The following is a 57671-nucleotide window of genomic DNA, read 5'->3' as shown; positions in this document are numbered from 1 at the left end:
GCCGGGTCCTGGCCAACTTCCGGATGTCCGCCGAGAGTTCGGCGGGAAGGTGGCGGACGTAGGAGCGGCCGCGGCCGTCCGGGACCGGCGGGCGGGGCCGGTCGGTGGGCAGGGTCAGCGCCGGCAGGTCACCGCCGAGCACCTTGCGCCAGTAGTCGAGGCTCTCCTGGTAGGCCCCGGCGGCCACCGCCGCCCGCTCCCGGGCGGCCTCGGCGGCCGGGGTGGTGGTCAGCGCGGGCAGCCGGGCGGGGCGCCGCTCCTGGGCGGCCCGGTACAGCTCCCCCAGCTCCCGGGTGATCACCACGGTGGACAGGGTGTCGATCACGATGTGGTGCATCGCCAGCACCAGGACGTGCCGGTCGGGCCCGGTCGCCAGCAGCCGGGCGCGGAACAGCGGGCCCTCGGCGAGGTCGAAGCGGTGGGCGCCCTCGGCGGCGACCGCGGCGGCCACGGCGGCCTGCGCGGCCTCCGCCGTACCACCGGCCACCGGCACCCGCTCCAGCACCCGGCCCCGCGGTGCCGGCAGCACCTGCTGGAACGGCTCGCCGTCCTCCTCCCGGAAGACGGTGCGCAGCCCGACGTGCCGTTCGAGCAGTGCGCGCAGTGCGGCGTCCAGCGCGTCCGGGTCGAGCGGGCCCTCCAGTTCGACGGCCTTGACCTCGTTGTACTGCGCGGCGTCGGGCATGAAGCGGTGCAGGAACCACATCCGCTGCTGCGCGTAGGAGAGCGGGGCGCCGCGGTCGGTGGCGCGGCGCAGCACGTCGAGCTGCGGCAGGCCGGCGGCCACCAGGTCGGGGGCGATGCCGAAGTCGACGAAGCAGGCGATCTCGTCCGCGCCGGCCGCCCGCAGCTCGGCGAGCACGGACCGGACGCTCTCCGGGGTGCCGATCAGGGCCCGCGAGGCGCAGTAGCGCTCGTAGGCGCGCTCCAGCACGAACTCGAGGTCCTCCTCCCGGGTGTTCTCGAAGTCCAGGGTCAGACCGAGGCTGTTGGCCATCTGCCCGAACAGCGAGAGGGAGGAGCGCAGGTAGTGGCAGAACGGGCGGTAGGCCTGCTCACGGGCGGTGTCCAGGTCGGTGCCCAGGTAGGTGTGCACCAGGACGACCACCCGGCCGGCCTCCGGGTCCAGGCCGTGCTCGGCCCGGGTGCGCCGGTAGACGGCGACGTTCTCGGCGAGTTGGGCGACGTCCTGGGTCATCAGGTTGGTGATCACGCCCAGGTCGTGCCGGGCGGCCTCGCGGAAGCTGTCCGGGTTGCCGACGATCGCGGTGAACATCGGCGGCTCCTCCTGCAGGGGGCGCGGGTGCAGGGTCACCTCGATCGGCTCGCCCTTGCCGTTGCGGCCGCGGTAGGGCTCACCGCGCCACAGCGCCCGCACCGTGTCGATCTGACGGTGCATCAACTCCTTGTGGCCGCCGTAGTTCTCGGGGAAGAACAGGAAGTCGTTGGGGTGCCAGCCGCTGGCGCAGCCCAGGCCGACCCGGCCGCCCGACAGGTTGTCCACCACCGACCACTCCTCGGCGACCCGGACGGGGTGGTGCAGCGGCAGCACCGCACAGCCGGCGTTCAGCCGGATCCGGCTGGTCTCCCGGGCCAGCGCCGCGGCCAGCACCGAGGGGTTGGGGAAGATCCCGCCGAAGGAGTGGAAGTGGCGCTCGGGGAGCCAGACCGCGTGGAAGTCGTTCCGGTCGGCGAAGCGGGCGCTCTCCAGGACGATGCGGTACTTCTCGTCCTCCGGGGAGTCCAGCGGGTAGTCGCCGAAGAAGTAGAGGCTGAAGTCCACCGGGCGCTGGGGGTCGCTGACCGGCTGGTACGACGTGCGGACCGGCCCGGTCCGCGCGGTGTCCACCGTGCCGTCCACGGCGGTGTCCGCCGTGCCGGGCTCGGGCAGCGCGGCGGCCGGGCGCGGGGCCGGGAGCCGCACCCCGGGCGGGGCCGGGAAGAAGCCGCCGCGGCGCAGACCGCGCAGCGACTCCCGGACGGCGTCGACCACGAACTCCAGGTCGCCGTCGGTGTGGGCGGTGGAGAGGAAGAAGTTGCGCCACTCCCAGACGTAGACCCCGCGGGTCAGCAGTTCCGGGAAGAACAGTTCCACGTCGGCCCGGGGCTCGAACCGGAACAGCGAGCCGAAGTGGGCCAGCCGCAGCGGGAACTCCTCCTCCTCGAAGAAGCCGTTGAGGGTCGCGGCCAGTTCGTCGGTGCGGGCGTTCAGCCGCTCCTGGAGGCCGGGGCCGGCCTCCTTGAGGTGGCGCAGCACGGCGCCCGCCGCGGTCATCGCCAGCGGGTGCTGGATGTAGGTGCCGCCGAAGAAGGTGGTGTCCTTGGGCGGGTAGCTGTCGTCCCCGTAGTCCCAGTGGCCGCCGTCGATCCCGTCCAGGAGGTCGGCCCGCCCGGCGATCGCGCCGATCGGGTAGCCGCCGCCGAGCACCTTGCCGTAGGTGGAGAGGTCGGGGGTGACGCCCCAGAAGCCCTCGGCGCCGCGCAGGTGGGGCCGGAAGCCGGTGAGCATCTGGTCGAAGAGCAGCACGATGCCGCGGCGGGCGGTCAGTTCGCGCAGCGAGCGCACGAAGTCGACGGGCTGGCGCCCCGGGTGGCGGCTCTGCACCGGCTCGACCAGCACGGCGGCGATCCGGTCGCCGAGCTCCTCGATGACCTGGAGGCTCTGCGGGTCGCCGTACTTCAGCACGATCAGGTCGGCGACCGCGCTGCCGGGGATGCCGCTGGACACCGGGACGGTCTCCCGGTCGGCGCCGCGGCCCAGGGTCCGGCCCAGGGTGTGGTCGAAGTGCCCGTGGTAGGAGCCCTCGAACATGACGATCTTGTCCCGGCCGGTGTACGCCCGGGCCAGTCGGATCGCCCCGGCGTTCGCCTCGGTGCCGGAGTTGGCGAACGCGACCCGCTCGGTGCCGGTCAGCTCGGCCAGCAGCTCGGCGGCCTCGCCGGTCTCCGGGCCGCGCGGGCCCAGCCGCAGCCCGCCGGACAGGTGCTCGCGGACGGCCTCGGAGACGAACTCCGGGTCGTGGCCGAAGAGCAGCACGCCGAAGCCCATGGTGATGTCGACGTAGGTGTTGCCGTCGAGGTCCTCCAGCCGCGAGCCCCGGGCCCGGCGGGCGGCCAGCGGGTAGAGCATCTCCTTGGTCGAGGAGCGGAAGCCGACCACGGCGCGGCTGTCCGCGAGGGTGCGCCGGTGGCGTCGGGTGACGACCTTGGAGGCGGCGGTCCGGGCGGTGAAGCGGGCGACCAGCTCGTCCACGTGGGCGCGCTGCTGCTCGCTCAGACCGCCGGAGGCCATGCCGGACTCCCGGGAGACGGTCACCCGGGGGCCGTGCACCTGCGGGGCGGCCGGCAGGGGTGCGGGGGCCGGGGTGCCGACGGCGGGTGCGGGGGCGGGCGCTGCGGCTTCGGCCGCCGGGACGGGGACGGAAGCGGCGACGGGCGGCAGGGCGACGGGGGACGCCGCCTGGACGGCTGCGGACGGCGGGACGGCTGCAGCCGGCGCCGGCCCGGTCCCGGCCAGCAGGCCCAGCTGGTCGCGCATCAGGTCGGAGAACTGGCCGAGCAGCGCGAGCTGGCGCTCGATCAGGCCGGTGCCGTCGGTCACGGGGGTCACAGGGGCCACGGCGGCCGGTTGCGGCAGTGCCACCGCGGCGGCCGGGAAGGGCACTGCGGGCGGCGTGGGAACGGCGGGGACAGCGGGCAGGGCCGGGACGGCGGGAGCGGGGGCGGAGGTGGGGACAGCAGGGGCCGCCACCGCGACCGGGGCGACCGGGGCCGGCGTCGGGGCCGCTGCGGGTTCGGCGGCGGCTGCGACGACCGCGGCCGCGACCGGCTCCGGTGCCACGGCGGGCAGCAGCGCGTCCCGGACGGCGGGCTCCAGCCGACCGGCGATCAGCCCGGCCAGCCGGGCCGGGGTGTCCGCCTCCTCGAACAGTTCGCGCATCGAGACCCGCACCCGGAAGGCGCGCTCCAGGTCCCGGATCATGTTGATCATCGCGAGCGAGTCGGCGCCCAGGTCGAAGAAGGGGTCCTCGGCGCCGACCTCCGCCTCGTCGTATCCCAGCTGCCGCGCGGTCTGCTCCAGCACCTGGCGCAGCACGGCCTCCTCGGCCTGCTGCTCGGGGCTCACGACGGGTGCGTCGGCGACGGCGGCGACGGCGGAGACGGCCGGGTCGGCAACTGCGGCGACGGATGCGGCGGCCGGTGCCGGCTCGGCGGCCGGGGCGGTCGGTCGGGGCGGCGGTGCCTGGTGCATGGCGGGGTCCTCGGTGGTCGGCCGGTCGGGGGCGGTGAACCAGTAGCGGCGGCGCTGGAAGACGGTGGTCGGCAGGGGCACCCGGCGGGCCGGACCGTCCGGCCAGGCGCGGGCGGCGGCGAAGCGCGTCCAGTCGATCGGGACGCCGTGCGACCAGAGCGCGGCGGCCGCGGCGTCGAACTGCTGCTCCTGGGGCGCGCCGCGCCGGGCCCCGGCCACGAAGTGGCGGTGCGGCAGCTCCCGGCGGCCCATGCCGGTGAGCGTCGGGTGCGGCCCGACCTCCAGGTGGAGTTCGTGGCCCAGGCCGTCCAGGGCGGCCAGCACCCGGTCGAAGCGCGCGGTCTCCCGGGTCTGGCGGACGAAGTAGTCCGGCCTGGGCACGGTGCCGGGGGCGAGCACCTCGCCGCCCAGGTTGCTCACCAGCGGGACGGTCAGCGGCCGCAGCCGCAGTCGGGCGAGCTGTTCGCGGAACGGGGCGAGCACCGGGTCGAGCAGCCGGGAGTGGAACGCCCGGTCGGTGCCGAGCCGTTCGGTGGTCACGCCCTCGGCGGTCAGGACGGCCTCGGCGTCCGCGATCCCGCCCGGCGGGCCGGCCAGCACGCACTGGCCGACGCCGTTGACCACGGCCAGTTCCACCCCGGGCAGCCGGTCGGCGAGTCCGGCGAGCCGCTGCGGACCGGCCATCACCGCCGTCATGGCGCCGGGCGCGGTCGCCCGGTGCATCAGCCGGCCGCGCAGCCCGGTGAGGAACATCCCGTCGGCGAGGTCGAGCGCGCCGGCCGCGTGGAAGGCCGCGTACTCGCCCGCGCTGTGCCCGGCGACGGCGGCCGGGCGCAGCCCGAGCTCCTGCCAGAGCCGCAGGTACGCCGCCTGGAGGGCGAACAGCGCGGGCTGCGCGGCCTCCGTCGTCCAGGTGTCCTCGACGCCCTCGGGCGCCGCGTCGAGCAGCAGCGGCAGCAGCGGTTCGTCCCAGGCCTCGCGGTGCAGCCGGTCGCACTCCTCCAGCACGGCCCGGAACACCGGGAAGGCGCGGTGGAGTTCGGCGGCCATGCCCCGGTACTGGGCGCCCTGACCGGTGAACAGCAGCACCGGCCGGACGTCGGCGCGCGGGGCCTCCCGGCGCACCGGGACGGCCCCGGTGGTGCGGCCCGCCAGGTGGGCCTCCAGGCCGCGCAGCAGGTCGGCGGGGCCGGTGCCGGTGACGGCGAGGCGGTGGCGCAGCGCCCGGCGCCCGCCGCCGAGGGTGAGCGGCAGGTCGCCGGGGGCGGGCGCGGGCCCGGCGGCGAGCCGGTCGCGGACCAGGGCGGCCAGGTCGGCGAGGCCCTGCTCGGTGCGGGCGGACAGCGGCAGCACGGTCGGGGCCTGCCGGGGGCCGTCGGGACCGGTGGGTCGGGCCTCCGCGGGCGCCTCCTCCAGCACCAGGTGGGCGTTGGTGCCGCCGACGCCCAGCGCGCTGACCCCGGCCCGGCGCGGGGTGGGGCCGGCCGGCCAGTCGCGCGGCTCCGCGGAGAGCCGGAACGGGCTCCCGGCCAGCTCCAGTGCGGGGTTGGGGCGCTCGAAGTTGACCAGCGGCGGGATCGTGCCGTTCCGCAGCACCAGCAGGGCCTTGATCAGCCCGGCCATTCCGGCGCAGGTGTCCAGGTGGCCGATGCTGGGCTTCACCGAGCCGAGCGAGCAGAAGTCGGCGGCCCCGGTCCGGGCGCGGAACGCCTGGGTCAGCGCCCGGAACTCGATCGGGTCGCCCAGCGGGGTGCCGGTGCCGTGCGCCTCGATGTAGCCGACGCTGTCGGCGGGCACCCCGGCCAGGTCGAGGGCCCGGCCGACCACCGCCGCCTGGCCGTCCACGCTGGGCGCGGTGTAGCCGACCTTCTGCCCGCCGTCGTTGTTGACGGCGGAGGCGAGGATCACGCCGTGGACGGTGTCGCCGTCGGCCAGGGCCCGGTCCAGCCGCTTGAGCAGCACGGCCGCGACCCCGTTGCCGCCGACGGTGCCACCGGCCGCCGCGTCGAAGGCCCGGCAGGCGCCGTCGGGGGCGAGGATCGACCCCTCCTCGTAGCGGTACCCGGCGGCCTGCGGGATGTGCAGGGCGGCGGCCCCGGCCAGGGCCAGGTCGCAGTCCCCGGCCAGCAGCGACTGGGCCGCCAGGTGCACCGCGACCAGCGAGGTGGAACAGGCGGTCTGCACGCCGATCGCCGGGCCGGTCAGGCCCAGCCGGAAGGCGACCCGGGTCGCGGCGAAGTCGGCCTGGTTGCCGATCGCCGTCTGCAGCGCGGGCACCGGCTCGGCCGGGTCGACGCTGGCGGCCAGGGTGTGCTGGTAGTAGGTGCGCAGGGCGTACAGGGTCATCCCGGTGCCGGCGAAGACGCCGACCCGGCGCTGCGGGTCGGGCGCGTCGTAACCGCCGTCCTCCAGGGCCTGCCGGCAGATCTCCAGCAGCAGGCGCTGCTGGGGGTCCATCAGCGCGGCCTCGGCGCCGCTGATGCCGAAGTCCTCGGCGTCGAACCGGTCGGTGTCGGGCAGCGCCCCGGTGACCGGGACGAAGTCGGGATGGCGGTACTCCTCCGGGCGCAGGCCGGCGGCCGCGAGTTCCTCCTCGGTGAACCGGGTGGTGCTGCGGACCCCTTCGACGATGTTGCGCCAGTACTGGTCGGGGGTGTCGGCGCCGGGGAAGCGCAGGGCCAGGCCGACGACGGCCACCCGGCGGTCGCCGCCGTCCGGGCCGGCCGGGGCGCCGGTCGGGGCCGGAGCCGGGGTGGCGGCGGTGGCGGCGGGCTCGGCGGGCGCTCCCGTCAGGTGGGCGATCAGGGCGTCCACGGTGGGGTGGCGGAACAGTTCGGTGGGTGCCGGGGGTGCCGGCAGGGCCGCGCTCAGCGCACCGTGCACCCGCATCAACTGGAGTGACCCGATGCCGAGTTCGACCAGCGGGCGGGCCGGGTCGAGCGGCTCGTCGAGGACCGCCTCGAAGGCGTCCAGGACGGTCCGGCGCAGGTCGGCGGCGGCGGGAGCAGCGACGGCAGGCGCGGGGACGGAACCGGCGACGGCCCCGGCGGCGGGCACGGACGCGGGCACGGGTACGCCGGTGGGCACCGGGCCGGCCTGCGGCTGCCGCGCCCGGTCCTCGGCCGGCCGCCCGGCCGGTGCCTCGGGGACCGGCCGGGGCGCGGTGGCCAGCAGGTGGCGCCGCGCCGCCGGGGCGCTCGGGTCGGGCCCGGCGTACCAGCGGCCGGGGGCACCGGCCAGCAGTAGGGTCGCCAGCCGACGGCCGTGCGCGGCGCTCAGCACGGCGATGCCCCGGGCGGCGGAGGCCTGTTCGTGGTCGGTGACGCGGTTCATGCCGACCCGGCTCCACAGGCCCCAGGAGATGCTCCAGGCCGGGGTGCCGGTCTCCCGGTGTAGCCGCTCGACCGCGGTCTCCAGGTAGCGGTTGGCGGCGGCGTACGCGGTGGAGCCGACGACCGCCTGGAAGCCGACCATCGAGGAGAAGCCGACGAACTGGGCGCCGGGCCGCTGCCGGACGAGCTCGACGAGGTGGTCCGTGCCGGTCGTCTTGGCGCGGACGGCCTCGCGCCAGCCGTCCGGGTCCGTGCCGGAGAGCAGGGCGATCCGGTAGGCGCCGGCCAGGTGGAGCACACCGTCCAACGGTGCCTGCCAGTCCCGTTCGGCCTCGGCGACCACCGCCGCCAGCTGCGCGCGGTCCGTCACGTCGGCCCGGCGGTAGTCGACCCGGCCGCCGTAGCCGGCCAGCCGGTGCAGCGCGGCGCGGCGTTCGGCGGCCTCGGCGGTCGGCGCGTCCAGGTCGGTGCGGCCGATCACCAGCAGCCGGGAGCCGTGGTCGCGCAGCAGGCCGGGCAGCAGCTCGGCGGCGATCCCGCCGAGCCCACCGGTGACCAGGTAGTGGGCGCCGGGCGAGAACAGCGAGCAGCCCGCCGCGTCGGCCGCGGACTCGGCATCGGGCGCGGGCGCGGCCGCGACATCGGGCGCGGGCGCGGCCGGGCCGAGCCGGGGCACCCACGGCCGGCCCGCGCGCCAGGCGCACTCGGGCTCCGGCCGGGGTTCGGCCAGCAGGGCGAGCAGTGCGGCGGCCTGCTCGGCGGGCGGCAGACCGACCGGCAGGTCGATGTGCCGGGCGGCGGGCACCAGTTGCTCGGCCCTGGCCCCGGCGGTCAGCGCCGCCGTCAACGCCGCGGCCGGGTCCGGGAGTTCGCCGGGCAGTACGGCGTGCAGTCCGGTGCTGACGGTGACCAGCTCACCGCTCGGCGGCCGGTCCGCGAGGGCCCGCAGCAGGGCGAGCAGCGCTTCGTCCGGCGGCGCGGCGTCGACGGACCCCGCCGCGTCCGGGGCGGCCGCCCCCCACAGGTGGAGCACCCGCCCGGGACGCTCCGCGCCGAGCGCCCGCAGCCACTGCCGGGGGTCGACGGTCGGCGCCGCGTCCACCACCACGGCCCCCGGCAGGGCTGCCTGCAGCGCCTCCACCAGGGTGCCGGGTCCGGCCGGTCCGAGCAGCAGGGTCGGTCCCGTCGGTGCGTCGGGGGAAGCCGGCGTGGCCGGGGAGGGCGGCACCGGACGGGGTTCCCAGACCGTTCGGCGCACGCAGTCCGGCAGGGTGCGGGAGTTGGCCTCGGCCAGGTCCAACGCCACGATGTGCTCGTCGAGTTCGCCGTCGAGCAGGCGCCCGCGCAGCGCGGTGCGCTGGATCTTGCCGCTGGTGGTGCGCGGGAACTCGGCCGCCGGTACCGGCAGCACCAGGGCCGGGGCGGGCTGCCGGCGCGCGGCCAGCACCCGGCGGACCTCGGCGGCCACCGGGGCGGCGGGGGCCTCGGGGTCGTCGGGCACGTAGGCGATCACCAGTTGCTCGGTGCCGGTGCGTTCGTCCGGGACGCCGAAGGCGGCGACGTGCCCGGACCGCACCTCGGGCACCGAGGCGACCACGTCCTCCAGTTCGTGGCAGAAGTGGTGCACCCCGTTGACGATGATGATCTCCTTGCGACGGCCGGTGAGCACCACCTCCCCGTCGACCAGGAAGGCGAGGTCCCCGGTGTCGAACCAGCCGTCCCCGACGAAGGACTCGCGGTCGGCGGCCGGGTTGTTCAGGTAACCAGGCGTCACCCGGCCGGAGTTGACCTGGAGCCGGCCGACCCGGAGCTCGGGCAGCGCCCGGCCGTCCTCGCCCGCCACCCGTATCCGGGTGCCGGGGGCGGGGCGGCCCATGCTCAGGAAGGCGGTGCCCCGCTCCGGGGAGTCCGGGGCCACCGGCTCCAGTCGGCCGCTCAGCGAGTCGGTGCGCACCAGGCGGCGGGCGCCGTCCTCGTGGTAGCGCTTGTAGGCGATGGCGGTGCAGGTCTCGGCCATGCCCCAGCCGAGCAGCAGGTGCTCCGCCCGCACCCCGAACGGCCCGGTGGCGGCCAGGAACTCGTCCAGCACCGCCGAGGTGCACTGCTCCCCCGCGTTGATCAGGGACTTGACCGCGGAGAGGTCCCAGTGCCGGCCCGGGCCGGCCGCCCGTACCGCCTCGGCGACCAGCCGGTAGCCGAAGTTGGGCGACCAGGAGTGCGCGCCCCGGTAACGCTCCAGGGTGTCCAGCCACACCAGCGGATCGGCGAGCACCAGCTCGGTGGGCACCTGCACCTGGTCGGCGGCCAGTGCCACGTCCCGCAGGTGGAACATCAGCAGCCCGGCGACGTGGTCCAGCGGCAGCCAGTTGACCGTGACGTCGTCGGAGGTGGTGCCCTGGGCGACCGCGCCGTCCACGTACTCCAGGATGCCGCGGTGGGTGATCTGCACCGCCTTGGAACGGCCGGTGCTGCCCGAGGAGAGCTGGAGGATCGCGACGTCGCCCGGCTCCGGGGCGTGCTCGGCACCGCCCGCGGCAGGCGGGGCGGCGGCGTCCGACGGCACGGCGGGGTCGGCGGGGTCGGCGGGGTCGGCGGGCCGGTCGACCGCGATCACCCGCAGGCCGGGCGCCGGGTAGAGCTCCCCGAGCCGGGCGAGGCCCGCCACGGCCGGACCGGAGGCGAGCACCGGCGGCTCCTCCAGGGTCTGCCAGGCGTGCCAGAGCTTCTCCAGGACGGGGTTGGGCTGGTCGTACGCGGGCGGGCGGGCCACCGTGACCGGCTGCATCCCGCCCAGCAGGCACCCCCACAGCGCGGGGAAGTAGTGCTCCGGGTCCGGGACTTGGAGGATCACCCGGTCGCCCGGGCGCAGCCCGGCGGCGGTCAGCAGGGCGAGGGTCTCCCTGGAGCGTTCCAGCAGCCGGCGGTAGGTCAGTCTGGTCGCCTCGCCGTCGGCCCGGACCAGGTGGAGTCCGCGCCCGGGGTGCCGCTCGGCGGCGCGCAGCAGGGCCTCGGGCAGGGTGCGCGGAGCGTCCGGCGCCGGTTCGGGCAGCGGAGTGCCGACCGTCTCGGTCCCGGTGTCCTCCTCGCCGCGAGCGCCGGGGTCGCCGGGTTCTCCGAGGCTACCGGGGTCTCCGGGGCTACCGGGGCTACCGGGGGCGGCGACAGGGGCCGGCCCGGAAGCCGTTCCGGGCGTGCCGAACGGCCGCCAGTGCGCGGTGAGTTCGCGCAGGTGGCGGAGGGCCGGCCCGGGCTCGGCCGGCGGGCGGGCCGCGGCGGCGGCGAGGGCGGCGCGGTCGGGCTCGCCCTCCGGAGTGCGGACGAGGCCGTCCAGGAGGTGCACCTCGGCGGCCGGGTCGGCGTCCAGCAGGGCCGCGGTGGCCCGGCGGCGCAGCGCGGCGGGGTCGGCGTCGACGGCGGGCACCAGGTAGGCCAGCAGGCCGTGGCGGCCGTCGGCGCGCTCGACCGGCAGCAGCGCGCAGTCGGCGACCTCCGGACGCAGCAGCAGCCGGGCCTCCAGGGCGCGCAGCCCGGCGCGGTCGGGACCGGTGGAGCTCATCAGCTACGGCACCTTTCGGATCGGTGCGGGGCGTGCGCGGGTACGGCGGCCCCGTGGTGCGGAGGGTGGGCGGATCGGGGTGGCCTGCGGCCTTGTGGGCGTCGGCGGATCCGGTGGCGCGGTACTTGCGGGTGCGGGGTCCAGCGCTTGCGGGTTCAGCGGGTGCGGGGTCAAGCGGGTGCGGGGTCCGGCGCTTGCAGGTCCAGCGGGTGCGGGTTCAGCGTTTGCGGGAGCGGGCGACCAGGACCAGGAAGCCGAGCGCGAGCACGATCGGCACGGCGTGCGAGACGCCGACCACGGTCAGCGGGCTGAGCAGCGCCAGCAGCGATCCGCTCAGCAGCATCCCGGTGCCCATGCCGACGTTCTCGGCGGAGGCGAGCAACCCGAAGGCCTGGCCGCGCCGTTCGTCGGCGAGGGCCTGGATCCTGGTGGTGTACGAGATCTCGGTGAAGCCGTCGCCGAACCCCGCGCCGATCGCGACCAGCAGGAACAGCGGGGTCGGCAGTCCGGTGAAGACCAGGATGAAGCAGCCGGACATCACGCAGGTGCCCAGGGCGAAGGCCCGCTCGCCCGGTTCGATGCCGCGGCGCAGCAGGAGCCGGGAGACCAGTTGCTGGGCGCTCAGGTTGCCCACCGCCCAGGTGGCCCAGAACATGCCCAGCAGGGCGGCGGGGTTGCCGGGGTCGTGCTGGTTGGCGAAGACGGGCAGGCTGATGTTGTGGGCGGCCGAGCCGAAGGCGTCCAGCAGCCGGATTCCGGCCATCGCGCCGACCACGGGGGCGGCCCGCAGCACGACCAGGGCTTGCCACCGACTGCCGGATCGTTTCGCCTCACTGCCGTCACCACTGCCGGTGACACCGGCCGATCCGGCCGACCCTGCCGAGTCGGCCGGATCGACGGGCTCGGGCCGGGTGCGCAGCGGCAGCCGGAGCACCACGACGGCGAACACCACGAAGCTGGAGGCGTCGATGAGCAGCGCCGCCCGGAACCCGGCCCAGGCGACCACCACGCCGGCGGAGGCGAAGCCGAGCACCATGGCGGCCGAACGGCAGCTGGCCATCAGGCTGTTGGCGCGGGCCCGGCGCTCGGCGCCGACCATCTCCGGGATGCTGGTGCGCAGCGCGACGGCGCACACCGCGGCCGCGCCGCCGAAGACCAGCGCGAGCGGGTACAGCACCGGGATGCGCGCGGAGACCGGGGCGAGGGCGACCACGACCAGTGCCACCGCCTGGGCCAGCGCACAGACCGTCATCAGCCTGCGCCGGTCGATCCGGGCCACCAGCCGCCCGGAGACCATCCCGCCGACGAAGCCGCCGGTCAGCCGGATGATCAGGTAGCCGGCCGTACCGAGGGCGTTGCCGGCCGCCTCGTAGGCGAACAGGCTGAGCGCCACCAGGTCGAGCTGGCTGCCGTAGGTGGAGAGGGCGTCGCCCAGCGCCAGCCGGTAGAACACCCGGGGCAGCTTCTCCGTGGTCTGGTGCGGTACTTGCTGTGCAGTGTCCGGCACCGGTCCCCCAGGAAGGCCGCGTCGGTCAGGTCAGTGTGACATTGCACCGCAATGTAGAAGCCGTCCGCCGGGAGATCAAGAGCTTGATCGTCCACTGTCCGAAAGATCGTGAGTTCGGCCGACTCGCGGCCGTCTTTCCGGCCAGGCTGGCGAGTTGGTGCCGGTACGTCCCATCGCAGGCCGCGCGCCGCCGTCGGCCGTTCGTCATCCGGAGCACGGCGCCGCGTCGACCCTTGTCCACATGTCCATGACACCCTGAAGCCCGGAAACACCCGCCCGCACCCCGCCCCGAGCCCGAGGAACGCCGTGAAGCGCACCGCCGCCCTGCCCGTCGCCCTGACCCTCACCCTGGCCGTCGGCCTGCTGTCCGGCGCGGGCACCGCGTCGGCGCACGGCCACCGGTCCGACGCACGCCACGGCCTCTACAGCACGAAGACCCCCTACGCGCCCCAGGGATGGCCGGGCGACTACCAGCAGCCCCCGGCCGGCTTCCGCCCGGTCTTCACCGAGAACGTCGCCCGGCACGGCTCCCGCGCCATGTCCGGCAGCGACGACGGCGACACCGTGCTCGCCCTCCTCGACCGGGCCGCGGCGCAGCACGCCCTCACCGGCACCGGAGCCGAACTCGCCCCGCAGGTGAGGTCGTTGCTCTCGGCCGCGGCCACCCTCGGCTACGGCGCGCTGTCCGCCCGCGGCGCCCGGGAACACCGGCAGACCGCGCTGCGCCTGGAGCAGCGGCTGCCGTCCCTGTTCCGGGCCATCGTCACCGACCGGGAGCCCGTCGTGGTGGAGACCTCGGGCGTGCCGCGCGCGGTGGCCAGCGCCGACGCCTTCACCGCGGGCCTGACCGCCGGCGTTCCCGCGCTGGCCGGCCTGATCAAGCCCCCGGTCACCGACAAGGACCGGCTGTACTTCCACAAGCAGCCGCAGAACGCCGACTACCGGGCGTACCTGGAGAGCGACCCGGAGCTGGCCGACGTCCTCGCCAAGACCGAGGCCGATCCGCGCACCGCCGAAGCGGCCGACCACACCCTCGCACGCCTGTTCCGGCCGGACTTCGTCGCGGCACTGCCCGCCGGCGACCGGGTCGACTTCGCCCGCTCGCTGTACGAGCTCTACAGCGCCGCGCCCGACCTGAGCGTGGAGGCGCCCGCCGTCGACCTCACCCGCTACCTCACCGTCCACGACGCCCGGTGGTTCGCCTACCTCGACGACGCCGAGGAGTTCTACCAGAAGGGCCCGGCCTTCCGCGGACGCACCATCACCTACCGGATGGCCGGCGTCCTCCTCGACGACCTGCTCGCCCGGGCCCGGGCCAGGGCCACGGGCGCCAGTCACGACGGCGCGGTGCTGCGCTTCACCCACGCCGAGGAGATCATGCCGCTCGCCGCCCTGATGGGCCTTCCCGGCAGCACCGAGGCGGCCGACCCGGCGGTGCCCTACAGCTACCCGGACAACCCCTGGCGCGGCGCCGACGTCGCGCCGATGGGCGCCAACATCCAGTGGGACCTCTACGAGAACGCGCCCTCCGACGGGGCACCGGCCGACCACCTGGTCCGGATGCTCTACAACGAGCGGGAGATCGCCTTCAAGCCCTCCTGCCGACCGGTCGCCGCGGGCAGCCACTTCTACCGCCTCGACGAGCTCACCCGCTGCCTCGGCCACGGCTGACCGGCCCCGGAACGCGGGGCGACCCCCTGGGGCCGGAGCCCGGGGGGTCGCCTCGTCAGCGGTCGGCCGGAGCCGGGGTCAGCCCGGGGAGCCGGCCCAGACGACCTTCTTGCGGTCCGCGCCGGTGCCGTAGTTGAACTCGACGGAGATCCGGTCGGCCGCGCTGTTCGGCACCGCGTACGCGGTGATGCTGACGGCCTCCCGGCCCGCCCCCAGCGAGCCGCCGAGCAGCTTCTGCCGCGAGCTCCCGTCGATCACCGAGGTGACGAGGGCGCCGTTCGCGTCCCAGACGAAGGGCAGCCCGGACCCGTAGAGCGAGACCTCCTTGGAGCCGGTGTTGGAGACGGTGATCCTCACCTGGATGATCTTGGCGTTCTTGGGCGCCTCGAACACCGTCTCGCTCGGGACGTACGGCTCCGGCGGGGCCATCGTGACCTTCACCCCGTCCGCGTACGTGTAGGACTGACCGAACTCCAGGTGCCGGGCCTTCTCGTCCGCGGCCCTGGCCTGCTGCTCCTCCTCGATCTTCTTCTTCGCCGCGTCGAGCCGTTCCTTCGCCTTGGCCGCCCGGTCCGCCGCGGCCCGGTCCTCCTCGTCGGCGCGGATCCGCGCGCGGTCCGCCTCCGCCTTGCTCTCCTCGTGCGCCTGGTAGACCCCGTACCCGATGACCACCCCGGAACCGACCGCGACGACGAGCCCGGAGATGCCGAGGACGACCCCGGCGAGCGCGACCCCCCGGTTGTTCGCCACACCCCTGCGGGCGTTGCCCAGGCCGATGATGCCGAAGACCAGGGCCAGCAGGGCGGGCAGCCAGGACAGCCAGAAGAAGACCAGCATCAGGCCGAGGACGACACCGACGATGCCCAGCACCAGGGCGGCGGTGCCCAGCCCGTTGCGGGGCTGCGGCGCCGGCACCGGGTACTGCGGCCAGTACGGTGGAACCGGCTGCTGGCCGGGCAGTTGGCCGGGCCCGGCGGCCGGGGCGGGCGCCGGGTAGGGCGCCGGGTAGGGCGGCGCGAACGGCGAGGGGGCGCCGAAGGCGACGGGGGCCTCGGGGGGTGCCTCGACGGCTGCCAGAGCGTCAGCGGGCTCCGGAGGCTCGACGGGCGCGGGAGCGTCAGCAGGCGTCGGGGCGTCAGCAGGCGCGGGAGGCTCGGCGGCGGCCTCCGGGGCCCCGGCCTTGGTGAGCAGGACCGTGGGCGCCGGCTCCGCAGCGGGCGCGGCAGCATCGGTCGGCGCAGGCGCGTCGGCCGACGCAGCCTGGGGTGCCGTGCCCGGGGCGGGCTCCGGAGCCTCGGCCCGGCCGGGGGCCTCGCTCTGCCCCGGGGCCGGCGGCGTCGCCGGGTCGGCCGCGGCGGGCCCCTCCCCGGGCTGCGGTCTGTCGGGCGGGACAGGAACGGTCATACCAGATCCTTCGGGAACGTCGAGACGATGAGCGGCTGTTCCACCCCGGGCCGAGGTCCTTCCGAAGTCCCCCCGCGCCGACGGCCCGACCGCCGGGACAGGACCGGTCCGGGCCGGACCCGCACGTCGGCATCCCGGAACGGGGCGCGGCAGGTCGGCGAGTGATCAACATACCGGTACCCGCCGACAGCCCCGACACCGCGGGTACCGGAACGGTCCGGGAACGACGGCCGTCCTTCGTCTGCGACGGAGCCGCCCGTCCCACCGCGCGGGGCCGGCCCGGCCCGCGGCGGTCACACCCACCCGCGCACCGACACCGCCCCGTGCAGCACCCGGCCCGCCACCCGCTGCTCCTCGACCCAGCGGGCGAAGGCCTCGACCCCCGCCCCCAGATCCGGCCCGTCCGCTGTTCCCGGCCCGGCCGACCGGTCCCAGGGCGGCACCACGACCACCACCGCCCCGCCCCGCAGCCCGGCCGTCGCCAGCCAGCGGGCGGACACCTCGACCCGCGAGCCCGGTTCCCACCCCTCGCGGCCGCCGACCAGCACCAGCCGCACCACCCGTCCGTCGGCGACCTCGATCATCCCGGTCGTCGGCGGGGCCTCCCCGGCGGCGACCGTGAACCCGCTGTCGACGGCGGCCTCCACCAGCTCGGCGTGGAGGCTCTCGCCGACCTCGACGATCAGCTCCGCGACCGGCGGCCCCTGCGCCGCCTCCCGCACGGCCATCGCCCAGACCACCGGGCCCTGCGCGCCCCCGCCGTCACTCCCGTCCGCCATGGCCGTTCACCCGCCCTCGACGGCCGGGGCGGCCTGAGCGGCCGGGAGGCACTCCTGCTCCCCCGGCCGTCCGCTGCCGGTGTCCGTGGTCATGGTCCCGTCCGTGGCGCCGTTCCGCTCCGTTGCTCCGCCCCCCTACGAGTCTCGCACCAGCGGTGGTCCCCCCGCCGGTCCGGGCCGACCGGGAGCGCCCGGCCACGCCTGGTCAGCCCGTGGCCGGCCCGGCCGCGACGCAGAACTCGTTGCCCTCCGGATCGGCCATCACCACGTGGTGCCCGTCGTACTCCGCCAGGACCCGCCCGCCCGCCGCCACCAGCCGCGCGGACTCCGCCCTGATCCGCGCCCAGCGCTCGGCCGCGCTGCCGTGGCCCGGCACCCGGAGGTCGAGGTGCAGCCGGTTCTTGGCGCGCTTGGGCTCGGGCACCCGGAGGATCGACAGCCGGGGCCCGACCCCCTCCGGGTCGCAGAGCCAGGCGGCGTCGTCCACCGAGTCGTCCTCCGGGAGGTCGAACTGCGCGAGCCACTCCTCGCGCGTCCGGAACGGGGCGGGCGGCGGCTCGTCGACGTACCCCAGGGCCGTCTTCCAGAAGTCGGCGAGGAGCGTCGCGTCCGCGCAGTCGAGAGTGAGATCGATTCGGGCTGCCATGGCGGGACGGTACCGCGCACCACCGACAGTCGCCCGGTCCGCGTTCCCACCCGCCTTGGTCATCGCTCCGCCGAACGCCTGACGGCCCCCCGGCCAGGTCGTTACGGGAGCTGGCCGAGTCGGCGACCCACCAGCGGACGGCACCGGGGTCGGCTTCGACCTGCCGCCGACTGCTGAGCGCTGACCGGCGCTACAGCCAGCCGCGCTCGTCGGCGGTGCGCAGCGCCTCGGTGCGGTTGCGGCTGCCGGTCTTGGCGATGGCGGCGGAGAAGTAGTTGCGCACCGTGCCCTCGGACAGGTAGAGCTTCCCGGCGATCTCCGCGACCCCGGCCCCGGAGCGGGAGGCGTTGAGGACGTCGCGCTCCCGCGCGGTGAGCGGGGAGGTGCCCGCCGCCAGGGTGGCGGCGGCGAGGTCCGGGTCCACCACGCGCTCCCCCGCGGCGACCCGGCGGATCGCGTCGGCCAGCACCTCGGCCGGGGCGTCCTTGACCACGAAGCCGAGCGCGCCGGCCTCCATGGCCCGGCGCAGGTAGCCGGCCCGGCCGAAGGTGGTGAGGATGACCACCCGGCAGTCGGGGGCCTGTTGGGCGAGCACGGCGGCGGCCGCCAGGCCGTCCAGTCCGGGCATCTCGATGTCCAGCAGGGCGACGTCCGGCCGGTGCTCGCGGGCCGCCTCGACCACCTGGTCGCCCCGACCGACGGCGGCGACCACCTCGAAGTCGTCCTCCAGGTCGAGCAGGGCGCGCAGCGCGGTGCGGACCAGTTCCTGGTCCTCCGCGAGCAGCAGGCGGATCGTCATGGTGTCCTTCCGGAGCGGGTTTCGGGCGGGCGGACGGTGACCAGCAGCCGCCATCCGCGCGGGTCGAGCGGGCCGGCCTCGACCGTACCGCCCGCCGCCGCGACCCGTTCCCGCAGCCCGGTCAGGCCCTTGCCACCGCCGATCAGTCCGCCGCCCGGGCCGCTGCCGGGGCCGTCGTCGCGGATCTCCACCGAGGTGGCGGTCAGCAGCACCGAGCAGCGGGCGGCCCGGGCGTGCCGGACGACGTTGGTGAGGCCCTCGCGCACCACCCAGCCGAAGAGTTCGCGGTGGTCCGGGCCGACCGCGTCGGCGGCCGACGGCAGGTCGGCCACCACCCCGGCGGCCCGCAGCAGTTCGCGGCCGCGGGCGAGTTCGCCGGCCACCGTGACCTCGCGGTAGCCGGTGACGGCGGCCCGCACATCGGCCAGGGCCTGGCGGGACAGCGACTCCACGGCCGTCATCTCGGCCACCGCCTGGTCCACGTCCTTGACCGCCATCCGTTGGGCCAGGCGGGACTTGACGGTGATCGCGGTCAGCGAGTGGCCGAGCAGGTCGTGCAGGTCGCGGGCGATCCGGTTGCGCTCGGCCTCGGAGGCGAGCCGGGCGACCTCGGCCCGGGCGGCGACCAGGGCCTCGTTGGTGGCGGCGATCTCGGCGAAGGCGCCGCAGGTGAGCGTGGTGAACAGCAGGGCCAGCGCCTGGAATCCGCCGGGCCCGGTGTGCCAGGCGGGCACCGACCAGGGCACCAGCAGGGCCGCGAGCGTCCCGGCGGCGGCCAGCTTGACCAGGTGCTCGCGCCAGAGGATCCCGGCCACCGAGGTGATCACGGTGGCGAGGAAGAAGGCGTCCGCGTGGGCGGACGGCAGCGCGGCCAGGAACAGGGCGGTCATCGCCGCCAGCAGTCCCTTGATCCAGCGTTCCCGGTTGCGGCCCCCGGTGCGCCCGCCGACGAGCGCGAGCAGCACGAAGCAGACGCAGAACGCGGCGACCACGGCGTACCCGGCGGCGGCCGCTGCCCCGCCGACGTTGCCGCTCATCGCCACCGCGGTCAGGGCCGGGAAGACCAGCATCCCGGCGCCCAGGACGATCCGGCGCACGCCGCCCGCCCAGTGCCGGGCGGGGGCCGGTGCGCTCTCGCGGTCGGGGTCGGTCACCCTCGCGTTCCTTCCTCGGGTCTCGAAGCCGGTCGGGTCTCAGGACCGGTCTGGTCTCAGGGCCGGTCGAACAGCGTACGCAGCTGCCGTCCGTTGATCACCAGGGTGACCCCCAGCAGGGCGAGGCCGCAGAAGCCCTGCTCGATCTTCATCCAGACCGGGAAGACCCCCGGCACCGCGATGATCACGGCGATCGCGACCAGCATCACGCCGGAGACGATCCGCAGCCGCCGGTAGGCGCCGCGGGAGCCGCGCGCCGCGCGGACGGTGAGCAGCAGGGTGAAGGCGGCGCCGGCCAGTACCAGGGTGCCCCGTACCCAGACCGCCGGGGTGATCAGGTCGGTGTGCGAGCGGAGGGCGTAGGCGGCGACCAGGGTGAGCGCGCTGAGCCCGAGGTAGACGGAGACGCACTGCCGGACGGTGCGGAAGGCCCGGCGGGTGTCGGGGTGGTGCAGGTCGGTGGAGGTCATGGGCCCATCGTGGCCGCCGTCCGGGGCCGGTCGGCAGTGTGCTGCCACACCCCCGCACCATGACAATTGTCAGCGGCCGGCCCCGGACCCCGGACCCGACCCCGAACCCGCTCGCGGCTCCGCTCCGCTCCGCCCAGCCGGGCCGGGCCCAACCGGGCCGGGCGGGCTCAGCCGAGGCGGACCCGAGTGCACCTGGTCAGGTAGGGCATGGCGATGGTCTCCCGGCCGGCCAGGGCCGGGTGGGTGGTGACCAGTTGCTCGACGTCGGCCAGCAGGCGGGTCCGCTCGGTCTCGGGCAGGGCGATGACGTAGCTGCGCGAGGCGACCAGGTCGACCAGGCCGGCCGGGGTGGTGGGGTCCTCCCAGCGGATCTCCAGCCGCTCGGGCGGGCCGAACGGGGCCGGCAGGACGGGGGCGGTGTCGAGCTGCTGACGGGTCGACCGGTGCATCAACGCGCCGAGTGCGGCGGCCCAGGGCTCGGTCTCGTCCCGGACGTTCCAGATCAGGGCGAGGGTGCCGCCGGGGGCGAGCACCCGGGCGATCTCCGGGACGGCCGTCGCCCGGTCGAACCAGTGCCAGGCCTGCGCCACCACCACCGCGTCCACGCTGTTGTCGGGCAGCGGGATGTGCTCGGCGCTGCCGGCCCGGACCGCGGCCCCGGGCACGGCGGCGGCGAGCCGCTCGCGCATTCCCCGGTCGGGCTCGACCGCGACCACGTCCAGCCCGGCCTCCACCAGCAGGCGGGTCAACTGGCCCGTCCCGGCGCCGAGATCGAGCACCCGCCGGGCCGCGCGCGGCACCGCCGAGCCGATCAGCGCCTGCGGGTAGCCGGGCCGGCCGTGCTGGTAGGAGTCGGCGGCGAGGCCGAAGGAGCGGGCCCGCAGCCGTCCGGCCCAGCGCCGGGTCGCGCCCTGGCGGGTCATCCCGCAGGCGCGGCCGATCTCCTCCCAGGTCGCCTGCCGTCCGTTGCGCAGGTCCGCCACCAGGTCGGTGCGCCGTTCCTCCAGGGCGTCGATCGTCTCCGAGAGCCGGTGCAGACCGTCCAGCCCACCTGCTCCGGCCACGTCCTGGGCCACCCGCCGACCGGGCTCGTTGTCGTCCATGGCCCCGCACTGTAGGCATCGGACACCTGAAGCGTCAACGGTCATTGCCCACGAGGGCAACGAGTGTTGCGCCACGCCGTGCGTCCCCCGCAGGGGTGATCGGCCGCCCCGCGCGCCGCGTGTAGCACGAACTCGCGCGTTCGCGCGGTGACTTGGCCCGGAAACCCTTCACATGGGCGAATCCTGACCGGGTTGCCGGTGCCCGGGCGGCCGGGCGAGAAGCCTGGTGCCCGGGCGGTGGCCGACCGGGCTGCGACAGCTGTGCGAGATGTCTGGAATATCCGGCACGTCGCCACAAGTCGGTTGACGGACAGTATTTTTGAGTTTCGGTCAGGATTGTCCTGAACTTGGCTATGCTGCAGCACCACGCCTCCGGAGCCGGCCGTCGCCCGCCCCCGTTCTGTTCCGATCGTTTGAGGATTGCCGAAATGCTTCGAGCTGGATCGTCATCCGCCAGACGGCGCCCCGCGCCCCTGCTCGGCTGGCTGCTGCCCACCGCCGTGATGGCGGCGGCCGTGGCGGTCGCCGCGGCGGTGGTGTCCGCCGGAGCCCGGGCCCAGGTGCTGTGGTGCGGGGCGACGGCCACCGTGCTGGTCGCCGTGGTGGCCGCCGAATCCGCCCGCCGCGGCCGGGCCCTCGCCGACCTGCGGGACGAACACACCCGCCAGGTCGACGTGTTGAACCGCAAGCTGGCCGGGCAGGAGGACGAGATCGAGCGGATGGCCGCCGGCGAGCTGCGCCGGCTGATCGGCGGCGCCCGGTACGGCTCCTCGATCGACGTGCTGCTCCAGCCCTTCCAGCGCCCGAACCCGCTGCTGTCCCGGAAGTTCCGCGGCTCGCTGGAGAAGGTCGTGCGCGGCATCGCCCAGGCCGTCGACGACGAGGTCAGCCGGCGCGACTCCGCCGAGCGCGCCTTCGTCAACCTCGCCCGCCGGGTCCAGGCGATCATCCACCGCCAGGCCAAGGACCTGCGGGAGATGGAGGACCGGCACGGCAACGACCCGGCGGTCTTCGACGACCTGCTGCGCCTCGACCACGGCAACGCCCTGGTCGGCCGCCTCGCCGACTCCATCGCGGTGCTCTCCGGCGCCCGCCCCGGCCGCCAGTGGACCCGCCCGATCGCGCTCTACAGCGTGCTGCGCGGCGGGATGTCCCGCATCCTCGAGTACCAGCGGGTCGACCTCCACCCGGTCACCCAGATCTCGGTCACCGGCCCGGCCGTCGAGCCCCTGATCCACGCCGTCGCCGAACTGCTGGACAACGCCACCCGCTACTCCCCGCCGCACACCCACGTCCACCTCAGCGCCTCCGAGGTGCAGAGCGGGATAGCGATCGAGGTCGAGGACGGCGGCCTCGGCCTCACCGACGAAGCCCGGGTCCGCGCCGAGCGCTCGATGCGCGAGGCCATGGTCTCCAAGGACTTCGACGACCTCACCGAGTCCCCCCGCCTGGGCTTCGCCATCCTCGGCCGGCTCTGCCAGGCGTACGGCTTCCAGGTGTCGCTGCGCCGTTCCGCGTACGGCGGCGTGCGCGCGGTCCTGGTGGTACCCCAGGAACTGCTCACCACCGCCCCGCCGACCGGGCGGGCGCACGGCATCGGCGCCTTCTCCGGTCCGCGCCCGCTCCCCGCCAACACCGCCCGGCACGCCGCCCCGGCCCGGCCGTGGGGCGCCCGGTCCACCCCGGTCGGCGCCGGATCGACCGGCCCCGGTGCCGTCGGCGGCGGGTCGACCGCCGGGCTCGGACGGTCCGCCGGGGTCGGACCGTCCTACGGCGCCACCAACCCGTGGGGCCCGGCCAACTCCTCCGCCCCCAGGCCGGGGACCGGCCCCGGCGACGACGAGGTGATCGTCACCGAGCGCACCGCGAACGGCCTGCCGCAGCGCCGCCGCAGCCGCCCCACCGGCCGGGCCGTCTTCGCCACGCCCCCGCGCGGCACCACCCCGCCGCCCAGCGGCCCGACGGCGGGGCCCGCGGCCGGACCGGCCGCCCCCGCGCCCCGCCCCGAGAAGAAGCCCGGCCTGTGGGTGGAGGCCTTCATGGCCGGCTACAAGGGCACCGGCGGCAACGCCACGGACAGCACCGGGACCACCACCGGAACGAACAGCACCAGCAGCACCACCGGAACGACCCGCACCGCACCGGACAGCGCCGGACAGACCAGTAGCGAAGAGACGGCAGGGAAAGGCGAGCAGTGATTCCGCACCGCAGCAACATGGACTGGATCCTCAACGACCTCGCACACAGCGTCCCGTACGTGCGCCACGTCATCGTGCTCTCCGCCGACGGCCTGCGGATCGCCCAGTACGGCGCCGACCCGGACACCGCCGACCGGCTGGCCGCCGCCTGCGCCGGACTGCAGAGCCTGGCCGCCGCCGTCGGGCACGAGTTCCCGCACGGCAACGGCGCGATGAAGCTGGTCGTGATCGAGGTGGACGGCGGCTACTTCTACCTGATGTCGGCCGGCGACCGCGCCTACCTGGCGGTGCTCGCCGACGAGGGGGTGGACGCCGGGCTGGTCAGCCACCAGATGCGCGACCTGGTGGACCGGATCGGCGAGCACCTGTCCACCCCGCCGCGCAACCCGGAGACGGTCGCGTGAACCCGGCCACGAGCAGCCCCGGTGCCCGGGCGGGCACATGACCGAGCACAGTGAGGCAGTGACATGACCGCCGACCAGGGCGGCTGGGACGGACCCGAGCCCGATCGCCTGTACGTGATCACCCGCGGCCGCAGCGGCCCCTCCGGGCCGGGGGTCTTCGACCTGGTCACCCTGATCGTCTCCCTCGCGGACCCGACCCCCGCCATGCAGCCCGAGCACGCGGCCATCCTGCGGCTGTGCCGCTCGCCGCTCTCGGTGGCGGAGGTCTCCGCCTACCTCGAACTGCCCACGAGCGTGGTCACCGTCCTGCTGGCGGACCTGCTCGACGACGGGCGGATCGAGGCCCGCGCCGCGGTCCCGGCGGCGGAACTCCCCGACCGTGCCCTGTTGGAGGCGGTGATCCATGGACTTCAGCGGCTCTGACACGGTCGTCGGCCCGGCGAGCGCGGACCTGCTGCCCGACTCCGTCACCACGGCGGTCAAGGTGGTGATCGTCGGCGGCTTCGGGGTCGGCAAGACCACCCTGGTCGGTGCGGTCAGCGAGATCCGCCCGCTGACCACCGAGGAGACCATGACCCAGGCCGGGGTCGGCGTGGACGACCCGACCGGCGTCGAGCGCAAGACCTCGACCACGGTCGCCATGGACTTCGGCCGGATCAGCATCAGCGACAAGCTCGTGCTGTACGTCTTCGGCACCCCCGGCCAGGAGCGGTTCTGGTTCCTCTGGAACGGCCTGTTCGAGGGTGCGCTCGGCGCCGTGGTGCTGGTGGACACCCGTCGGCTGGAGGTCAGCTTCGAGGTGATCGGACGGCTGGAGGACCGCGGCGTCCCCTTCGTGGTGGCCGTCAACGGCTTCCCCGAGGCGCCGAGTTACCCGCTGGACGAGCTGCGCCAGGCGCTCGACCTGCCGGCCGAGGTGCCGATCATCGCCTGCGACGCGCGCAGCCGCGAGTCCAGCCGGGACACCCTGATGACCCTGATGCGCTACCTGTACGAGCTGGCCGCGCCCAAGACCGGCTGACCGCCCGGCCCCGCCCCGAACCCCCGACCGGAGATACCGGAGATCCTGTGAGCACCCCGTTCCCCGACGACGCCGCGCCCGTCCCCCCGCCCGGCTGCCCCGCCCACGGGCGCGTGACCGAGCCGATCGGCCCCGGCGGGCTGCGTCGGCTGTACGGCCCGGAGGCCGAGGCCGACCCGGCGGGCCTGTACGAGAAGCTGCGCGCCGAACACGGCGACGTCGCCCCGGTGCTGCTGCACGGTGACCAGCCGGCCTGGCTGATCCTCGGCCACGCCGCCAACATCACCGCGATGCGCACCCCCTCGCTGTTCTCCCGCGACTCCCGGCTGTGGAGCGCCTTCCGCAACGACGAGGTGCCGCCCGACTCGCCGCTGCTGCCGGTGGTCGCCTGGCAGCCGATCTGCGTGTTCGCGGACGGCGAGGAGCACCGCCGGCTGCGCAACGCCCTGCTGGACGGCCTGAACGGCTTCGACCGGCGGGGCATCCGCCGGCACGTCCGCCGCTTCACCACCGACCTGGTCCAGGTGGTCGGGCCGACCGGCAGGGCCGAGCTGATCACCCAGTTCGCCGAGCACCTGCCGATGCTGGTGATGACCAAGCTGCTCGGCATGCCGGACGAGTACGGGCCTCAACTCGTCGACGCCGCGCGGGACCTGATGAAGGGCACCGAGACGGCGATCGCCAGCAACGAGTACGTGGTGACCAGCCTGCGCCGGACCATCGCGATCAAGCACGACTCCCCCGGCGACGACCTGACCAGCCGGCTGCTCGCCCACCCGGCCGAACTCACCGACGACGAGGTGATGGAGCACCTGCGGGTGGTGCTGCTGGCCGCCAACGAGTCGACCGTCAACCTGATCGCCGACTCGCTGAAGATGGTGCTCACCGACCCGCGCTTCCGCGCCCACCTGTCCGGCGGCCAGATGACCCTGGGCGAGGCGCTGGACCAGGTGCTCTGGGACTCCCCGCCGATGTCCCTGGTGGCCGGCCGCTGGGCGACCGCCGACACCGAGCTGGGCGGTCAGCAGATCCGGGCCGGGGACCTCCTGCTGCTCGGCCTCGCCGCGGGCAACGTCGACCCGGTGGTCCGGCCCGACCTGGCCACCCCGCTGTACGGCAACCGCTCGCACCTGTCCTTCGGCGCCGGGCCGCACGAGTGCCCCGGCCAGGACATCGGCCGGCACGTCGCCGAGGCCGGGATCGACATCCTGCTCACCCTGCTGCCGGACGTCCGCCTGGCCGTCCCGGAGGAGGAGCTGACCTGGAGCTCGGCCTGGATCTCGCGCCATCTCACCGCCCTGCCGGTGGAGTTCAGCGCGCGCGAGATCGAGCCGGACCCGGAGTCGGTCGCGGAGGCGGCGCGGGCGAAGGAGGAGCGCGAGCGCACCGTCCGGGCGCTGGAGGCCGCCCAGCGGGCGGCGGCGGCCCCCGAACCGGCCCCGGCGGTCACCGTACCGGCGCAGCGCCGCAGTTGGTGGGACGCGTTCACCGGGCTGTTCCGCCGCTGAAACCCGCTGAGTTCCGTGGGGCCGAGGGGGCGGGGAGAGCGCCGCCGCTTCGGCCCCGTGCCGCTCCGGCCCTACCAGGGGACGGTCCGGCCGAAGCGGTCCAGGTACGCCAGGCCGGGCGTGCCCAGCCGGGAGAGCACCACGTCCACCAGCAGCGGGACGGTCTCCTCGAGGGTGAACGGTGCGTCCGGGCCGCCCAGGGCGGTGCGGATCCAGCCGGGCGCCAGCAGCAGGAACGCGCGCCGCGTCCCGCTCTGCCGGGCCGCGAAGCTCCGCAGGAACATGTTCAGCGCGGCCTTGCTCCCCCGGTAGACCTCGCGGCCGCCGGTCGTGTTGTTCGTCAGGCTGCCCTGCCCGGAGGACATCGCCCCGATGAGTCCCGCCGGGGCCACCAGGTCCTCGAGGGCCTCGATCACCCGCATCGGGCCGAGCGCGTTGGTGACCATCACCTCGATGAAGTCGGCCGTCGGGATCGCGCCGACCGGCGTCCCCTCGTGGCCGGTGGTGCCCGCGTTGACGAAGAGCACGTCCAGCCGGCGGTGCGCCAGGCGTTCGTGCAGCGCCGGCAGGCGGCCGGGCTCGTTCAGGTCGAGCTGCTCGATGACCACCCGTCCGTCGGCCCGCTCGGCGAGCTCGTGCAGCGGCGTCCGGGCGGTGGTGTCGCGGACCGTGCCGACCACGTGCCAGCCCCGGTCGAGGAACTCCGCGGCCATGGCGTGGCCGAGGCCGCGCGAGGCCCCGACGATCAGTGCGGTCGGTGGGTGCTGTCCGGTTCCATCCGATGACATCCGGCCTCATCTCCGTTCTGCGTTCGGCGTCGTTCCGAGTCTTCCGTCCGCACCGCGCCGCGGGCGAGTCATGGGCGCCGCTCTGTAGGATCGCCCGCGTGGGAAGGCCACTCATGACGGAATCCGCCGCACTGCACCCCGACGACGTGCGAATCATCCGCGCGCTCCAGATCGCGCCGAGGGCTTCGTTCGCCGCGATCGCGACCGCCCTCGGCCTGGCCGAGGGGGCCGTCAACCGCCGCTACCGCCGGCTGCGCGCCGACGGCGTCATCCGGGTGACCGGGCTGCTGAACCCGGGCGCCCTCGGGCAGAGCCGGTGGCTGGTGCGGCTGCGCTGCCGCCCGGGCAGCGTCGAGGCGATCGCCGACGCGCTCGCCGAGCGGGAGGACGTCAACTGGGTGGCCCTGGGTGCGGCGGGCTGCGAGATCACCTGCGCGACCCAGTCCCGGAGCCGGGAGCAGCGCGAGGACCTGCTGGGGCAGCGGCTGCCGCGCACGGCCGCGGTGATCGACCTCAACGCCTTCGCCGTGCTCCGCCAGTTCCTCGGGGGCCGCGGCCACTACTGGTCCGCCCTGCGGGGCACGCTGACCCCGCAGGAGGAGGCGGCCCTGGGCGGCTCCGGGCCCCCGTTCGCCGAGGCTCCGGTGGTCAGCCGCGAGCCGCTGCACCTCACTCCCGAGGACGGGAGGCTGCTGGCCGCGCTCGCCGCGGACGGCCGCGCCGGTCTGGTCGATCTCGCCGCGGCCGCCGGGCTCACTCCGGGTCGCGTCGCGCGGCGCCTCGACGCGCTGCTCCGGCAGCGGGCCGTCCACATCGACGTCGAGATCGCCGCGGCGGCCCTCGGCTTCCACGCCCGGGCGAACCTCTGGCTCCGGGTCCACCCGTCGGCGGTGAAGAGCGCCGGCCGCGCCCTCGCGGCGGAACCGGAGATCGCCTTCGTCGCGGCCGTCTCCGGGCCCTGGAACCTCCACGCCGTCGCCCACTGCCGGGACCTCGACGAACTGTTCGAGTTCACCTCGGAGCGCGTCGGCTCGCTGGCCGGGCTGCAGAGCATGGAGGTGTCCCCGGTGCTGCGGCACGTCAAGCAGGCCGGCACCCGGCTCGTCGACGACCGCCTCGTGGATCCCGCCCGGCCCCGCGCACGGCGCTGAGGCGGGCCCGTCCCGGCGCCGGCGGCCGGGGCTCCGCCGGGGCCGGGACGGGCCCAGTCGGTGAGGGGGTCAGGGGCACTGCTTCCAGGCGAGGTGGTAGGTGGTGTTGATGCTGCCGTCCGTCGAGTCCATCGTCATGAAGCTGGTGGTGCGGCCGGTGTCCGAGCTGCCCGCGGCGACCCGCAGTTCGGTGTTGATGTTGAAGTTGCGCTCCTCGCCGCAGGGGGCGAAGACCAGTGCGGCGACGTCGACGGTGTCGGTGGCCTGCCAGTTGTCGTCGGTCGGGCCGTCGAAGCGGTGGCTCGCGTAGCTGGTCTGGGGGTCGCCCTGGAAGTAGTAGTTGGCGCGCTCGGTGCCGCTGGCGCCGTTCTCCAGGTGGGCGAAGCCCCGGTAGTCGGCGGAGGCGATCGCGTAGGTGAAGCCCTGGGGAACGTGCACCCGCAGGTCGAGCTGACAGTTCTTCCGGAAGTCGGTCGGCTTCGAGCCCACGCCCACCTGGGCGAGGTAGCTGCTGTACGTGACGGTGAAGGCGGTGTTGTCGGGCGAGACGGCCACGGCGGCGGTTCCGGCCGGACAGCCGGAGCCGTTGACGGTCGCGACGTCGATGACGATCCGGTCCGGCGGGGTCGGCAGCGCGTCACCGCCGACGGCCGAGGAGGAGACCAGTGCGGCGGTGACGGCGGACGTGAGGACCGCGGTGCGGAGCAGCATGGGCTTGCCCTTCGATGGCATGACTTGACGTGAATATGTCAGCACATCGAGCGCACCGTGTACAGGAGGTGACTCATGGTCACTACCCCGGGGGCGACGGCCCCCGGGGTGACCTGCGGGTGCGGGCCCGGGCGGCGGGGAACACGGCCGGAGAACACCACGGCCGGAGCCGGCGACCGCCTGCGAGGCGGCCGCCGGAGAAGTGGAAGGGCGCTACGGCTTGCGGGCCAGCCCGCCGTACACCGAGACCTCGGCCTCGTCCTGGGCCGTGGGTTCGCCGAGCTCCGGGTGCCACCGGTTGATCAGCACCACGCCCGGGTCGTCCAGCTCCAGCCCGGCGAAGAAGCCCTCCACCTCGGCGCGCGACCGCGGGTAGACCTCGATCCCGGCCTCCCGGTAGCGCCGCGCGCCGCGCAGGGCCGCCTCGGGCGCGTTGTCCGCGGTGCCGGCGGAGAGCGCCAGGAAGCTGCCCGCGGGCAGGGCCTCCAGCAGCTCGCGGACCGGCGGGTGCGCGGCCTCGTCGGAGAGGAAGTGCACGATGTTGATCAGCGTCAGCGCGACCGGCTCGGACAGGTCCAGGGTGGCCGCCACCCCCGGGTCGGCGAGGAACTTCCCCGGGTCGCGCAGATCGCCCTCGACGTACGCGGTGCGCCCCTCCGGGGTGCTGCTCAGCAGTGCGCGCGAATGGGCCAGCACGATCGGGTCGTTGTCGACGTAGACCACCCGGCAGGCCGGGTCGACCTCCTGGGCGATCTCGTGCAGGTTCGGGGCCGTGGGGATGCCGGTGCCGACGTCCAGGAACTGGCGGACGCCGTGCTGCCCCGCCAGCCGCCGGACCATCCGGTGCATCACGGCGCGGGCGGCCGCGGCACCGGCCCGGGCGGCGGGCAGGTCGGCGAGCACCTGGTCGCCGACCTCGCGGTCCGCCGGGAAGTTGGTCTTGCCGCCGAGCAGGTAGTCGTAGACCCGCGCGGAGTGCGCGCGGTCGGTCCGCAGGTCGACCTGCGGCGGCTGCTCGAAATCCACGTCGATCAGCCAGCTCTCCGGCCCGTTGCTGTCCACTGTCACCCCTCCCCGCCCGGCGCCCCGCCCGGCCCTTTGGTCCGGACCACTCAACCACACGATATGAATGTCCGTCAGGCGGATCCCGGTGTCCGCTGAATCCCGGCTTCCGCCTCCTGGACGGCGGCCGCGAACGAGGGCACCCGCATCGCGGTCAGCAGACCCACCGCCGGGCCCGCCGTGCACACGGTGACGTAGAACGGGATCAGCCCGAGCCGGTGGTGGTCGCCCAGCCACTCGGCCAACAGCGGGAAGCTGCCGCCGAACGCGGCGATGGTGGCCGCGTTGACCACGCCCAGGCCCACCGCCCGCACCTCGGTCGGGAACAGCAGGCCGGTGAAGACGTTGAGCGTCCCCAGCACCGTCGCCACCAGCATCCCCAGCAGGACGGCCACCAGTTGGAACGACAGCCAGCCCCCGCGCAGCCCCGCCAGCAGGACCGGGACCGCCGGGACGGGCAGCCAGAAGCCGATCCGGGCCACCGGCAGCAGGCCGAAGCGGTCCGCGGCCGCGCCGGTGAGCAGCATGGTGACCAGCACCACGGCGAGCACCACCGTCATGAAGGAGGCCGCCGTCTCCTTGTCGATGACGTGGTACGCGGCGGCGTACTGCGGCAGGTAGGTCAGCGCGAAGTAGTAACCGACCGTGCCGCCCAGGGTGTTGAGGAAGACGGTGAACACCGACCGGCGGTGCTCGCGCAGCGTGCGCAGGAACGGCGGGCGCCCGCCCGGCCGCTGCCGGGCCCGGGCGCGGTGGAACTCCTCGCTCTCCGGCGCGGCCCGCCGCACCCACACCGCGCCCAGGCCGAGCAGCGCGGCGACCAGGAAGCCCCAGCGCCAGCCGCCGTTCTCCAGGCCGGACTTGCCGAGGGTGCGGATCAGCGCGGTGAGCACCCCGAAGGAGAGCAGCGAGCCGAGGATGATCCCGCCGTAGGAGACCGAGCTGAACGCGAAGCGGTGCCGCGGCGGCGCCGTCTCGGTCACGTACGCGGCCACGCTCGGCGCCTCCCCGCCGAAGGCCAACCCCTGCACCACCCGCACCACGACGGCCAGCACCGCGGCCCAGACACCGATCGAGCGCTGCCCCGGCAGGGCGGCCAGGCCCAGGCTGGCGACCGCGATGACGGCCATCCCGAGGCTGAGCGCGAGGCGCCGCCCCCGGGTGTCGCTGAGCCGGCCGATCAGGTAGGAGCCGACCGGGCGGGCGACGAAGCCGACCGCGAAGGTGGCGTACGCGGCGAGCACGCCGTTCACCCCGCCCTTGCCGTGCCCGAACAGGTCGGCGGCGAAGTACGGCGCGAGCACGGCGTAGAGGTTCCAGTCGAAGGACTCGACCACCGACCCCACCGTCGCCGCCGCCAACTCCCGTCGCCGGCCCCCGCCGTGCAGCCCGTCGCGGACGGGCGCGGTCCCGATGTGATCTGTCATGACCTCAGCATGGCACCGTTCGACCAGCGGCGGAATCGGGTTCGCCGCCCCCGCGGGGCCCGGCCGGCGGCGGGCGGGGGCGGGGCGTCGCCGGGCGGGGGCGGGCGAGCCGCGGCACCCCCGTAGCCGCGCCTCGCCGCCGGTCCGTCCGGTCCGTCCCTGGTGGTCGGGTTGGTCCCGTCCGTCCGGTCCCGACCGGTCGCCCCGGGCCGGTGGCCCGCGTGAACGCCCTGGGTGAGCGCCCCGGTCGGGCACCACGCGCCGGACGTCGACGACTGGCGCCGGACGTCGACGACAGGCGCCGGGTCGGACGCGAAGCAGGCCCACGGGCGGTCAGCCGTTCCGCCCCGAACCGGCCGTCGGCGTTCATCCTCGTGGCGTCGCGCCCGCGATGACCACGACGTTGACCCGACGTTGACCTGACACTTGGGCCTGCTGGGACTACTCTCGTTCGCGATCCGGGTCGCACGGGCGGGGACGACGGCGCGGACTCGCACGGAATTCCAGGGGGAACGGGTGGGGGCTGCTGTGTTCGCCGCGCTGTTGCGCGAGCGCCGACTGGCGGCGGGGTGGAGTCAGGACGAACTCGCCCGGCGCTCCGGGGTCTCGGCCCGGTCGATCAGCGCCCTGGAGGCGGGTGGGCGCCGGGCCCGGATGTCCTCGGTGGTCCGGCTCGCCGAGGCGCTCGGCGTCGATCCCGACACCCGCGCCCGGTGGCTGACGGCCGCCCGGGACCCCGAACCCGCACCGGCCGCCGCGGCACCGGGCGACACCGCCGCCACGGCCCCCGCCGGCCTCCCCGAGCGGCCGGCCGGCCCGCCCAGGACCTCCGCTCCGCCCCAGCAACTCCCGTTGTCCATCCGGCACTTCACCGGCCGCAGCCGGGAGCTCCGGGCGCTCGACGAACTGCTCCCCGACGGCGCTCCCGGCTGCGGCGCGGTCGTGATCTCGGCGATCGCCGGCACCGCGGGCGTCGGCAAGACCACCCTGGCCGTGCACTTCGCCCACCGGGTCGCCGGCCGCTTCCCGGACGGGCAGCTCTTCGCCGACCTGCGCGGCTTCGACCCGGCCCGCGCGCCGGTGGCCGCCGCCGACGTGGCCCGCGGCTTCCTGGACGCCCTGGGCGTCCCGGCCCTGCGCGTCCCCGCCGACCCGGACGGGCAACTCGCGCTGCTGCGCAGCCGCCTGGCGGGCACCCGGACGCTGATCGTGCTCGACAACGTCCGCGAGGCGGACCAGGTCCGCCCGCTGCTGCCGGGCTCGGACACGTGCCTCGTCCTGGTCACCAGCCGCAACCGGCTGCCCGCGCTGATCGCCCTGGACGGCGCCGTCCCGCTGCCCCTGGACGTGCTCACCACCGCCGAGGCCCGGGAGCTGTTCGCCCGCCGCCTGGGCGCCGACCGGGTCGCCGAACAGCAGGACGCCGCCGACGAGTTGATCGACCTCTGCGCCCGGCTGCCGCTCGCCCTGAACATCGCCGCGGCCCGGGCGGCCGACCGGCCCGGCACCCCGCTCGCGGTCTGGGCGGCCGAACTGCGCGACTCCCGGGTCCGGCTGGACCTGCTGTCCGCGGGCGACGGCCACGCCGACGTCCGGGTGGTGTTCTCCTGGTCCTACCGCGCCCTGGCCCCGCAGGCCGCCCGGCTGTTCCGGCTGCTCGGCCTGCACCCGGGCCCGCAGATCAGCACCGCGGCGGCGGCGAGCCTGGCCGGACTGCCGCCGGCCCGGACCCGTGCCCTGCTGGAGGACCTGCACCGCGCCCACCTGATCACCGCGCCGGAGCAGGACCGGTACACCTTCCACGACCTGCTCCGCGCCTACGCCGCCGAGCAGGCGGCCGCCCTGGAACCGCCGCAGGAGCGGGACGCGGCCACCCTGCGGATGCTCGACCACTACCTGCACACCGCCCACCGCGCGGCCTGCCTCGCCTACGCCGACGACGTCTCCTGGCAGTCCTTCGAACTCGCGCCGCCCGCCGCCGGGGTGACCCCCGAGGAGCTCGCCGACCGCGGGCAGGCCCTCGCCTGGTACCGGGAGGAGCAACCGGTGCTGGAGCGGATCGTCGACGCCGCGCTCCGGGCCGGGGCGGACCCGCACGTCTGGCAGCTGGTCGCCGCGCAGGTGCCGTACCTGCTCAAGTCCGGGCTGTGGCAGCAGTGGCAGTGGGCGAGCGAGACCGCGCTGGCCGCCGCCGAACGCACCGGCGACCCGGGCCGCCGGGCCCACGCCCACCGCTGGCTCGGCCAGGTGCACCGCTCCCAGGGCCGCCAGCAGCCCGCCCGGCGCGAACTGCGGTCGGCCCTGGCGCTGTTCGAGGCGCTCGGCGACCGGCCGCGCGAGGGCCGGACCCGGCTCGACCTGGCCATCGCCCACGGCGAGGAGCACGCCGACGCCGAGGCCGTGGCCGAGTCCCGCCGGGCGCTGGAGCTGTTCCGTGAGCTCGGCGACCTGTCGGGGCAGGCCCTCGCGCTGAACAGCATCGGCTGGTACCTGACGCAGCAGGGCGAGTTGCGGGCGGCGCTGCCGCAGTGCCGCCTGGCGCTCGACCTGGCCCGCGAAGCCGGCAACCTGCCCGGCCAATCGTCCATCTGGGACAGCATCGGTTTCATCCACCACCACCTCGGCGAGTACCGGGAGGCGATCCCCGCCTACCAGGAGTCGCTGCGCCTGCGGCGGGCGATCGGCGACTACTTCCTCCAGGCGGACATCCACACCCACCTCGGCGACACCCATCTCGCCCTCGGCGACCCCGGGACGGCCCGGGCCGAGTGGCTCCGCGGCCTCGCCATCCTGGAGGACCTCCAGCACCGCGACGCCGACGCCGTCCGGGCCCGCCTGGCCCGCCTGGAGGACTGACCGGCGGCCCGGCCGGCGGCCGGCCGATCCCGCCGCAACCGGCCCGGTCCGGCCCGGAACCTGCGGGAATTCCCAAGCATCTTTCAACTTAAGCCGACCTTCAGCAACGCCCTGCCATCCTGACCCTGCCGCCCGGGGACCACCCGGCGGCCCCGCCGAGGATCGGAACCAGTGCCGTGACCGAGCTCATCGATCCCGCACCACGGGGCGCGGCACCGCCGTGCCCGCCCGGCCCCGCCACCGGGCGCATCGTCATCGTCTCCGCGAGCGTGGGCGCCGGACACGACGGCGCCGCCGCCCAACTCGCCCACCGGCTCACCGGCCTGGGCTTCCAGGTCGACCGGCACGACTTCCTGGACCTGGTCCCGGCCGGCCTCGGGCAGTTGGTCTCGCACAGCTACCGACTGCTGCTGACCGTCGCCCCCGCCGCCTACCAGCGGATCTACTCCGGCACCGAGCGCGCCGGGCGCCCCGGCCGGTCCATCCGGCTGCTCCAACGCAGCAGCCACCGGCGGCTGTTGCGCTCCCTTCCGGCCGACACCCGGGCGGTGGTGGCCACCTATCCGCTCGCCGGACAGGTCCTCGGCGACCTGCGCCGCCGGGGGCGCCTCCCCGCACCCGCCGCGGTGTACCTGACCGACTTCTCCGTCCACCCGCTCTGGGTGGCGCCCGGCGCCGACCTGCACCTGGCCGCCCATCCGGTCCCCGCCGAGCAGGCCCGCGCGCACGGCGCCGAGCGGGTGGCGGTGGCCGGGCCGGTGGTCGACCCGCGCTGCACCCCGGTCACCGCCGCGCGGCGCCGCGCGGCCCGGGCGGGGTTCGGCCTGCCGCCGGACGCGCCGCTGGCGCTGCTGGTGGCCGGCTCCTGGGGAGTCGGCGAGGTCGCTCGGGTGGCCGCCGAGGTGCGCGCCACCGGGGCGGCCGTGCCGGTCGTGGTGTGCGGCCGGAACCGGGCGCTGGCGGAGCAGTTGCGGGCGGACGGCGTCGAGCACGTCTTCGGCTGGGTCGACGACATGCCCGGGCTGATGCACGCCTGCGACGTCCTGGTGCAGAACGCCGGCGGCCTGACCTCGCTGGAGGCCTTCGCCTGCGGCCTGCCCGCCGTCAGCTACCGCTGCATACCCGGGCACGGGCTGACCAACGCCGCGGCCCTCGACGCCGCCGGGCTCGCCCCCTGGATCCGCGACCCGGCCGAACTCGGCTCCGTGCTCGCCGCCATGGTCGACGGCGCCGCCGGGCTCCGGTACCGGGCGGCCGGACTGGCGCTGCACCGCGACGCCGCCGGGCCGGCCGCCGCCATCGCGGAGGTCGCGGCCCCGGCCGCCGGAGCCCCGCGGGCCGGCACGGTACGGGCCGGGGCGGGGCGGCCGCTCGTCCCGGCGCAGCGCCGCCACCCCGACCGGGACGCCCGCCCGGCCGTCGCCCCCGTGCCGCGCCGCCCCCGCCGTCGACTCGGCATCGCGGTCGCCGCCCTCGCCGCGACCGCCTGGCTGACCACCGGCGGCACCCAACTCGCCGTCGCCTACGGCGGACTGGACGCCGTCGACGCCTCCCGCACCGACCGGACCTTCCTCGTGGTGCACCCGCCGCGCGGCGAACGCCTCGACGACGCCACCCTGCGCGTCCTGCGGGCCGCGAAGGCCGCCGTCTCGATCGACACGACCCAGGCCACCACCGACCCCGGCGAGGTCCGCCGCCTCGCGGACGCCGGGCTCACCCTGGTCAACGCCGGGTACGGCCCGCCCTACAAGACCGGCCTGGTCAGCCACCGGGGCTCGCTCGACGCCGGAGCCGCCGCCCTGCGCGCCGCCACCGGTTCGACCGCCGGGTTCTTCCTCTCCAGCAGCCACCTGGACGCCCTCGACCTCGGTCTGGCCGCCTACCGCCACGAGCACCTGGTCGTCCCCGACGCCCGGATCACCTGCGGCGCCTCCACCGCCCCCCAGGTCAAGCCCGGCCGGATCGTCCTGGTCGAGTGCGGCAACGCCCACCCCGCGGACCTCACCGCCGCCCTGCGCGGCCTGTTCACCGCCCGCCCGCTGCCGCGCCTCGGCGCGCTCGCCACCCTGTCCTGAGGTCGCCCCATGAAGCCCCGCCCGCTCCTGCGGATCGGCGCCGCCGCCGCTGCCGCCGTCACCGCCGCCCACGCGGCCCCGGTGCTGTCCACCTACGGGCCGCTGCGCAACCGCCTGCTGCCCCGGCTCGCCGGGACGGGCCGCCCCGACCACGTCGCCCTCACCTTCGACGACGGCCCCGACCCGTTCTCCACGCCGCACTTCCTCGCGCTGCTCCAGCGGCACGAGGTGCGCGCCACCTTCTTCCTGCTCGGCTCGATGGCCGAGAAGTCCCCCGCCCTGGTCCGGGAGATCGCCGCCGCCGGCCATGAGATCGCCGTCCACGGCTGGGCCCACCGCCCCCTCCTGCTGCGCGGCCCCCGCGCCACCCACCAGGACCTGCGCCGGGCCCGCGACACCGTCGGCGGGCTGACCGGCACCGCGCCCCGCTGGTTCCGTCCCCCGTACGGGGTGATGAGCACCGCCGCCCACCTGTCCGCCCGCCGGCTCGGCCTGACCCCCGTGCTCTGGACCAGTTGGGGCGAGGACTGGACCGGCCGCGCCACCCCCGACTCGGTCCACCGCACCGTCACGGCCGACCTGTACGGCGGCGGCACGGTGCTGCTGCACGACTCCGACTGCACGTCCTTCCCGGCCGCCTGGAAGTCCGCCCTCGGCGCCCTGCCCCGGCTGCTCGACCACTGCGCCGCCCGGGGCTGGCAGGTCGGGCCGCTCCGCGACCACGGCGTGCCGGGAGGCGCGGCACCGGACCGTCCCTGAGGATCGGCCCGGCTCACCCGAGGGACCCGGCTCGGACGAGGACCCGGCTCACACGAGGGAGACGACCAGCACCGCGGCCGCCGCCAGGAGCAGCAGGACCAGCGCCGGTGCGCCGGCGCGCCCGTCCGGCCCGGAGGTGACGGCGGCCCACGAGACGGCGGGGACGGCCACCGTGAGGAAGAGGGCCAGCCACCTCACCGTCCCCCGCGGAACCCCGGCCACCAGCGCCCCGAAGACGGTCGTGGCCATCACCAGCAGCCAGGCCGTGGCGGTCAGCGCCACCCACGCCGCGCGCGCGGTCCACCGCCGGGTGCGGTCGGCGGCGCGGAAGTCGGCGTGGGTCGTCGTCCAGATCCGGGTCCAGTTCGTCACCGGGGCATTCTGTCCGAGCACACCACCGGGCACCAGGGACGGGTGGTGCAACGGTCGGGACGAGGCAGTAGGTTCGCATCGTTCGAACCGACTGCCCCGCCCCGGCGCCCGGCCGCTCGCACCGCGCCACCGGCGTTGCGCGGGCAGGGCGGCCTCCCCCGTGGCCCCCGTGGCACGGCCAAGTGTGGCGGCCGTACGGCGGCCGGGGCTATCCGATTCCGTCGCCGCCGGCCGCGCTTTCCGGACAGCCGCTCTCCAGCACCTCGGAGGGCAGCCGCCCGTAGGCCTTCCGGTACTCCTGGGAGAACCGGCCCATGTGGCCGAAGCCCCAGCGCAGCGCCACCTCGGTGACCGTCGTCGAGCCGGCCCCGGCGGCGGCGAGCAGGTCGTGGTGGGCGCCGTCCAGCCGGACCCGGCGCAGGTGGGCGAGGGGCGTGGTGTCCAGGTGGGTGCGGAAGCCCCGGCGCAGGCTGGGCAGGCTGACCCGGGCCGCGTGGGCGAGGTCGGCGACCGAGATCGGCTCGTGGGCGTGCTCGGCGCAGAAGGTGACGGCCCGGCGGACGGCGGCCGGGGCGGCGACCAGCGCGGGGGCACCGCCCAGGTTGTGCTGCTGGACGTCCAACAGGCCGTGCAGCAGCAGCTGTTCGTGGTGCTGCCGGGCGAGCGGGGAGCGGGCGAACAGCGCGCCGCCGGCGGCTCGGGCGTAGCCGCGGGCGAGGTCCAGCCAGTCGGCCACGGCCGCGCGGTCCCCGTCGAGGGCCGGGTCGAACCGGACGGCCTCGGGGCCGGGTTCGCCCCGACGGACGGCCACGGCGCGGTCCACCGCCCGGCGGGCGATCAGCAGCACGAGGTTCACGCACGCCCGGTCCCAGGACATCGCGAGCCGCTGCCCCGGCCCGGCGATGCTGAACGGCGTGGACAGCGACCGGCCGTCCACCGTGACCTCGCCGGATCCGGCGAGCGGGATCTGCAGGCTGTAGAAGTCGGCCAGTTCGCCGGGGACGACGTCGACCTCCGCGCCGTACCCCAGCTCGTACACCGACATCTCACCGCGCCAGTGCCGCACGAACCGGCCACCGCCGCCGGCGTCGGGGGCCTCGCGCACCCGCAGCGTGTGCGGGGCGAACTCGGCGGCCACCACGTCGTGCAGGTCCCGCACCTCACCACCGCTGAACAGCACCGTCGGCACCGCGCTCCCTCCCGGCCCACCGCGGGGCGCGGCGGCCTGGCACCCAGTATCGGCGCACCGGCTCCGGGAGCGGGACGCCCGGGACCGGCCGGGTCCGCGGCTCCCCGCCCGTTCGCAATCCGTAAGGACGCCGCAGCCCCCCGCGCGGTCACCGGGGCGCTTCGATGGACGGGTGGATGCCAAGCCCCCCGGCGCACCGCGCCGCCTCGATCGCCGACTCCCCTCCCCGCCCGCGTTCCTGCGGCGCGGCCCGTTCCGCGCGGGCGCGTTCAGCTCCGCCCTGCACGAGCCGCGCACCGCCGTGGTGATCGGGCGATGGCTGGGGGCCGCGCTGCTGGTCTGCTTCCTGACCGGCCTGACCAGCCATCTGCTCCAGGACCCGCCGCGCTGGCTGACCGGTGCGCTGCCCTCCCGCCCGGTGAACGGCTACCGGGTCACCCAGGGGCTGCACGTGATCAGCGGGATCGCCGCGATCCCCCTCGCCGGGGCCAAGTTGTGGACCGTCTACCCCCGGCTGTTCGACTGGCCGCCCGCCCGCAGCGTCCTGCACGCCCTCGAACGCCTCGGCATCGCCGTGCTGGTCGCGGCCGTCCTGCTGGAGCTGACCACCGGACTCCTCAACACCCTCCAGTGGTACCCCTGGCCGTTCCCCTTCCGCCAGACCCACTTCTGGCTGGCCTGGACGGCGATCGGCGGCCTGTTGATCCACCTGGCCGTCAAGGCCCCGCTGATCGCCCGGCACTGGCGCGGGCGGCGGCAGGCCCCAGTGGCCGGCCGGCGCGGCTTCCTGCTCTCGGTGGGCGCCGCCGTCGGCGTGGTCACCGTCGCGACCGCCGGGCAGACCGTCCCCTGGCTGCGGCCGCTGGACCTCCTCGCCCCGCGCCGCCCCGGCGCCGGTCCGGGCGGCCTGCCGGTCAACCGCACCGCCGCCCAGGCCGGAACGGTGTCCGTACCCGCGGACTGGCAGCTGCGGGTCGACGGACCCCGACCGTACCGGTTGAGCCTCGCCGAGCTGCGCGAACTCCCGCAGTTCGAGGTGGAGTTGCCGATCGCCTGCGTGGAGGGCTGGAGCGTGGACGCCCGGTGGGGCGGGGTGCGGATGGTCGACCTGCTCGCCCGGGCGGGCGCCCCCGCCGGCTCCACCGTGCGGGTCACCTCGTTCGAGGCCGCGGGCCCGTACCGGGTGATGGAGATGCCCGCCCCGTACGCGGAGGACCCGCTCACCCTGCTGGCCCTGCGGGTGGACGGCGCGGAGCTCAGCCCGGACCACGGCTTCCCGGCGCGGATCATCGCGCCGAACCGGCCCGGCGTGCTGCAGACCAAGTGGGTCGCCCGGATCGAGGTGCTCCGGTGATCCGCGTGCTGCGCGCCGCCGCGCTGTCGGCCGGGCTGGCGGCCACCGGCTTCGGCCTGTACGGCCTGCTCTCCGACCCCTTCGTCACCGCGCCCGCCGGGGTGCTGTGGTGGGCGGTCGGCGCACTGGTCCTGCACGACGGGCTCTGGCTGCCCGTGGTGTGCCTGACCGGCGCGCTGGTCGCCGCCGCCGGCCCGGAGCGGCCGGCGGTGCTGCGCGGCTGGCTGATCGTCGCCGCGGCCGTGACCGCCGTCGGTCTGCCCGCCGTCGCCCTGGCCGGCCGGAACACCGGCAATCCGACCCTGCTGCCCTCGCCGTACCTGCGCAACTGGCTATTGCTGCTCGCCGGCACGGCCGCGCTCGCGGTGGTGGTCCCGGCCCTGGTCGCACGCGCCCGGCGCCGGCGTCCCGGCTCCCGCGACCGGGCCTGACGGGCGACCGGCGACCGGCGACCGGCGACCCCGGTCCGCCGTGGCCCGGTACCGCCCTCCCCGCCCCCGGCACTCCTCCGGGCATGGACGAAGGACACGTTGTGTCCTATTGTAAACAACGTGTTCTTCCGTGCCGCACCACCTTCGAGCCATCGAGGAGAGCCCCACCCGTGACCGACACCTTCGAAGCCCGCAAGTCCGAACTGGTCGACCTCGCCCACCACCGCATGCGGACCGCCATACCCGACCACGACTGGACGGTCCGTCAGACGCTCGCGCTGACCTGCCGCATCCTGTTCGACGCCGGGCACGACTCCGGCCTCGCCGGGCAGATCACCGCCCGCGCCGAACGCCCCGGCACCTACTACACCCAGCGCCTGGGCCTCGGCTTCGACGAGATCACCGAGGACAACCTGCTGCTCGTCGACGAGGACCTCACCGTCCTGGAAGGCGAGGGCATGGCCAACCCGGCCAACCGGTTCCACAGTTGGATCTACCGCGCCCGGCCCGACGTCTCCTGCGTGATCCACACCCACCCGCTGCACGTCTCCGCGCTGTCCATGCTGGGCGTCCCGCTCGTCGTCTCGCAGATGGACACCACCCCGCTGTACGAGGACTGCGCGTTCCTCGCGAACTGGCCCGGCATCCCGGTCGGCAACGAGGAGGGCGAGACCATCACCGCCGCCCTCGGCGACAAGCGCGCCCTGCTGCTGGCCCACCACGGCCAGTTGGTCGCCGCCGGCACGGTCGAGGAGGCCTGCACGCTCGCCCTGCTGATCGAACGGGCCGCCCGGCTCCAGCTGCTGGCGCGCTCCGCCGGGGAGATCCGGGAACTCCCCGACGCACTCGCCCGGGAGGCCCACGACTGGATCTCCACCCCCAAGCGCGACCAGGCGAACTTCGCCTACCACGCCCGCCGCGCCCTGCGCGCCGGCCACCACGACGCCCTCACCACCGGGGAAGGCCGCTGACATGACGACCACTCTGGAGGGGATCATCGCCTACCCGGTGACCCCGTTCTCCCGCACCGACGGCGGCCTCGACCTCGACCGGCTGGCCGTGCTCGTCGACCGGTTGGTCACCGCCGGCTGCCACGCCGTCGCCCCGCTCGGCTCCACCGGGGAGAGCGCCTACCTCGACGACACCGAGTGGTACGCCGTCGCCGAGGCCTCCGTCGCCGCCGTCGCAGGCCGCGTCCCGACCGTGGTCGGCATCGCCGACCTCACCACCCGGGGCGCCGTGCGCCGCGCCCGGTTCGCCGAACAGGCCGGCGCCGACGTGGTGATGCTCCTGCCGCTGTCCTACTGGCGGCTCGACGAGGCGGAGGTGGTCCGGCACTACACCGCCGTGGCCGCCGCGGTCGGCATCCCGCTGATGATCTACAACAACCCGGCGACCGCCGGGGTCGACCTCCCGCCGGAGCTGATCCACCGGCTGTTCCGGGAGGTCGACAACATCACCATGGTCAAGGAGAGCAGCGGCAACCTCCAGCGGATGCACCGCCTCACCCAGCTCTCCGACGGGGAACTGCCGTTCTACAACGGCTCCAACCCGCTCGCGCTGGCGGCCTTCGCGGCCGGTGCGAGCGGCTGGTGCACGGCCGCGCCCTGCCTGATCCCGGACCTCACCCTGGAACTCCACCGCGCGGTGCGCGCCGGCGACCTGGACGGCGCCCGCGAGGTGTTCCACCGCCAGCTGCCCGTCCTGCAGTTCCTGCTCAGCGGGGGCCTGCCGAAGACGGTCAAGGCGGGCCTGGGGCTGCTCGGCCTGGACGTGGGCGCGCCCCGCGAGCCGCTGCTGCCCCTGGACGAGGACCGGACGGCGCAGCTGGCCCGGCTGCTGGCCGACGCCGCGAGCTGACCCCGCCCGGTCAGGGCAGGCTGGGGACCCGGCCCCCGGAGCCGGCCTCGTCGTCGTGGATGACCACCAGGACGTGGGCCGGCTCCGGGCCGGTGCTCCGGCAGCGGTGCGGCAGCGCGGAGTTGAAGTACACGCTGTCCCCGGGCCCCAGCTCGACGGTCCGCTCGGGGAACTCCAGCTCCACCGTCCCCGCGTGGACGAAGAAGAACTCCTCCCCCGGGTGCGACTTGAACGGCGAGCCGGTGGCGTCGGTCGGCGGGTACATCAGGAACGGCACCATCCGCTTGCCGCTGAGCCCGGTCGCGATGCCCTCGTAGTGGGGTGCGCCGGGCCCCGCCCCGGCCGCGATGGGGGTGCGCTCACCGGCCCGGACCACGGTGACCAGCTCCGGCTCCACCTCGTCCGAGAAGAGCCGCCCGACGTCGACCTGCAGGGCGTGGGCCAGCTTGAGCGCGGTCGAGATCGACGGCTCGCTGAGGCCGCGCTCCACCTTGGAGAGGTAGCTCTTGGTCACGCCGACCTGCTCGGCCAACGCGTCCAGGCTCAGCCGGTTCTGCTGTCTCAGCACCCGCAACCTGCTGCTCATGCGCCACCCCTCACCTGCGGAACCGTCCGGTCCATCATCCCATTGCCGTCCGGGCGCCCGGGACGAGCGCCGCTCAGTAGCCGTAGCGGGACCAGTCGGCGAGCACCCGCCGCCGGAGCTCCGCCGGGTAGGAGCCGCGGAAGGACGCCGTCGTACCCCGGAAGCCCTCCGGCAGCAGGCAGTTGGTGATCGACTTGCCGCCGGCGCCGCTGCGCACCTCCTCCGGTGTGAGGTAGGGCACCATCGGGATGCCGGGCGCGTCCGGGAAGACGTGCTCCCCGGTGCCGGGGTGGCAGCGGGTGGCGAGCGCCCAGACGACCTGGCGGATGTCGGTGACGTCGATGTCATCGTCGACCAGGATCACCTTGGGCACCAGCCAGCCGACGTGCGAGGGGAACAGCACCTCCGCGACGGCCTCCACCAGCCGCCGGTCCGTCCAACCGGGCGCGCTCCGGCGGGCCCGGTCGACCGCGAGGACGATCCAGCAGGTCGCCGCCTCGTAGGAGCACCAGGCGAGGTCGACCGGCAGGCCGGCGGTGCGCAGCAGGTCGAGCGCCGAGGCGGAGATCATCGTGCCCCAGATCGTGTGGTTCTCCTCCGGCGGCAGGCCGGCCACACAGACCGGCAGCACGGGGTCGTCGCGCCAGCTGACCGCCTCGACGTGGAACACCGGCTGCTCCCGGCCCTCCGGGAACGCGTAGCCGTGGTACTCCCCCATCGGGCCCTCGGGCGCCGTCCGGTCGCGGCTGAGGTGGCCCTCCAGCACGATCTCGGCGTGCGCGGGCACGTGCAGGCCGTTGGTGAGCGCGCGGACCACCTCGACCGGCCGGCCGGTGAGGGCGCCGACGTAGCCGTCCTCGCTCACCCCGTCCGGCAGGGGCATCGCGGCCGCGGCGAGCGCGGCGGGCGGGGCGCCCAGGACCATGGCCCAGGGGGTGTCCTCGCCGCGGTCGCGCCACATCCGGTGGATCATGCCGATGTGCTGCTGCGGCATGGCCGGCCCGACCAGGGTGGTGCGGTCCCGCAGCATGGTCCGGGCCACCGACCAGCTGGTCCAGCTCCCGTCCGGGCTGCGGACGATGTGGAAGCCGTACGTGCCCAGGTAGCGTCCGCCGTCCTCCTGGTGCAGCAGCGGGACGGGGAAGCGCTCCAGGTCGACGGCCCCGCCGGTCACGGTGTTCTGCCGGCACGGGCCGGTCGGCACCACGACCGGGGCGACCGGCTCCGCGTGCATCGCCCGGATCAGGTGCTCCAGGATCTCCCGCGGGGTCGCGGTGCGCGGCAGTCCGAAGTGGGCGGCGATCCGGCCGTACCGCTGCTGCGGCAGGCCGCTGAGCCCGGCGGGGGCGCCGAGGATCCGGAAGCCGGGGGCCGCGCCGGTCAGCGAGCCGAACAGCGGTGCGGGGGCGTGGGTCTCGTACGCCCTGCGGGTGACCGCGCCGACTTCGAGGTGCGGGTCGACGGTCCGCCCGATCGCCACCGCGTCGCCCACGGCGAGGAGTTCACCGAGGAAGGACCGGAAGTCGAGCGCAGGGCGGACGTCGAGGGCGGGCGCGGGGGCGGGGGCGGGGCGGTCGGAGCTGGTCATGGCATCGCGTCCTTACGACCGGTGCGGGGGAAGGGGATCGGGCGGCGCCCGCACCCCTCACGCTACGGACGCCAACGGCCGTGCCACGGCTAGACTCGGACGCCCCCTGTGCAGAAACGGACAAGCTGTGGACGTGGTCGATCTCCCGTTCCCGACCACCCCGGGCGGCCCGCCGGGCGTGGAGGTCACCGACCTGCCGGGGTGGCTCGCCCGCCTGCGCGCGGCCGGCGCCGCGCCCGACGCGCCGGTCCGCCCCGCCTTCCACCTGCTGGTCACCACGACGGCCGGCCGACTGCCCTGCGCGGTGGACCTGACGGAGTGTGCGGTCGAGCCCGGCCACTGGCTCTGGGTCCGGCCCGGCCAGGTCCTCCGGCTCCGCGACCCCGACCGCACCCCGGGCACCGGCGCGCGCGCCACGGCGGTGCTGTTCCAACCGAGCTTCCTGGACCGGGACACCGTCGCCGCCGCGCGGCTCGACCGGCCCGCCTGGCGGCTGCCGCTCGCGCCCGGTCCGGAGGCCGAGCCACCGGTGACCCGGACCCTCGCCCTGCTGACGGACGAGTACGGCCGACTGGGCGGCCTCCCGCTGGAGGTCCACGTCGAGGTGGTGCGCCACCTGCTCGCGGTCCTGGTGCTGCGCCTCGCCCACCTACCGGGCGGCCACCGGCGCCGCACGGCGGGCGACGAGGCCTTCCGCCGCTTCCGGAACGCCGTGGAGCGGGACTTCACCCGCGTCCACCGGGTCGAGCCGTACGCGGCCCGGCTCGGCTACAGCGTGCGCACCCTCACCCGGGCGGCCAACGCGGCCGCCGGGCGCAGCGCCAAGGCCTTCATCGACGACCGGCTCGTCACCGAGGCCAAGCGGCTGCTGCTGCACACCGACCTGACGGCGCACGCGGTCGGCGACCGCCTCGGCTTCCGGTCCGCGCCGGTGTTCACCCGGTTCTTCCGGCTGCACACCGGCGAGACCCCGGCGGCCTTCCGCGCCCGTGCCCGCGGCGGCGAACCGGAGCACCGGGCCGGGTCGCCCGGCCCACGGGAGTGACACCGGGCCGACCCCGGCCCCACGGCGGGAAGAGGTCTGGCAGTGTGGGGGGACGTTCCACTCCGCCCCGCGAACGAGGAGCACGACGCACACCATGGCTCACTACTTGGTCGAATACGTCTTCACCCCCGACAAGCGCCACCTGCCCGTACGGCCCGCGCACCGCGACTACCTGACGGACCTGCAGAACACCGGCCGACTGGTCCTCTCCGGGCCGCTGGGCGACGACACCGGCGGGCTGCTCGTCCTCCGGGCCGACAGCGAGACCGAGGTGCGGCAGCTGCTGGAGGCCGATCCGTACCACCGGGCGGAGGCGCTCGACGAGGTTCGGATCAGGCAGTGGACCCCGCTGTTCGGCTACCTCGCGGAGCACCTCGAGGACCGCTGACCGCCCGGCGTCCACCGACGGGCGGGTTCAGCGGTCCACCGGGAGGCCGTCCCGTTGTTTGATCGGCTTCATGATGATCTGGGAGTTCACGGCGGTGGCCCCCGGCAGCCGGGTGAGGCGTTCGGTCCACAACTTCTCGTAGGCGGCCAGGTCCGCGACCGCGACGCGGACCAGGCAGCCGGGGCTGCCCATCAGGCGGTAGGCCTCGACCACGTCGGGGATGGCGAGGAGGGCCTCCTCGAACTCGGCGACCGAGCGGGTGTCGCGCTCGATCGAGACCAGGACCTCGAAGCTGCGGCCGATGGCCTGTGGATTGACGATCGCCCGGTAGCCCTCGATCACGCCGTCCAGTTCCAGCTGGCGCACCCGGCGCAGGCAGGGCGAAGCGGTCAGACCGACGCGCTGGGCGAGCTCCTGGTTGGTCAGCCGGCCGTCGTTCTGGAGCTCGCGCAAGATGCTTCTGTCGATGGGGTCCACAGCGGCATTATGTACCACGCTCGAGCGGGATCCAGGCTGTGATCTGCAATCCCATTGCGGGCATTTCGCCGTAATCTTGCGGCCGGCGCCGATCGCGCCGCATCTGCACCCTCGAAACGGACACCGCCATGCAGCCTGCCCTCCAGCCCTCCACCCGCGTCGAGCACGACCTGCTCGGCGAGCGCGAGGTCCCGTCCGACGCGTACTACGGCATCCACACCCTGCGGGCGGTGGAGAACTTCCCGATCACCGGCACCCCGGTCTCGGCGTACCCGGAGCTGGTCGACGCGCTGGCCTGCGTCAAGCAGGCGGCGGCGTCGGCCAATCGCGACCTGGACCTGCTGGCCGACCGGAAGGCCCGGGCCATCGTGGCGGCCTGCGAGGAGATCCGGGCCGGCCGGTTCCACGGGGAGTTCGTGGTGGACGTGATCCAGGGCGGCGCGGGCACCTCCACCAACATGAACGCCAACGAGGTGGTCGCCAACCGCGCGCTGGAGCTGCTCGGGCACGCCAAGGGCGAGTACCGCGAGCTGCACCCGCTGGAGGACGTGAACGCCGGGCAGAGCACCAACGACGTCTACCCGACCGCCGTCAAGATCGCGCTGTACTTCGCCGCCCAGGGCCTGCTGTCGGCCATGGCGGTGCTGCGCGACGCCTTCGCCGACAAGGCCGCCGAGTTCTCCGACGTGCTCAAGATGGGCCGCACCCAACTCCAGGACGCCGTGCCGATGACGCTCGGCCAGGAGTTCGCCGCGTTCGCGGTGATGCTGGAGGAGGACCGCAGCCGGCTGGCCGAGGCCTGCGCACTGATCCGCGAGATCAACCTCGGCGGCACCGCGATCGGCACCGGACTCAACGCCCACCCCGCCTACGCGGCCACCGCCTGCGCCCACCTCGGCGCGATCACCGGCATACCCCTGGAGGTGGCCGGCGACCTGGTCGAGGCGACCCAGGACGCCGGCGCGTTCGTCCAGCTCTCCGGGGTGCTCAAGCGGGTCGCCGTCAAGCTCTCCAAGACCTGCAACGACCTGCGGCTGCTCTCCTCCGGCCCGCGCACCGGCCTCGGCGAGATCAACCTGCCCGCTGTGCAGGCGGGTTCGAGCATCATGCCGGGCAAGGTCAACCCGGTGGTGCCCGAGGTGGTCAACCAGATCGCCTTCGAGGTGATCGGCAACGACCTCACCGTCACCTTCGCCGCCGAGGCCGGGCAGCTCCAGCTCAACGCCTTCGAGCCGATCATCGCGCACAGCCTGCTGAAGAGCATCACCCACCTGCGGGCCGGCTGCCTGACCCTGGCCGAGCGCTGCGTCACCGGCATCACCGCCAACCGCGAGCACCTCGCCCACCTGGTCGGACGCTCGATCGGCCTGGTCACCGCGCTCAACCCGCACATCGGCTACGAGAACGCCACCAGCATCGCGCAGGAGGCGCTCATCACCGGAACCTCCGTCCACGACCTGGTACTCGGCCGGGGCCTGCTCACCCAGGAGCAGCTGGCCGAGATCCTGCAGCCCGACAACCTCGCCCGCCCGCACAGCAGCTGAGGCACCGAGAGGAAGCCGCCGATGACACCCGCCACTCCCCGCCGGATCGCCGACGACCACGTCACCCGGGTCGCCGCCGTCGATCCGTCCGTCTCCACCTGGCTCGGCCTCGCCCCGGAGGACGACCGGCTGCCCGACCTGTCGCCGGACGGCGCGGCGGAGGGCGCCCGGCTCGCCCGGGAGACCCTGGCCCGGCTCGACGCCCTGCCCCGACCGGACCGCGAGGCCGACCCGGCCGAGCTGGCCTGCGCCCAACTGCTGCGCGAGCGGCTGACCGCCGAGCTGCGGGTGCACGAGGCCGGCGAGCACTTCCGCGCCGTGCGCAACCTGCAGACGCCGATGCACGCGCTGCGCGGCATCTTCACCATGATGCCCACCGCCACCGACGAGGACTGGGTGCCGATGCTCGGCCGGCTGCGCAAGCTGCCCGCCGCGCTGGACGGCTACCGGGCCACCCTGACCGAGGGCATCGACCGCAAGCTGCTCGCCGCGCCCCGCCAGGCCGAGGTGCTCGCCGACCAGCTCACGGCCTGGACCGGCGGGCCGGCCGGCGGCCCCGGCTGGTTCGGCGACCTCGTCGCCCCGGCCCCGCAGCGGCTGCGCCCCGAGCTGGCGGCGGCCGCGAACGAGGCGACCGCCGCCGTCGCGGGGCTGCGGGACTGGCTGCGCGAGACCTACCGCCCCGCCGCCGAGGGCACCCCGGACGCGGTCGGCCGCGACCGCTACCTGGTGATGGCCCGTCAGTACACCGGCGCCGAGCTGGACCTCGACGAGGCCTACGACTGGGCCTGGGAGGAGTTCCACCGGGTCCGGACCCAGCTGCAGGCCGCCGCCGCGCAGATCCTGCCCGGCGGCACCGTCCAGCAGGCCCGTGCCCACCTGGACGAGCACGGACACGGCGTGCAGGGCGCCGAGGCGATGCGGGACTGGCTGCAGGCACTGCTGGAGGAGGCGACGGACGCGCTCGACGGGCGCCACTTCGACATCGCCGGCCCGCTGCGCCGGGTCGAGACCCGGATCGCCCCGCCCGGCAGTGCCGCCTCCCCCTACTACAGCAGCCCGAGCCTGGACTTCAGCCGCCCGGGCCGGGCCTTCCTGCCGGTGGCCGCCGGCGAGGAGCAGAAGACGTTCCGCAGCTGGCGGCTGGTCAGCACCTGGTACCACGAGGGCCTCCCCGGCCACCACCTGCAGCTCGCCTCCTGGACGTTGGCCGCCGAGCAGCTGTCGCGCTACCAGGTGACCCTCGGCAAGATCAGTGCCAACGTGGAGGGCTGGGCGCTGTACGCGGAGCGGCTGATGGAGGAGCTGGGCTTCCTCACCGACCCCGGGCGGCAGCTGGGCTACCTGGGCAAGCAGATGATGCGGATCGTGCGCGTGATCATCGACATCGGCATGCACCTCGAGAGCGCCGTCCCGGCCGCCTCCCCCTTCCACCCCGGCGAGCGCTGGACCCCGGAGCTGGCCACCGCGTTCATGGGCGAGTACGTCGGTCTGACTCCCGGTCACCTGAACAGCGAGATCGTCCGCTACCTCGGCCGCCCGGGCCAGGCGATCGGCTACAAGCTCGGCGAGCGCGCCTGGCTGGCCGGCCGCGAGGCGGCCCGCCGCCGTCAGGGCGCCGGATTCGACCTCAAGCGCTGGCACATGACGGCGCTGCGGCAGGGCTCGCTGGGCCTGGACGACCTGGAGGCGGCACTGGCGGTGCTCTGAGCAGCGAGTGAGCGCTGTTCGATTCGGACGTCAAAGACCGAGCTCAGCCGTACCGGTGATCCTCCGGAGTGAATACCGGGTTTTACCCGATCCGCCCTACATCATCTGATCTGCACCAATCTGTTGATCTTTCAGATTTCCTACGGGCGACTCCCGGGCGGGAAGGGCGATGATGCAGCGGTCGACACGGCAGAGACGGCGGAACGGATGGAGGTGGCTGGCCGGGACGCTGGCCGCCGCCTGTCTGATCGGGGCGGTGCCGACACCCTCGCCCTCCCCCGCCCCGACGGCGGCCACGACCGCGGCGACAGCCGCCGCACCCTCGGAGCCGCCGTCGGGGACGCCGTCGGCCGCACCGGCGGCGACGCCCGGCGCGAAGGCCTCGCCGCTGCCGACGCCCTCCCCCTTCGCGGCGACGTCCCCGTCGGCGCCCGCCGCCCCGGCCTCCGCCGCGCCGTCCGCCGCCCCGCAGTCCGCGACCGCGACCGCGACCGACGCGGAGCGGGCCCAGGTGCGGGCCGGCCAGTCCTGGCCGGTGGTGTCGGACACCCTGCCGGTGCAGGCGGACTGCGGCCACCTGTACATCGCCTCCGGCAAGTCGATCATGGAGCTGCGGAACGACGCCTCCGGCAACCCCACCGCCACCAACCGGGTCGTCGCCGCGCAGTCCGGCACCAACGGGCCGTCCGGCTCCTGGGCCGCGAACCTGGCGATGGGGCCGGACCCGTCCGGCACCAACAGCCCGGCGTTCATCTCCTCGACCTACAGCGGCTCGCCGCAGCCGCTCTACAAGGTCGCGGCCGGCACCAGCTCGGTCACCACCGACATCTACAACGGCCAGACCCGCACCAGCTTCAACCCGGCGTCCAACCCCGGCTACGTCTGGGGCGGCTTCGGCATGGACCCGACGAAGCCCGTGCTCTACGGCGCCGGCAACCTCTACTCCGGCGCCAGCAAGCTGATCTTCCGCGAGGACCTCACCACCGGCGTCGGCACCTCGCAGAACCCCCAGGGCGTCGCCGGTGACACCGTCTGGCAGTACGGCACCTTCGTGCCGGACATCTTCGTCGACGCGGACGGCAACATCTACACGGCCGTCTCGTACAGCGGCCTGTACGTCTACCAGATCGACATGTCCGGCCCGACCTGGACGGCCCGCCGGGTGGTCCAGGTGCAGGGCCCGGCCGGTGCGGCCGGCACCTACAACTACGGCATGGCCTGGCTGAACGGCTCGATCTACTTCGGCCAGTACGACGGGACGATCTTCAAGGTCGATCCGAAGACCGGCGCCTCCAGCAACATCGGCACCTACTCCGGCAACACCACCGGCACCACCAAGCCCAACACCGGCGGCGACTACGTCCTCACCGACCTCGCCAGCTGCCAGACCTCGCCGAACCTGCTGAGGCAGCTGACGGTCAGCAAGACCGCCGACAAGACCACCGTGCTGCCGGGCGACACCCTCACCTACACCGTCACCGTGAAGAACACCGGCACGGTCGACTACCCCGGCGCCTCCTTCACCGACGACCTGACCGGCGTGCTGACCGGCGCCACCTACAACGGGGACGCCACCGCCTCGGTCGGCACGGTCGGCTACACCAGCCCGACGATCAGCTGGACCGGGGACCTCGCCGTCGGCCGGAGCGCCACCGTCACCTACTCGGTCCAGGTCACCGACCCCGGCTCCGGCACCGCCCGGCAGCTGCGCAACGCCGTCACCTCGAAGGACTCCAACTGCCCGGCCGGCTCCACCGACCCGGCCTGCTCCACCGACACCCCGGTCGGCGGCCTGAGCGTCCGGAAGACCTCGGACGTCGCCCGGGCCAAGCCGGGCGACACCGTCACCTACACCATCACCGTCACCAACACCGGCGCCACCGATCTGCCCGGCGCGAGCTTCGACGACGACCTGACCCAGGTGCTGGACGACGCGACCTACAACAACGACGCCCGGGCCGGCACCGGCACGGTCGGCTACCGCAGCCCGAAGCTGTCCTGGAGCGGCGCACTGGCGGTCGGCCGGAGCACCACCGTCACCTACTCGGTCAAGGTGAACACCCCGCCGAACGGCGACAAGCGGCTGGTCAACGCCGTGGTCGCGCCCGGCAGCAACTGCCGGGCCGGCTCCACCGACCCGGCGTGCACCAGCACCGTCGTGATCACCGGCCTGAAGGTCACCAAGACCGCCGACACCGCCGAGGCCCGGCCCGGCCAGAAGGTCACCTACACCGTCACCGTGCAGAACACCGGCGGCGCGACCGAGACCGGTGCCACCTTCACCGACAACGTCAGCGGCGTGATCGACGACGCCACCTACAACCGGGACGCCGCCGCCACCGCCGGCACCGTCGCCTACCGCGAGCCGCTGATCAGCTGGACCGGCGACGTCCCGGCCGGCGCCACCGTCACCGTCACCTACTCCTTCACCGTGGACAGCCCGCCGCGCGGCGACCTCCGGCTCGCCAACGCCGTGGTCTCCCCCGACTCCAACTGCCCGGCCGGCTCCACCGACCCGGCCTGCTCCACCGTCGTCCCGGTCAAGGCCCTGCGCGTGCACAAGAGCGCCGACAAGGGCAGTTACGGCCCGGGCGAGACGGCGACCTACACGATCCTGATCGAGAACCCCGGCACCGTCGACTACCCCGGCGCGACCATGACGGACGACCTGACCCGGGTGCTGGACGACGCGGACTTCGTGAGCGCCACCGCGACCTCCGGCACCGCGGCCCTCGACGGCACGAACGTGGTCTGGAACGGCGACGTGCCCAAGGGCGGCACGGTCACCGTGACGGTCGTGGTCAGGATCAAGACCGACGTGACCGCCGGTGACGGCCGACTCGCCAACGCCGTCGTCGTCCCGGACTCCAACTGCCCGGCCGGCTCGACCGACCCGGCCTGCTCCACCGTCGTCCCGGTCAGGCGCCTGGAGGTCACCAAGACCTCCGCCCCCGCCCAGGTCGGCGTCGGCGGCACCGTCACCTACACCCTGACCGTCCGCAACACCGGCACCGCCGCCTACCCGGGCGCCACCGTCACCGACGACCTCACCAAGGTCCTCACCGGCGCCTCCTACGACGGCGACGCCGCGGCCGACCGCGGCAGCGTCTCCTTCCTGGAGCCCCGGCTCACCTGGACCGGGGACCTCCCGGCGGGCGCCACCGCGCGGATCACCTACAGCGTCACCGTCAAGAGCCCGCTGAGCGGCGACGGCAGGCTCGTCAACGCCGTCACCGCACCCGACTCCAACTGCCCGGCCGGCTCGACCGACCCGGCCTGCTCCACCACCGTCCTGATCAAGCACCTCACCGTGCGCAAGACCGCCGACCGCACCGAACTGCGCCCCGGCGACAAGGTCACCTACACCGTGCGGATCACCAACGACGGCCAGGTCGACGACCCGGGCGCGAGCTTCCGCGACGACCTCACCAAGGTGCTGGACGACGCGGTCTACGGCAACGACGCCACCGCCACCACCGGCACCGTGAACTACACCGCCCCGACCCTGAGCTGGACGGGGAACCTGCCGGTCGGCGCCTCGGCCACGGTGCTCTACAGCGTCACCGTCAACAACCCGTACACCGGCGACAAGCACCTGGACAACCTGGTCGTCGCCCCCGACTCCAACTGCGCGACCGGCTCCACCGACCCGGCCTGCGGCACCCACATCCCGGCGCGCAACGTCAAGGTCGTGAAGACCTCCAGCCCGGCCGTCGCCAAGCCCGGCGACCGGGTCGACTACACCGTCACCGTCACCAACCAGGGCGGCGACCCGGTCACCGGCGCCACCTTCAGCGACGACCTCAGCCAGGTGCTGGACGACGCGACGTACGGCAACGACGCCACCACCACCACCGGCACCGTGAACTACACCGCCCCGACGCTCACCTGGACCGGCGACCTGGCGGTGGGCGGCACCGCGACCGTCCGCTACAGCGTGACCGTCAACAACCCGGCCACCGGCGACAAGAAGCTGGTCAACGTGGTCACCTCGCCCGACGGCAGCTGCCCGCCGGGCTCCACCGACCCGGACTGCGTCAACACCGTCCGGATCCGCTCCCTGCACCTGGCCAAGACGGCGAGCCCGGCGGTCACCAAGCCCGGGGACACCGTCACCTACACGGTGACCGTCACCAACGACGGCCAGACCGACATCACCGGCGCCACCTTCAGCGACGACCTCACCAAGGTCGTGGACGACGCCCGGTACAACCAGGACGCCACCGCCACCAGCGGCACGGCCGGCTACACCGCCCCGGTCCTCACCTGGACCGGTGACCTCGCGGTGGGCGCCTCGGCCCGGGTCACCTACAGCGTCACCGTCAACAACCCGCTCACCGGCGACGGCAGGCTCACCAACGCCGTCACCTCGCCCGACGGCAACTGCCAGGCGGGGTCGACCGATCCGGCCTGCGGCACCACCGTCCCGGTGCGGCACCTGACGCTGGTGAAGAGCGCGAGCCCGGCGGTCGCCAGACCCGGGGACACCGTCACCTACACGGTGACCGTCACCAACGACGGCCAGACCGACATCACCGGCGCCACCTTCAGCGACGACCTGACCAAGGTCCTGGACGGCGCGGTCTACAACAAGGACGCGGCCGCCACCGCGGGCACCGTCGGCTACACCGCCCCGACCCTGACCTGGACCGGCGACCTCGCGATCGGCGCCAGCGCCCGGATCACCTACAGCGTCACCGTCGACAACCCCGTCACCGGCAGCGGCACACTCGTCAACGCCGTCACCGCCCCCGACTCCAACTGCCCGCCGGACTCCACGGACCCGGCCTGCGACAGCACCGTCCCGGTCCGCTCGCTGAAGATCGTCAAGAGCGCCGACCCCGCGGTCGCCAAACCGGGCGACAAGGTGACCTACACGGTGACCGTCACCAACGACGGCCGGACCGACATCACCGGCGCCACCTTCAGCGACGACCTCACCAAGGTCCTGGACGGCGCGGCCTACGACAACGACGCGGCCGCCACCACGGGCACCGTCGGCTACACCGCCCCGACCCTGACCTGGACCGGCGACCTGGCGATCGGCGCCACCGCCCGGATCACCTACAGCGTCACCGTCAACAACCCCGTCACCGGCAGCGGCACACTCGTCAACGCCGTCACCTCACCGGACGGCAACTGCCGCCCGGGGTCGACCGATCCGGCCTGCGGCACCACCGTCCCGGTCCGCTCGCTCAGGATCGTCAAGAGCGCCAGCCCGGCCGTGGCCACCGCCGGCGGCCAGGTGACGTACACGGTGACCGTCACCAACGACGGCCAGGCCGACATCCCCAACGCCGGCTTCACCGACGACCTCACCCGGGTGCTCACCGGCGCGGACTACCGCGACGACGCCACCGCGGACACCGGGAGCGTCACCTACACCGCGCCCAGGCTCAGCTGGACGGGTGCGCTCCAGCCCGGCCGGAGCGCGACCGTACGGTACTCGGTGACGGTCCACAACCCGCCCGGCGGCGACGGCAAGCTGGTCAACGCCGTCACCTCGGAGGACGGCAACTGCCGCCCGGGGTCGACCGATCCGGCCTGCGGCACCGTCGTCCCGGTCAAGCACCTCACGGTGGCGAAGACCGCCGACCACACCTCGGTCAAGCCCGGCGAGAAGGTCACCTACACCGTCACCGTCACCAACACCGGCGGCACCGACTACCCCGGGGCGACCTTCACCGACGACCTGACCAAGGTCCTGGACGGCGCGGCCTACGGCAACGACGCCACCGCCACGGCGGGCACCGTCGGCTACACCGCCCCGAAGCTCACCTGGACCGGCGACCTGGCGATCGGCGCCACCGCCCGGATCACCTACAGCGTCACCGTCAACAACCCGCTCACCGGCAGCGGCAAACTCGTCAACGCCGTCACCGCCCCCGACTCCAACTGCCCCGACGGCTCCACCGACCCGGCCTGCACCAACACCGTGCCGGCCCGCAACATCAGGATCACCAAGACCGCCGCCCCGACCGTCGCCCGCCCCGGTGAGAAGGTCACCTACACGGTGACCGTCGCCAACCTCGCCGACGAGAGCGCGGCCGGGGTGTCCTTCAGCGACGACCTGACCAAGGTGCTCGACAAGGCCGCCTACGACCAGGACGCCGCCGCCACCAGCGGCACGGTCGACTACACGGCGCCCGTCCTCCGGTGGACCGGCGACCTGCCCGGCCGGGCGACCGCGACCGTCACCTACAGCGTCACGGTCAACAGCCCGGTCACCGGCGACGGCAAGCTGGCCAACGCCGTCACCTCCCCGGACGGCAGCTGCCCGCCCGGCTCCACCGACCCGGCCTGCGGCACCGTCGTCCCGGTCCGCTACCTGACCGTCGCCAAGACGACCGACGTCACCGAGGTCAAGCCCGGCGGCACGGTCCACTACGCCCTCACCGTCCGCAACGACGGCTCCGTCGCCTACCCCGGCGCCAGTGCCGCCGACGACCTCACCGGCGTCCTCGGCGCCGCCGACTACAACGGCGACGCCGCCGCCTCCACCGGCTCCGTCGCCCTCGACGGCAGCACGCTCCGCTGGAGCGGGGACCTCGCCCCGGGCACGGCCGCGACCATCACCTACAGCGTGACGGTCAAGAGCCCCGTCCCCGCCGGGCAGTCCCTGAAGAACGCCGTCACCGCCCCCGACAGCAACTGCCCGCCCGACTCCACCGACCCGGCCTGCTCCCGGGAGACCCCGCTGAAGAAACTGGAGGTCGTCAAGCAGGCCGACCGGACCACCGTCCGCCCCGGTGAGAAGGTCACCTACACGGTCACCGTCACCAACACCGGCGGTACCGACTACACCGACGCCTCCGCCACCGACGACCTCACCGGCGTGCTCGGCACCGCCCAGTACAACGGCGACGCCACCGCCACCACCGGCACCCTCGCCTACACCGCCCCCAGGCTCAGCTGGCAGGGCAGCCTCCCGGCCGGGGCCCGCGTGGTGATCAGCTACACGGTGACCGTCAACACCCCGGCCACCGGCAGCCTGGACAACACCGTCACCGCGCCGGACAGCAACTGCCCGGTGCCGATGGCCGGCGGCCGCCGGGCCGGCGGCCTCGACCCGCGGTGCAGCACCCATCTGAACGGGCGCCACCTCACCCTGGTCAAGAAGGCCGACCGGCAGCAGGCCGGCGCCGGGGACACCGTCACCTACACCGTGACCGTCACCAACGACGGCCCGGGCGACCTCACCGACGCCGCCTTCACCGACGACCTCGGGCAGGTCCTCACCGGCGCCGACTACAACGGTGACGCGACGGCCGGCACCGGCACCGTCAGCTACCACCGGCCGGTGCTCAGCTGGACCGGCGCGCTCGCGGCGGGCGCGAGCACCACGGTCCGCTACTCGGTGACCAGCAACGGCACCGCGCAGCTGCGCAACACCGTCACCTCCCCGGACTCCAACTGCCCGCCGGACTCCACCGATCCGGCCTGCACCTCGACGGTGACCCCGGAGCCGCCCGGGCCGTCCCCGAAGCCCAGCCCCTCCCCCTCGCCCGGCCCCGGACCGCTGCCGGTCACCGGCAACGGCGCCCCGGTCGGCCCGCTGCTGGGCCTGGCGGGCCTGCTGGCCGCGGTGGGCGCGGGCCTCTGGCTGACCGCCCGACGCAGGAGGACCATGCGCTGATCGGAACGACCGACTGACCGACAACCGTACGGCGGAGCCGCTCCCCAGCCGGGAGCGGCTCCGCCGTCGTCGTGGGCCGAGTGAGTGGAACCCGGGCGCGCCGCGCCGGAACCGGGCCGCCGGGCCCGTCGCGGAATGCTCGAATGGGCCCCAATCATCCCCTCGCCCCAGGGAGTTGCCGCATGCCCGGCCGCCGCCGTCCCCTCGCCGCCGCCGTCCTCCTGGGCTGCGCCCTCGCCCCCGGAACGGCCTGGGCGGCCGACCCCGTCAAGCCGACGGCCGTCCCCCACCTGGCGATCGCGATCGACGACGGACGGCAGCAGGCCCGGCCCGGCGACCGGCTCACCTGGACCGTCACCCTGCGCAACCTGGGCACCGAACCCGTCAGTGGACTGCGCGTCGCCCAGGACCTGCCCACCGCCGCCCGCCCCGTCAGCGCCTCCGGCGACGCGGCCGGCCACCCCGACCGGCCCAGCTGGGACGGCCTCACCCTGGAGCCGGGCGCCACCCGCACCCTCACCACCACCGCCGAGCTCGCCGACACCGGCCCCGAGCTGCTGCGCTCCTCCAGCACCGCGTGCGCCTACCAGGGCGACTCCCGGCAGCCCCTGGTCTGTGCCAGCCACCTCGACCTCCTGCCCGCCGGCCTGCCGAAGGCGGCACCGGCCGCGGGCGAGCAGGGCGTGGCCCTCTGGCTCGCGCTCGCGACCACCGCTGCCGGCCTCGTCACGGCCGGCGGCTGGTGGCTGCGCCGACACCACGGGCAGCCGGGCCCGGCCGCCCCGGCCGGCGACTGAACCGGCGGGAGGACGCGCCGGGGCACAACGGACGAGGGGCGCGCGCGCGCGCCCCGATACC

The 57671-nt window shown here is 74.9% G+C and carries 39 protein-coding genes (1 of these 39 running past the window's edge); 20 read left to right on the top strand and 19 right to left on the bottom strand.

The window, feature by feature from the left end; all coding sequences use genetic code 11:
• On the bottom strand, positions 1–11140 hold the 5' portion of the coding sequence (locus AB0O91_RS07470) for a MupA/Atu3671 family FMN-dependent luciferase-like monooxygenase (RefSeq protein ID WP_363428916.1). It extends 2408 nt beyond the left edge of the window; only the first 11140 of its 13548 coding nucleotides appear in the window; the start codon lies at positions 11138–11140; the stop codon falls past the left edge of the window.
• A 217-nt stretch (positions 11141–11357) separates the two neighbouring features.
• Positions 11358–12647 carry an MFS transporter gene (locus AB0O91_RS07465; protein ID WP_363428914.1) on the bottom strand — a complete coding sequence of 430 codons (1290 nt, stop codon included), beginning with the start codon at positions 12645–12647 and terminating at the stop codon, positions 11358–11360.
• Between the two features lie 306 nt (positions 12648–12953).
• Here AB0O91_RS07465 and AB0O91_RS07460 point away from each other — a divergent pair, with 306 nt between their 5' ends.
• On the top strand, positions 12954–14318 hold the full coding sequence (locus tag AB0O91_RS07460) for a histidine-type phosphatase (protein ID WP_363428912.1): 1365 nt from the start codon (positions 12954–12956) through the stop codon (positions 14316–14318).
• Between the two features lie 78 nt (positions 14319–14396).
• On the opposite strand, the gene AB0O91_RS07455 is transcribed toward AB0O91_RS07460, so the two are convergent.
• The 7 genes from AB0O91_RS07455 to AB0O91_RS07425 all read right to left on the bottom strand — a co-directional run bounded on the left by AB0O91_RS07455 (position 14397) and on the right by AB0O91_RS07425 (position 20673).
• Entirely contained in the window at positions 14397–15722 is a 1326-nt protein-coding gene (locus tag AB0O91_RS07455) for a DUF4190 domain-containing protein (protein ID WP_363428910.1), read from the bottom strand.
• A gap of 293 nt (positions 15723–16015) precedes the next feature.
• Entirely contained in the window at positions 16016–16501 is a 486-nt protein-coding gene (locus AB0O91_RS07450) for a hypothetical protein (protein WP_363428908.1), read from the bottom strand.
• A gap of 205 nt (positions 16502–16706) precedes the next feature.
• On the bottom strand, positions 16707–17147 hold the full coding sequence (locus AB0O91_RS07445) for a VOC family protein (RefSeq protein WP_363428906.1): 441 nt from the start codon (positions 17145–17147) through the stop codon (positions 16707–16709).
• 190 nt (positions 17148–17337) lie between these two features.
• Complete coding sequence (locus AB0O91_RS07440) at positions 17338–17946, bottom strand: response regulator transcription factor (protein WP_363428904.1); 609 nt, start codon at positions 17944–17946, stop codon at positions 17338–17340.
• Positions 17943–19100: a histidine kinase gene (locus tag AB0O91_RS07435; protein ID WP_363428902.1), complete on the bottom strand. Its 1158-nt coding sequence runs from the start codon at positions 19098–19100 to the stop codon at positions 17943–17945. The genes AB0O91_RS07440 and AB0O91_RS07435 overlap by 4 nt, the downstream gene beginning before the upstream one ends.
• A 56-nt stretch (positions 19101–19156) precedes the next feature.
• The gene (locus AB0O91_RS07430) at positions 19157–19570 is read right to left on the bottom strand and encodes a hypothetical protein (protein WP_363428900.1); all 414 of its coding nucleotides are present in this window, start codon (positions 19568–19570) and stop codon (positions 19157–19159) included.
• A 167-nt stretch (positions 19571–19737) separates the two neighbouring features.
• Positions 19738–20673: a methyltransferase domain-containing protein gene (locus AB0O91_RS07425; protein ID WP_363428898.1), complete on the bottom strand. Its 936-nt coding sequence runs from the start codon at positions 20671–20673 to the stop codon at positions 19738–19740.
• Positions 20674–21101: 428 nt separating this feature from the next.
• Here AB0O91_RS07425 and AB0O91_RS07420 point away from each other — a divergent pair, with 428 nt between their 5' ends.
• The 5 genes from AB0O91_RS07420 (at position 21102) to AB0O91_RS07400 (ending at position 25804) form a co-directional block, all read left to right on the top strand.
• Entirely contained in the window at positions 21102–22871 is a 1770-nt protein-coding gene (locus AB0O91_RS07420; RefSeq protein WP_363428896.1) for an ATP-binding protein, read from the top strand.
• Positions 22868–23275, top strand: coding sequence for a roadblock/LC7 domain-containing protein (locus AB0O91_RS07415; RefSeq protein ID WP_363428894.1), 408 nt, complete (start codon positions 22868–22870; stop codon positions 23273–23275). Before AB0O91_RS07420 ends, AB0O91_RS07415 begins: the two co-directional genes overlap by 4 nt.
• A 63-nt stretch (positions 23276–23338) precedes the next feature.
• The gene (locus AB0O91_RS07410) at positions 23339–23698 is read left to right on the top strand and encodes a DUF742 domain-containing protein (protein ID WP_363428892.1); all 360 of its coding nucleotides are present in this window, start codon (positions 23339–23341) and stop codon (positions 23696–23698) included.
• Positions 23679–24296 carry an ATP/GTP-binding protein gene (locus tag AB0O91_RS07405; RefSeq protein ID WP_363428890.1) on the top strand — a complete coding sequence of 206 codons (618 nt, stop codon included), beginning with the start codon at positions 23679–23681 and terminating at the stop codon, positions 24294–24296. Before AB0O91_RS07410 ends, AB0O91_RS07405 begins: the two co-directional genes overlap by 20 nt.
• 47 nt (positions 24297–24343) lie before the next feature.
• Positions 24344–25804 (top strand): cytochrome P450, encoded by a 1461-nt coding sequence (locus AB0O91_RS07400; protein ID WP_363428888.1) that lies wholly within the window; start codon positions 24344–24346, stop codon positions 25802–25804.
• 71 nt (positions 25805–25875) lie between these two features.
• Here AB0O91_RS07400 and AB0O91_RS07395 read toward each other — a convergent pair whose 3' ends face one another.
• A complete protein-coding gene (locus AB0O91_RS07395) occupies positions 25876–26592 on the bottom strand; it encodes an SDR family NAD(P)-dependent oxidoreductase (protein WP_363428886.1) in 717 nt (238 codons plus the stop codon).
• Between the two features lie 113 nt (positions 26593–26705).
• Here AB0O91_RS07395 and AB0O91_RS07390 point away from each other — a divergent pair, with 113 nt between their 5' ends.
• A complete protein-coding gene (locus tag AB0O91_RS07390; RefSeq protein WP_363428884.1) occupies positions 26706–27743 on the top strand; it encodes an Lrp/AsnC family transcriptional regulator in 1038 nt (345 codons plus the stop codon).
• A gap of 69 nt (positions 27744–27812) precedes the next feature.
• Here AB0O91_RS07390 and AB0O91_RS07385 read toward each other — a convergent pair whose 3' ends face one another.
• The 3 genes from AB0O91_RS07385 to AB0O91_RS07375 all read right to left on the bottom strand — a co-directional run bounded on the left by AB0O91_RS07385 (position 27813) and on the right by AB0O91_RS07375 (position 30943).
• On the bottom strand, positions 27813–28454 hold the full coding sequence (locus AB0O91_RS07385) for a DUF4360 domain-containing protein (protein ID WP_363428882.1): 642 nt from the start codon (positions 28452–28454) through the stop codon (positions 27813–27815).
• Positions 28455–28667: 213 nt separating this feature from the next.
• The gene (locus tag AB0O91_RS07380) at positions 28668–29516 is read right to left on the bottom strand and encodes an SAM-dependent methyltransferase (protein ID WP_363428880.1); all 849 of its coding nucleotides are present in this window, start codon (positions 29514–29516) and stop codon (positions 28668–28670) included.
• A gap of 74 nt (positions 29517–29590) precedes the next feature.
• A complete protein-coding gene (locus AB0O91_RS07375) occupies positions 29591–30943 on the bottom strand; it encodes an MFS transporter (protein ID WP_363428878.1) in 1353 nt (450 codons plus the stop codon).
• A 516-nt stretch (positions 30944–31459) separates the two neighbouring features.
• On the opposite strand from AB0O91_RS07375, the gene AB0O91_RS07370 reads away from it, so the two are divergent.
• The 3 genes from AB0O91_RS07370 to AB0O91_RS07360 all read left to right on the top strand — a co-directional run bounded on the left by AB0O91_RS07370 (position 31460) and on the right by AB0O91_RS07360 (position 36633).
• Positions 31460–33799 (top strand): tetratricopeptide repeat protein, encoded by a 2340-nt coding sequence (locus tag AB0O91_RS07370; protein WP_363428876.1) that lies wholly within the window; start codon positions 31460–31462, stop codon positions 33797–33799.
• A 176-nt stretch (positions 33800–33975) separates the two neighbouring features.
• Positions 33976–35874: a glycosyltransferase gene (locus tag AB0O91_RS07365; protein ID WP_363428874.1), complete on the top strand. Its 1899-nt coding sequence runs from the start codon at positions 33976–33978 to the stop codon at positions 35872–35874.
• Between the two features lie 9 nt (positions 35875–35883).
• Positions 35884–36633, top strand: coding sequence for a polysaccharide deacetylase family protein (locus tag AB0O91_RS07360; protein ID WP_363428872.1), 750 nt, complete (start codon positions 35884–35886; stop codon positions 36631–36633).
• Positions 36634–36681: 48 nt separating this feature from the next.
• Here the strand turns inward: AB0O91_RS07360 and AB0O91_RS07355 are convergent, their stop codons facing one another.
• Together AB0O91_RS07355 and AB0O91_RS07350 are read right to left on the bottom strand one after the other, a co-directional pair.
• Positions 36682–37005: a hypothetical protein gene (locus AB0O91_RS07355; RefSeq protein ID WP_363428870.1), complete on the bottom strand. Its 324-nt coding sequence runs from the start codon at positions 37003–37005 to the stop codon at positions 36682–36684.
• A 208-nt stretch (positions 37006–37213) separates the two neighbouring features.
• On the bottom strand, positions 37214–38194 hold the full coding sequence (locus AB0O91_RS07350) for an AraC family transcriptional regulator (RefSeq protein ID WP_363428868.1): 981 nt from the start codon (positions 38192–38194) through the stop codon (positions 37214–37216).
• A 238-nt stretch (positions 38195–38432) separates the two neighbouring features.
• On the opposite strand from AB0O91_RS07350, the gene AB0O91_RS07345 reads away from it, so the two are divergent.
• The 4 genes from AB0O91_RS07345 (at position 38433) to AB0O91_RS07330 (ending at position 41839) form a co-directional block, all read left to right on the top strand.
• Positions 38433–39548: a molybdopterin-dependent oxidoreductase gene (locus tag AB0O91_RS07345; protein WP_363429142.1), complete on the top strand. Its 1116-nt coding sequence runs from the start codon at positions 38433–38435 to the stop codon at positions 39546–39548.
• Positions 39545–39979, top strand: a complete 435-nt coding sequence (locus AB0O91_RS07340; protein WP_363428866.1) for a hypothetical protein — start codon at positions 39545–39547, stop codon at positions 39977–39979. The genes AB0O91_RS07345 and AB0O91_RS07340 overlap by 4 nt, the downstream gene beginning before the upstream one ends.
• 170 nt (positions 39980–40149) lie before the next feature.
• Entirely contained in the window at positions 40150–40950 is an 801-nt protein-coding gene (locus AB0O91_RS07335) for an aldolase (protein ID WP_363428864.1), read from the top strand.
• 1 nt (position 40951) lies between these two features.
• Positions 40952–41839, top strand: a complete 888-nt coding sequence (locus AB0O91_RS07330; RefSeq protein ID WP_363428862.1) for a dihydrodipicolinate synthase family protein — start codon at positions 40952–40954, stop codon at positions 41837–41839.
• A 10-nt stretch (positions 41840–41849) separates the two neighbouring features.
• On the opposite strand, the gene AB0O91_RS07325 is transcribed toward AB0O91_RS07330, so the two are convergent.
• On the bottom strand, positions 41850–42425 hold the full coding sequence (locus tag AB0O91_RS07325; protein ID WP_363428861.1) for an XRE family transcriptional regulator: 576 nt from the start codon (positions 42423–42425) through the stop codon (positions 41850–41852).
• 73 nt (positions 42426–42498) lie between these two features.
• Complete coding sequence (locus AB0O91_RS07320) at positions 42499–44013, bottom strand: UbiD family decarboxylase (protein ID WP_363428860.1); 1515 nt, start codon at positions 44011–44013, stop codon at positions 42499–42501.
• Between the two features lie 133 nt (positions 44014–44146).
• Here AB0O91_RS07320 and AB0O91_RS07315 point away from each other — a divergent pair, with 133 nt between their 5' ends.
• Positions 44147–45058, top strand: coding sequence for a helix-turn-helix transcriptional regulator (locus AB0O91_RS07315; protein WP_363428858.1), 912 nt, complete (start codon positions 44147–44149; stop codon positions 45056–45058).
• 94 nt (positions 45059–45152) lie between these two features.
• Entirely contained in the window at positions 45153–45446 is a 294-nt protein-coding gene (locus AB0O91_RS07310; RefSeq protein WP_363428856.1) for a YciI family protein, read from the top strand.
• Positions 45447–45473: 27 nt separating this feature from the next.
• Here the strand turns inward: AB0O91_RS07310 and AB0O91_RS07305 are convergent, their stop codons facing one another.
• Positions 45474–45923: an Lrp/AsnC family transcriptional regulator gene (locus AB0O91_RS07305; protein ID WP_350517923.1), complete on the bottom strand. Its 450-nt coding sequence runs from the start codon at positions 45921–45923 to the stop codon at positions 45474–45476.
• A gap of 128 nt (positions 45924–46051) precedes the next feature.
• On the opposite strand from AB0O91_RS07305, the gene aspA reads away from it, so the two are divergent.
• Together aspA and AB0O91_RS07295 are read left to right on the top strand one after the other, a co-directional pair.
• A complete protein-coding gene (gene aspA, locus AB0O91_RS07300; RefSeq protein WP_363428853.1) occupies positions 46052–47467 on the top strand; it encodes an aspartate ammonia-lyase in 1416 nt (471 codons plus the stop codon).
• 21 nt (positions 47468–47488) lie between these two features.
• Positions 47489–49177 (top strand): DUF885 domain-containing protein, encoded by a 1689-nt coding sequence (locus AB0O91_RS07295; protein ID WP_363428851.1) that lies wholly within the window; start codon positions 47489–47491, stop codon positions 49175–49177.
• A gap of 96 nt (positions 49178–49273) precedes the next feature.
• Here the strand turns inward: AB0O91_RS07295 and AB0O91_RS07290 are convergent, their stop codons facing one another.
• Positions 49274–49726: a hypothetical protein gene (locus tag AB0O91_RS07290; protein ID WP_363428849.1), complete on the bottom strand. Its 453-nt coding sequence runs from the start codon at positions 49724–49726 to the stop codon at positions 49274–49276.
• On the opposite strand from AB0O91_RS07290, the gene AB0O91_RS07285 reads away from it, so the two are divergent.
• Together AB0O91_RS07285 and AB0O91_RS07280 are read left to right on the top strand one after the other, a co-directional pair.
• A complete protein-coding gene (locus AB0O91_RS07285; protein WP_363428847.1) occupies positions 49689–56813 on the top strand; it encodes a hypothetical protein in 7125 nt (2374 codons plus the stop codon). The genes AB0O91_RS07290 and AB0O91_RS07285 overlap by 38 nt on opposite strands.
• 182 nt (positions 56814–56995) lie before the next feature.
• A complete protein-coding gene (locus AB0O91_RS07280; RefSeq protein WP_363428845.1) occupies positions 56996–57610 on the top strand; it encodes a hypothetical protein in 615 nt (204 codons plus the stop codon).
• Positions 57611–57671 lie beyond the last annotated feature (61 nt).

Origin of the sequence: Kitasatospora sp. NPDC089797, from assembly GCF_040684795.1 — a bacterium.
In the GTDB taxonomy this organism is placed as follows: Bacteria; Actinomycetota; Actinomycetes; order Streptomycetales; family Streptomycetaceae; genus Kitasatospora.
Note: the sequence above shows the minus strand (reverse complement) of the source record. Positions and strands in the feature narration are given on the sequence as shown.

Bases quoted from the DNA above. Each gene is read 5' to 3' on its own strand.
- AB0O91_RS07455 (WP_363428910.1), bottom strand. From the start codon at position 15,722: ATGACCGTTCCTGTCCCGCCCGACAGACCGCAGCCCGGGGAGGGGCCC.
- AB0O91_RS07450 (WP_363428908.1), bottom strand. From the start codon at position 16,501: ATGGCGGACGGGAGTGACGGCGGGGGCGCGCAGGGCCCGGTGGTCTGG.
- AB0O91_RS07445 (WP_363428906.1), bottom strand. From the start codon at position 17,147: ATGGCAGCCCGAATCGATCTCACTCTCGACTGCGCGGACGCGACGCTC.
- AB0O91_RS07440 (WP_363428904.1), bottom strand. From the start codon at position 17,946: ATGACGATCCGCCTGCTGCTCGCGGAGGACCAGGAACTGGTCCGCACC.
- AB0O91_RS07430 (WP_363428900.1), bottom strand. From the start codon at position 19,570: ATGACCTCCACCGACCTGCACCACCCCGACACCCGCCGGGCCTTCCGC.
- AB0O91_RS07425 (WP_363428898.1), bottom strand. From the start codon at position 20,673: ATGGACGACAACGAGCCCGGTCGGCGGGTGGCCCAGGACGTGGCCGGA.
- AB0O91_RS07420 (WP_363428896.1), top strand. From the start codon at position 21,102: ATGCTTCGAGCTGGATCGTCATCCGCCAGACGGCGCCCCGCGCCCCTG.
- AB0O91_RS07410 (WP_363428892.1), top strand. From the start codon at position 23,339: ATGACCGCCGACCAGGGCGGCTGGGACGGACCCGAGCCCGATCGCCTG.
- AB0O91_RS07405 (WP_363428890.1), top strand. From the start codon at position 23,679: ATGGACTTCAGCGGCTCTGACACGGTCGTCGGCCCGGCGAGCGCGGAC.
- AB0O91_RS07395 (WP_363428886.1), bottom strand. From the start codon at position 26,592: ATGTCATCGGATGGAACCGGACAGCACCCACCGACCGCACTGATCGTC.
- AB0O91_RS07390 (WP_363428884.1), top strand. From the start codon at position 26,706: ATGACGGAATCCGCCGCACTGCACCCCGACGACGTGCGAATCATCCGC.
- AB0O91_RS07385 (WP_363428882.1), bottom strand. From the start codon at position 28,454: ATGCTGCTCCGCACCGCGGTCCTCACGTCCGCCGTCACCGCCGCACTG.
- AB0O91_RS07375 (WP_363428878.1), bottom strand. From the start codon at position 30,943: ATGACAGATCACATCGGGACCGCGCCCGTCCGCGACGGGCTGCACGGC.
- AB0O91_RS07360 (WP_363428872.1), top strand. From the start codon at position 35,884: ATGAAGCCCCGCCCGCTCCTGCGGATCGGCGCCGCCGCCGCTGCCGCC.
- AB0O91_RS07330 (WP_363428862.1), top strand. From the start codon at position 40,952: ATGACGACCACTCTGGAGGGGATCATCGCCTACCCGGTGACCCCGTTC.
- AB0O91_RS07325 (WP_363428861.1), bottom strand. From the start codon at position 42,425: ATGAGCAGCAGGTTGCGGGTGCTGAGACAGCAGAACCGGCTGAGCCTG.
- AB0O91_RS07320 (WP_363428860.1), bottom strand. From the start codon at position 44,013: ATGACCAGCTCCGACCGCCCCGCCCCCGCCCCCGCGCCCGCCCTCGAC.
- AB0O91_RS07310 (WP_363428856.1), top strand. From the start codon at position 45,153: ATGGCTCACTACTTGGTCGAATACGTCTTCACCCCCGACAAGCGCCAC.
- aspA (WP_363428853.1), top strand. From the start codon at position 46,052: ATGCAGCCTGCCCTCCAGCCCTCCACCCGCGTCGAGCACGACCTGCTC.
- AB0O91_RS07295 (WP_363428851.1), top strand. From the start codon at position 47,489: ATGACACCCGCCACTCCCCGCCGGATCGCCGACGACCACGTCACCCGG.
- AB0O91_RS07280 (WP_363428845.1), top strand. From the start codon at position 56,996: ATGCCCGGCCGCCGCCGTCCCCTCGCCGCCGCCGTCCTCCTGGGCTGC.